General features: G+C 70.3%; 51 protein-coding genes and 2 pseudogenes (1 of these 53 only partly in view). 33 read left to right on the top strand and 20 right to left on the bottom strand.

Annotated elements, in window-relative coordinates; all coding sequences use genetic code 11:
- Positions 1-569: the 5' portion of a non-homologous end joining protein Ku gene (gene ku, locus HOV91_RS12315; protein ID WP_174185501.1), read on the bottom strand. Its footprint begins 427 nt before the window's first position; 569 of the gene's 996 nt are visible here — the first part of the coding sequence; the start codon lies at positions 567-569; the stop codon falls past the left edge of the window.
- Positions 566-1,678 (bottom strand): lycopene cyclase family protein, encoded by a 1,113-nt coding sequence (locus tag HOV91_RS12310; RefSeq protein ID WP_312884577.1) that lies wholly within the window; start codon positions 1,676-1,678, stop codon positions 566-568. The genes ku and HOV91_RS12310 overlap by 4 nt, the downstream gene beginning before the upstream one ends.
- Before the next feature lie 449 nt (positions 1,679-2,127).
- Between HOV91_RS12310 and HOV91_RS12305 the strand changes: the two genes are divergently transcribed.
- Complete coding sequence (locus HOV91_RS12305; RefSeq protein WP_174185499.1) at positions 2,128-4,338, top strand: MMPL family transporter; 2,211 nt, start codon at positions 2,128-2,130, stop codon at positions 4,336-4,338.
- Between the two features lie 100 nt (positions 4,339-4,438).
- Positions 4,439-5,230, top strand: coding sequence for a hypothetical protein (locus HOV91_RS12300; protein ID WP_174185498.1), 792 nt, complete (start codon positions 4,439-4,441; stop codon positions 5,228-5,230).
- 43 nt (positions 5,231-5,273) lie between these two features.
- On the opposite strand, the gene HOV91_RS12295 is transcribed toward HOV91_RS12300, so the two are convergent.
- Positions 5,274-6,038 (bottom strand): SDR family oxidoreductase, encoded by a 765-nt coding sequence (locus HOV91_RS12295; RefSeq protein WP_174185497.1) that lies wholly within the window; start codon positions 6,036-6,038, stop codon positions 5,274-5,276.
- Between the two features lie 168 nt (positions 6,039-6,206).
- Between HOV91_RS12295 and HOV91_RS12290 the strand changes: the two genes are divergently transcribed.
- The 3 genes from HOV91_RS12290 (at position 6,207) to HOV91_RS12285 (ending at position 8,803) form a co-directional block, all read left to right on the top strand.
- Positions 6,207-7,838 (top strand): ABC-F family ATP-binding cassette domain-containing protein, encoded by a 1,632-nt coding sequence (locus HOV91_RS12290; protein WP_174185496.1) that lies wholly within the window; start codon positions 6,207-6,209, stop codon positions 7,836-7,838.
- An 81-nt stretch (positions 7,839-7,919) separates the two neighbouring features.
- Complete coding sequence (locus HOV91_RS39845; protein ID WP_043693584.1) at positions 7,920-8,150, top strand: helix-turn-helix domain-containing protein; 231 nt, start codon at positions 7,920-7,922, stop codon at positions 8,148-8,150.
- A gap of 80 nt (positions 8,151-8,230) precedes the next feature.
- The gene (locus HOV91_RS12285; protein WP_174185495.1) at positions 8,231-8,803 is read left to right on the top strand and encodes a dihydrofolate reductase family protein; all 573 of its coding nucleotides are present in this window, start codon (positions 8,231-8,233) and stop codon (positions 8,801-8,803) included.
- Here HOV91_RS12285 and HOV91_RS12280 read toward each other — a convergent pair.
- From HOV91_RS12280 to HOV91_RS12270, 3 genes are all read right to left on the bottom strand, one after another.
- Complete coding sequence (locus HOV91_RS12280) at positions 8,797-9,726, bottom strand: MvdC/MvdD family ATP grasp protein (protein WP_312884576.1); 930 nt, start codon at positions 9,724-9,726, stop codon at positions 8,797-8,799. The genes HOV91_RS12285 and HOV91_RS12280 overlap by 7 nt on opposite strands.
- Positions 9,727-9,770: 44 nt before the next feature.
- Positions 9,771-10,229 carry a hypothetical protein gene (locus tag HOV91_RS12275; RefSeq protein ID WP_174185493.1) on the bottom strand — a complete coding sequence of 153 codons (459 nt, stop codon included), beginning with the start codon at positions 10,227-10,229 and terminating at the stop codon, positions 9,771-9,773.
- A 323-nt stretch (positions 10,230-10,552) separates the two neighbouring features.
- Entirely contained in the window at positions 10,553-11,056 is a 504-nt protein-coding gene (locus tag HOV91_RS12270; RefSeq protein ID WP_174185492.1) for a cupin domain-containing protein, read from the bottom strand.
- A 70-nt stretch (positions 11,057-11,126) separates the two neighbouring features.
- Between HOV91_RS12270 and HOV91_RS12265 the strand changes: the two genes are divergently transcribed.
- Together HOV91_RS12265 and HOV91_RS12260 are read left to right on the top strand one after the other, a co-directional pair.
- Complete coding sequence (locus HOV91_RS12265) at positions 11,127-11,657, top strand: MarR family winged helix-turn-helix transcriptional regulator (protein WP_174185491.1); 531 nt, start codon at positions 11,127-11,129, stop codon at positions 11,655-11,657.
- A gap of 132 nt (positions 11,658-11,789) precedes the next feature.
- The gene (locus HOV91_RS12260) at positions 11,790-12,623 is read left to right on the top strand and encodes a hypothetical protein (protein ID WP_174185490.1); all 834 of its coding nucleotides are present in this window, start codon (positions 11,790-11,792) and stop codon (positions 12,621-12,623) included.
- Positions 12,624-12,642: 19 nt separating this feature from the next.
- Here the strand turns inward: HOV91_RS12260 and HOV91_RS12255 are convergent, their stop codons facing one another.
- Both HOV91_RS12255 and HOV91_RS12250 read right to left on the bottom strand, forming a co-directional pair.
- A complete protein-coding gene (locus tag HOV91_RS12255) occupies positions 12,643-13,209 on the bottom strand; it encodes a TetR/AcrR family transcriptional regulator (protein ID WP_039798681.1) in 567 nt (188 codons plus the stop codon).
- A gap of 312 nt (positions 13,210-13,521) precedes the next feature.
- Positions 13,522-16,341, bottom strand: a complete 2,820-nt coding sequence (locus HOV91_RS12250) for an aconitate hydratase (protein WP_174185489.1) — start codon at positions 16,339-16,341, stop codon at positions 13,522-13,524.
- A gap of 287 nt (positions 16,342-16,628) precedes the next feature.
- On the opposite strand from HOV91_RS12250, the gene HOV91_RS12245 reads away from it, so the two are divergent.
- The 10 genes from HOV91_RS12245 to HOV91_RS12200 all read left to right on the top strand — a co-directional run bounded on the left by HOV91_RS12245 (position 16,629) and on the right by HOV91_RS12200 (position 26,279).
- Positions 16,629-17,219: an Rv1476 family membrane protein gene (locus HOV91_RS12245; protein ID WP_246350012.1), complete on the top strand. Its 591-nt coding sequence runs from the start codon at positions 16,629-16,631 to the stop codon at positions 17,217-17,219.
- A gap of 451 nt (positions 17,220-17,670) precedes the next feature.
- Positions 17,671-19,089 (top strand): NlpC/P60 family protein, encoded by a 1,419-nt coding sequence (locus HOV91_RS12240; RefSeq protein ID WP_174185488.1) that lies wholly within the window; start codon positions 17,671-17,673, stop codon positions 19,087-19,089.
- 133 nt (positions 19,090-19,222) lie between these two features.
- Positions 19,223-20,410, top strand: coding sequence for an AAA family ATPase (locus HOV91_RS12235; protein WP_174185487.1), 1,188 nt, complete (start codon positions 19,223-19,225; stop codon positions 20,408-20,410).
- Between the two features lie 32 nt (positions 20,411-20,442).
- Positions 20,443-21,396, top strand: a complete 954-nt coding sequence (locus tag HOV91_RS12230; RefSeq protein WP_174185531.1) for a DUF58 domain-containing protein — start codon at positions 20,443-20,445, stop codon at positions 21,394-21,396.
- Positions 21,393-22,394: a VWA domain-containing protein gene (locus HOV91_RS12225; protein ID WP_174185486.1), complete on the top strand. Its 1,002-nt coding sequence runs from the start codon at positions 21,393-21,395 to the stop codon at positions 22,392-22,394. Before HOV91_RS12230 ends, HOV91_RS12225 begins: the two co-directional genes overlap by 4 nt.
- Before the next feature lie 58 nt (positions 22,395-22,452).
- The gene (locus tag HOV91_RS12220; RefSeq protein ID WP_174185485.1) at positions 22,453-22,857 is read left to right on the top strand and encodes a peptidase inhibitor family I36 protein; all 405 of its coding nucleotides are present in this window, start codon (positions 22,453-22,455) and stop codon (positions 22,855-22,857) included.
- A 187-nt stretch (positions 22,858-23,044) separates the two neighbouring features.
- Positions 23,045-23,761, top strand: a complete 717-nt coding sequence (gene fabG1, locus HOV91_RS12215; protein ID WP_174185484.1) for a 3-oxoacyl-ACP reductase FabG1 — start codon at positions 23,045-23,047, stop codon at positions 23,759-23,761.
- Between the two features lie 81 nt (positions 23,762-23,842).
- Positions 23,843-24,679, top strand: a complete 837-nt coding sequence (gene inhA, locus HOV91_RS12210; protein ID WP_174185483.1) for an NADH-dependent enoyl-ACP reductase InhA — start codon at positions 23,843-23,845, stop codon at positions 24,677-24,679.
- Between the two features lie 21 nt (positions 24,680-24,700).
- Entirely contained in the window at positions 24,701-25,762 is a 1,062-nt protein-coding gene (locus HOV91_RS12205; RefSeq protein WP_174185482.1) for a ferrochelatase, read from the top strand.
- Positions 25,763-25,829: 67 nt separating this feature from the next.
- Positions 25,830-26,279, top strand: coding sequence for a hypothetical protein (locus tag HOV91_RS12200; protein WP_174185481.1), 450 nt, complete (start codon positions 25,830-25,832; stop codon positions 26,277-26,279).
- Positions 26,280-26,295: 16 nt separating this feature from the next.
- Here the strand turns inward: HOV91_RS12200 and HOV91_RS12195 are convergent, their stop codons facing one another.
- The 3 genes from HOV91_RS12195 to HOV91_RS12185 form a co-directional block, all read right to left on the bottom strand.
- A complete protein-coding gene (locus HOV91_RS12195) occupies positions 26,296-27,042 on the bottom strand; it encodes a S1 family peptidase (protein WP_174185480.1) in 747 nt (248 codons plus the stop codon).
- A 22-nt stretch (positions 27,043-27,064) separates the two neighbouring features.
- Positions 27,065-27,880, bottom strand: coding sequence for an Rv1486c family protein (locus HOV91_RS12190; protein ID WP_174185479.1), 816 nt, complete (start codon positions 27,878-27,880; stop codon positions 27,065-27,067).
- 224 nt (positions 27,881-28,104) lie between these two features.
- The gene (locus tag HOV91_RS12185) at positions 28,105-28,929 is read right to left on the bottom strand and encodes a DUF3097 domain-containing protein (protein WP_174185478.1); all 825 of its coding nucleotides are present in this window, start codon (positions 28,927-28,929) and stop codon (positions 28,105-28,107) included.
- 130 nt (positions 28,930-29,059) lie between these two features.
- Here HOV91_RS12185 and HOV91_RS12180 point away from each other — a divergent pair, with 130 nt between their 5' ends.
- Together HOV91_RS12180 and HOV91_RS12175 are read left to right on the top strand one after the other, a co-directional pair.
- Positions 29,060-29,491: an NfeD family protein gene (locus HOV91_RS12180; protein WP_174185477.1), complete on the top strand. Its 432-nt coding sequence runs from the start codon at positions 29,060-29,062 to the stop codon at positions 29,489-29,491.
- Positions 29,491-30,777, top strand: a complete 1,287-nt coding sequence (locus HOV91_RS12175; RefSeq protein ID WP_174185476.1) for an SPFH domain-containing protein — start codon at positions 29,491-29,493, stop codon at positions 30,775-30,777. The genes HOV91_RS12180 and HOV91_RS12175 overlap by 1 nt, the downstream gene beginning before the upstream one ends.
- Positions 30,778-30,837: 60 nt before the next feature.
- On the opposite strand, the gene HOV91_RS12170 is transcribed toward HOV91_RS12175, so the two are convergent.
- Positions 30,838-31,683 carry an SGNH/GDSL hydrolase family protein gene (locus tag HOV91_RS12170; RefSeq protein WP_174185475.1) on the bottom strand — a complete coding sequence of 282 codons (846 nt, stop codon included), beginning with the start codon at positions 31,681-31,683 and terminating at the stop codon, positions 30,838-30,840.
- A 115-nt stretch (positions 31,684-31,798) separates the two neighbouring features.
- Between HOV91_RS12170 and HOV91_RS12165 the strand changes: the two genes are divergently transcribed.
- Positions 31,799-32,476, top strand: a complete 678-nt coding sequence (locus HOV91_RS12165; RefSeq protein ID WP_174185474.1) for an O-methyltransferase — start codon at positions 31,799-31,801, stop codon at positions 32,474-32,476.
- 10 nt (positions 32,477-32,486) lie between these two features.
- Here the strand turns inward: HOV91_RS12165 and HOV91_RS12160 are convergent, their stop codons facing one another.
- Both HOV91_RS12160 and HOV91_RS12155 read right to left on the bottom strand, forming a co-directional pair.
- On the bottom strand, positions 32,487-33,479 hold the full coding sequence (locus HOV91_RS12160) for a zinc-binding dehydrogenase (RefSeq protein ID WP_174185473.1): 993 nt from the start codon (positions 33,477-33,479) through the stop codon (positions 32,487-32,489).
- Between the two features lie 47 nt (positions 33,480-33,526).
- Positions 33,527-34,213, bottom strand: coding sequence for a TetR/AcrR family transcriptional regulator (locus HOV91_RS12155; RefSeq protein WP_174185472.1), 687 nt, complete (start codon positions 34,211-34,213; stop codon positions 33,527-33,529).
- 93 nt (positions 34,214-34,306) lie between these two features.
- On the opposite strand from HOV91_RS12155, the pseudogene HOV91_RS12150 reads away from it, so the two are divergent.
- Positions 34,307-35,778 (top strand): annotated as a pseudogene (locus HOV91_RS12150) (MFS transporter).
- A 17-nt stretch (positions 35,779-35,795) separates the two neighbouring features.
- Here the strand turns inward: HOV91_RS12150 and HOV91_RS12145 are convergent.
- Positions 35,796-36,524: a hypothetical protein gene (locus HOV91_RS12145; protein ID WP_174185471.1), complete on the bottom strand. Its 729-nt coding sequence runs from the start codon at positions 36,522-36,524 to the stop codon at positions 35,796-35,798.
- A gap of 201 nt (positions 36,525-36,725) precedes the next feature.
- Here HOV91_RS12145 and HOV91_RS12140 point away from each other — a divergent pair, with 201 nt between their 5' ends.
- From HOV91_RS12140 to HOV91_RS12125, 4 genes are read left to right on the top strand one after another with little or no spacing between them, the layout of a single operon-like run.
- Positions 36,726-37,595, top strand: coding sequence for an SDR family NAD(P)-dependent oxidoreductase (locus HOV91_RS12140; protein ID WP_438822653.1), 870 nt, complete (start codon positions 36,726-36,728; stop codon positions 37,593-37,595).
- Between the two features lie 52 nt (positions 37,596-37,647).
- A complete protein-coding gene (locus tag HOV91_RS12135) occupies positions 37,648-38,313 on the top strand; it encodes an urease accessory protein UreF (RefSeq protein WP_174185470.1) in 666 nt (221 codons plus the stop codon).
- 25 nt (positions 38,314-38,338) lie between these two features.
- Positions 38,339-39,058: an urease accessory protein UreG gene (gene ureG, locus HOV91_RS12130; protein WP_174185469.1), complete on the top strand. Its 720-nt coding sequence runs from the start codon at positions 38,339-38,341 to the stop codon at positions 39,056-39,058.
- Positions 39,059-39,067: 9 nt separating this feature from the next.
- On the top strand, positions 39,068-39,724 hold the full coding sequence (locus tag HOV91_RS12125) for an urease accessory protein UreD (RefSeq protein ID WP_174185468.1): 657 nt from the start codon (positions 39,068-39,070) through the stop codon (positions 39,722-39,724).
- 193 nt (positions 39,725-39,917) lie between these two features.
- Here HOV91_RS12125 and HOV91_RS12120 read toward each other — a convergent pair whose 3' ends face one another.
- Together HOV91_RS12120 and HOV91_RS12115 are read right to left on the bottom strand one after the other, a co-directional pair.
- Positions 39,918-40,763, bottom strand: a complete 846-nt coding sequence (locus tag HOV91_RS12120) for a hypothetical protein (RefSeq protein WP_246350011.1) — start codon at positions 40,761-40,763, stop codon at positions 39,918-39,920.
- 120 nt (positions 40,764-40,883) lie between these two features.
- Positions 40,884-42,317, bottom strand: coding sequence for an NAD(P)/FAD-dependent oxidoreductase (locus HOV91_RS12115; protein ID WP_174185467.1), 1,434 nt, complete (start codon positions 42,315-42,317; stop codon positions 40,884-40,886).
- Between the two features lie 230 nt (positions 42,318-42,547).
- On the opposite strand from HOV91_RS12115, the gene HOV91_RS12110 reads away from it, so the two are divergent.
- Entirely contained in the window at positions 42,548-44,044 is a 1,497-nt protein-coding gene (locus HOV91_RS12110) for a cytochrome P450 (RefSeq protein ID WP_174185466.1), read from the top strand.
- A 15-nt stretch (positions 44,045-44,059) separates the two neighbouring features.
- Here HOV91_RS12110 and HOV91_RS12105 read toward each other — a convergent pair whose 3' ends face one another.
- Together HOV91_RS12105 and HOV91_RS12100 are read right to left on the bottom strand one after the other, a co-directional pair.
- Positions 44,060-44,944, bottom strand: coding sequence for a serine hydrolase (locus tag HOV91_RS12105; protein WP_312884575.1), 885 nt, complete (start codon positions 44,942-44,944; stop codon positions 44,060-44,062).
- A gap of 125 nt (positions 44,945-45,069) precedes the next feature.
- Positions 45,070-45,267 (bottom strand): hypothetical protein, encoded by a 198-nt coding sequence (locus HOV91_RS12100; RefSeq protein ID WP_245548041.1) that lies wholly within the window; start codon positions 45,265-45,267, stop codon positions 45,070-45,072.
- A gap of 259 nt (positions 45,268-45,526) precedes the next feature.
- Here HOV91_RS12100 and recC point away from each other — a divergent pair, with 259 nt between their 5' ends.
- The 7 genes from recC (at position 45,527) to HOV91_RS12065 (ending at position 56,614) form a co-directional block, all read left to right on the top strand.
- Entirely contained in the window at positions 45,527-48,901 is a 3,375-nt protein-coding gene (gene recC, locus HOV91_RS12095) for an exodeoxyribonuclease V subunit gamma (RefSeq protein ID WP_174185465.1), read from the top strand.
- Positions 48,902-49,127: 226 nt separating this feature from the next.
- Positions 49,128-52,523 carry a UvrD-helicase domain-containing protein gene (locus tag HOV91_RS12090; protein WP_174185464.1) on the top strand — a complete coding sequence of 1,132 codons (3,396 nt, stop codon included), beginning with the start codon at positions 49,128-49,130 and terminating at the stop codon, positions 52,521-52,523.
- Positions 52,520-54,418: an exodeoxyribonuclease V subunit alpha gene (gene recD, locus HOV91_RS12085; RefSeq protein ID WP_174185463.1), complete on the top strand. Its 1,899-nt coding sequence runs from the start codon at positions 52,520-52,522 to the stop codon at positions 54,416-54,418. Before HOV91_RS12090 ends, recD begins: the two co-directional genes overlap by 4 nt.
- Before the next feature lie 46 nt (positions 54,419-54,464).
- Positions 54,465-54,938, top strand: a complete 474-nt coding sequence (locus tag HOV91_RS12080; RefSeq protein ID WP_174185528.1) for an RNA polymerase sigma factor — start codon at positions 54,465-54,467, stop codon at positions 54,936-54,938.
- Positions 54,938-55,552: a methylated-DNA--[protein]-cysteine S-methyltransferase gene (locus tag HOV91_RS12075; protein WP_174185527.1), complete on the top strand. Its 615-nt coding sequence runs from the start codon at positions 54,938-54,940 to the stop codon at positions 55,550-55,552. The genes HOV91_RS12080 and HOV91_RS12075 overlap by 1 nt, the downstream gene beginning before the upstream one ends.
- A gap of 86 nt (positions 55,553-55,638) precedes the next feature.
- Positions 55,639-56,358, top strand: a complete 720-nt coding sequence (locus HOV91_RS12070; RefSeq protein WP_174185526.1) for a 2OG-Fe(II) oxygenase — start codon at positions 55,639-55,641, stop codon at positions 56,356-56,358.
- Positions 56,359-56,365: 7 nt separating this feature from the next.
- Entirely contained in the window at positions 56,366-56,614 is a 249-nt protein-coding gene (locus HOV91_RS12065; protein WP_174185462.1) for an Ada metal-binding domain-containing protein, read from the top strand.
- A 145-nt stretch (positions 56,615-56,759) separates the two neighbouring features.
- On the opposite strand, the pseudogene HOV91_RS12060 reads toward HOV91_RS12065, so the two are convergent.
- A pseudogene (locus HOV91_RS12060) lies at positions 56,760-56,997 on the bottom strand (hypothetical protein); the annotation flags it as partial.

Below are 56,997 nucleotides of genomic sequence, written 5' to 3'. Positions count from 1 at the left end.
ATCTTGATCTCCTGCGACCGGGGCTCGGCGACACCGTCCAGGGATTCGAATTCGACGGAGCGGACCTCGTCCGGCCACAGCAGCGTCTGCAACACCAGAATGCCCTCGCGCACCCGCAGCGCCGCCAGCCTGGTCTTCTGGCGCAGCGTGAAGTACACCAGGGCGGTGCGTTCGATCTCCTCCAGTGTCCGCGCCAGCAGGACGTAGGCCTTGGGCGTGCTGGAATCCGGTTCCAGGTAGTAGCTCTTCTCGAACAGGACCGGGTCGATCTGATCGGACGGCACGAACTGCAGCACCGGGATCTCGTGCTTCTCGGCCACGGGCAGTTTCGCGAAGTCCTCGTCACTGAGCACGACCTTGTCCCCGTCGGGGGACTCGTAGGCCTTGTCGATGTCGGTGTACTGGACGGATTGACCGCACACGGTGCAGACACGCTCGTATTTGATCCGTCCTCCATCCTTGGCGTGCACCTGATGGAACCGGATGTCGTGGTCCTCGGTGGCGGTATACACCTTCACCGGGACGTTCACCAGCCCGAATGCGATCGAGCCTTTCCAGATCGATCTCATGGAACCATCATGGCCGAACCCCACCGACCTCGCGAGCGAACCGGAATCCCGAGTGTCGCGGCCGCGACGCGCCGACGCAGCGGCCCCGGCAGGGCCTGGAAGAGGGATCTCATCGCCGCGATGGTGCCGCCGAGGTCGGCGCGGCCGGACAGATACGCCCGCTGCGCCGCCGGAGACAGCGTGAAGAACGTGTCGAAGAACAGCGGGATGTCCTCGGGCGGCAACGCCAGCAGGGCGCGCAGCCCGGCGTTGCGCAGGTGATGGACGGCGCGCGCCCCAGCGGGCCATACGTCCTGCCCCGCCGCCACCGCGTCGGCCGAGGCCAGCGCCGCGCCGACGTTGTACCCGGTCGCCGGGTGCAGGAACCCGCCCGCCGCGCCGAACCTGCGCGACCCGGGGCGGCCACCCTGCACGGGGAATCGGACGTGCTCGACGGGTTCGGCTCCGGTGAGTTCGACGCCCCTGGCCCGGAGCCGGTGCCGCAACCGCGTCCGCAGTTCGGCGCCCGTCAGGGCGGGACGACCGGCCAGGCAGGTCTCCTCGAGCAGCATCCGCTCGTCGTCGAGCGGGACGGCGTAGAGGAACGAAGGCGGCGCGTCGGACGGGGCGCCGTTGTCGCGACGCCAGTCCATGAACAGCGGGTCCAGGCCCGCGCAGCGGCTCGCGTCCACGATCACGCCGTAGGCGGTCTGCTCGGCGCGCGCCGGGGAGCGGGTGAGTCCGCGCGCGTCGACCGCTCGACCGCAGGCGATCGTCACGCCGGACGCCAACCGCACCCGCCCGGGTGCGACGTCGACCGCGCGATCCGCGACGACCTCCGCATCCGGGAACCGCAGTGCGATCCGCAGTCGCGCGTTGTCGAGGACGACATAGGGACGGTCGACCCGGTGAGCCCGGGTTCCCCAGGCCATCGGCCGGGGTACCGTCGCCGCGACCACCTCCGGGGTGAGCCAATCCGGCAGTTCGTCGGCCCACGCCGCATAGGTGGCCGTCCACCTGCGCTCCGGGGCGGGATCCACCACGGTCACCGTGAGTCCGCGAACCACCGCGCGGTGCGCGAGGGCGCGCCCGGCCGGGCCGAGACCGCAAACGACGAGGTCCGGCTTCACGCCGCGCCTCTTCGGACCGGGGGGAGTGCGATTCGCATGGTCCGAGCCTCTCATTCGCCCGCACGACGCGAGCGCACCGACGTGTCCGGCGAGGACTCGGCGACCTTGGGTCCGGTCGACATGAACTCTTCGCGAACACTGCCGCGGCGATCCTTGCCGCGTGTGGGAGCGTGCGCAGGTCCGGATCATGCTGCCGATGATCGGAGCCGCCGCAGCACCGCGGCCCGTGGCACGGATCGCCGCGGTGGACGGAATGTGTTCGCGCTCACCGGACTTTCTCGCGCGTTGCTAGGATGCCGGGGCGCTGGCGCACGCATCCGGTCCCGGTGCCGAGTGTCAGGTGTCGGCGTACCGGCGTGCCGCGGATGGCGCGCCGGGCACGGTGTCGACCGGAGCCCGCTGGAGTCGGACGAAAGCGGCGCGACCGGAACGAGTTAGGGGTAGACGCAGTGTTCGAACTGACCAGGCGGCGCAGCCGATGGATCCTGGCCGTGTTCGTGCTCCTCGCACTGGCGATGGGCACGCTGAGCGCGACGCTGTTCGACAAAGTGCAGGGCGGCGGGTACATCGACCCCGACAGCGAATCGAGCCGGGCGACCGCCGTGCTGCGGGACACCTTCGGCCAGGCCACCCCGAATCTGGTGCTGCTGGTGCAGACTCGCCGGTCGGTGGACGACGACGCGGCGGCCACCGCGGCGACGAACCTGGTCACCGAGCTGAAGGCGGTGTCCGGCGTCGCGGGCGTCACCTCGTACTGGACCGACAAGTCGCCCGCGCTGCGCAGCACCGACGGCACCAAGGGGCTGATCGTGGCCAGCGTCCTCGGCGAGGAGGCCGAGGTCGACAAACGGGTGGGTGATCTGGCCGACCGGTTCGGCGGCACCCGCGGCCCGCTCGAGGTGCGGGTGGGCGGCTACGCGATGCTGCTGCGCGAGACGGTGCAGCAGAGCGAGAAAGACGTCGTGCTCGGCGAATCCATCGCTTTCCCGATCACGCTGATCGCGCTGCTGCTGGTGTTCGGCGGCCTGGTCGCGGCCAGCTTGCCGCTGGTGGTCGCGATGATCACGGTGATGATGACGATGGGCGCGCTGTGGTTGATCGCGAGCGTCACCGATCTCGCCGCGACCGCGACCAACGTCGCTACGTTGCTCGGGCTCGGCCTGGCGATCGACTACAGCTTGCTGATCATCAGCCGCTACCGCGACGAACTGGTCGCCGGGCAGCAACCCGCGGCCGCGGTGGCCGCCACCATGCGCTCGGCGGGCCGCACCGTCGTGTTCTCCGCCGTCACCGTCGCGGTCGCCCTGTCGGGGCTGCTGTTCTTCCCGCTGCTGGCCGTGCGGTCGATGGGATACGCCGGTCTGGCCGTCGCCGCGATCGCCGCGACGGTATCGCTGACCGTGCTTCCCGCGATCCTGTTCCTGCTCGGCACCAAGATCGACAACGGACAGCTGTGGTGGTTCCTGCGCGCCGCCCGTCCCGCGCCCGGCGAGGGCGCCTGGCACCGCCTGGCCCGATTCGTGATGATGCGGCCGGTACCGATCGGGCTCGCGGTGACCGCCCTGCTGCTCGTGCTGGGCGCACCCTTCCTCGGCGTGAAACTCGGCTTCCCCGACGAGCGTTCGCTGCCGGAGTCGATGAACAATCGCCAGGTCACCGAGACAATCCAGCGTGACTTCGCCGCCACCGAACAGAACGGGCTGTTCGCGGTGCTGCCCGAAAGCGCCTACAGCGCGGCGGGTCTGGACGCCTATGCCCGGGAGCTGTCGGAGATCGAGGACGTTCGCCGGGTCGACACCGCAACCGGCAGTTACAGCCACGGCGGTCTGCTCGCGCCGCCCACCGCGGCCAACGAGCGCTTCCGCGCCGAGAACGCCGCCTATCTCGCGGTGGTCCCCGACACCACCGATCCCGGCGCGCTGGACCGGATCGCCCGCGACGTGCGCGCCACGCCCGCCGCGTCACCGGTGCTGGTCGGCGGCGTTGCCGCGGCCAACGCGGACGCGATCGGCGCGGTGGTCGCTGCGCTGCCGTACGCGCTGGCGTTCGTCGTGCTGATCATGATCGTGGTGCTGTTCCTGCTCACCGGCAGCGTCGTGCTGCCGTTGCTCGCGGTCGTGCTCAGCTTCCTGAGCCTTACCGCGACCTTCGGCGCACTGGTCTGGATCTTCCAGGACGGTCACCTGTCCGGCCTGCTCGGCTTCACCGTCACCGGCGACCTGCCGCCGACGGTTCCGGTCATGCTGTTCGGCGTCGCGTTCGGCCTCGCCATGGACTATCAGGTCTTCCTGTTGGCGCGGATCCGGGAGGAATACCAGCGCACCAGGTCCAACGCGCTGGCGGTGACCTCCGGGCTGGAACGGATCGGCCGGATCGTCACCGCGGCGGCGGTGCTGATCTCGCTGGTCTTCCTCGGCTTCCTCGCCTCCGACATCACCTTCATGAAGGCGTTCGGGATCGGGCTCCCGCTCGCCGTCCTGGTGGACGCCACCCTGGTGCGCGGCTTCCTGCTGCCCGCGGCGATGGAACTGCTCGGCCATTGGAACTGGTACGCGCCGGGTCCGTTGCGCAAGCTGCACCGGCGGTTCGGCATCGAGGAGGAGCCCGCCGCCCCTGCGGTCGCGGGCCGGGAGGACTGGCTGCAGCCCGCGCGGCTCTGATCGGCGTGCCGGCCGACTCGATCCGGTAGGGTCGGCCGGGCAGTCCGGGGAGGCCCACACAAGGTGGGACGGCTGCTGTGAGATGTGGAGGGCGACCGGGATGACCTATCCATCCGGTTCCGGATTCGGTGGCGGCCAACAGGAGCACGGGAAGCCGGACGAGGCGCGATACCAGTCCGACTGGGGGCGGATGGGGCCGCCGAGCGCGTACCCGATGGTGGCGTGGGAGGCGCCGCCGCTGCCGCCTCCGCCCCGATCGAACACGGGCCTCGTCGTCGGGCTGGTGGCCGTGGTCGTCGCCGTGGTCGTGGCGGTTGCCATCGGCGTGGCGGTGGTTGCGCGCGAGCAGGGGCACGCGCAAGCCGCCGCCACGGACACGTCCGCCGAAACGACCACCTCCACGAGCGGCGTCACCAGCACGCGGCCCGTGCGCCCTTCGTCGGGCAGGCTGAGCTACACCGAATACGCGAAAGACTGGAACTTCCGGTTCGATCGCGTGCAGCTGCACGCCGACTGGGTCGACGGGCGTGATCACCCCGGTTGCGGCCCCATCGAGGCGGCGGGCAAGCTCACCGGCCTCGGCTGCGTCTACGCGGCGGAACTGGTGTACCGCGCCGAAGGCGGTGCGCTGATGCTCACCCAGTTCGTCCTCGGCATGGCCGACGAGGGCCGGGCGGCGGCGGCGAAGGACCGGTTCACCGACGCGGACCTCACCTTGCGTCCCGGCAGCTACATCAAGGGCTACGCCACCGGCAAGTGGAAGGACGGCAGCGAGAAGGAATTCGTGGTGATCACCTTCGCGACCGCCACCGACGCGGTCGACGCGCCGACGGTCGAGAAATACCTGCGCTACCGGCACGCCGACATTCTCGGCGCGTTGGCGTTCCGCTAGCGCAGGTGGCTCGCGCCGGGCGGGGACGGCCGGCTCGTGCGGGTCAGATCCCGCCGGTTGACAGCAGGCCGCCGTCCACCCGCACCGTCTCGCCGGTGATCCACGCCGCCTCGTCGGAGACCAGGAAGCCGATCAGGCGCGCCACGTCCTCCGGGGTGCCCAGCCGCTTCATCGGGTACACGCTCGCGGCGCGCTCCTCGTCGGCCGAATACAGCGCGTCGGCGAACTTCGTCTTGATCACGCCCGGCGCCACCGCGTTCACCCGGATCTGCGGCCCGAGCTGCCAGGCGAGCTCACCGGTGAGGTGGATCAGCGCGGACTTGGACGCACCGTAGGCGGCGATCACGCCGGTCGAGCGGATGCCCGCCACGCTGGCCACGTTGACCACCGCGCCGCCGTGATCGCGCATCCACGCCCGGTAGGCCTGCTGGATGTAGCCGAGCGCCGCGACCACGTTCACGTCGAAGATCTTGCGCACGGCGTCCAGGTCGGCGTCCATCAGGGAGCCGTAGACCGGGTTGATGCCGGTGTTGTTGATCAGCACGTCCAGCGAGCCGAACTCCGCGACCGCGCGTTCGACCGCGGCCGCCCGATCCTCGGCGACACCGGAGTTGCCCGCCAGGGCGACGACCTGGCCCTGGTGCCCCAGCCCGCGCAACTCGGCGGCGGCTTCCTCCAGCGGATCCTTCTTCCGCGCGGTGATCAGCACGTTCGCGCCGCGGCCGAGCAGCTCCGCCGCGACCGCCTTGCCGATGCCCCGGCTGGCCCCCGTGACCAGAGCGCTCTTGCCCAATAGATCGGTACTCATGGCATCGCACGGTAGCGCAGCTGGTCGCGCGAGCCGTTAGCGCCGTCACATGCCGGGGTGCTCGGCTGGGAGAGCGGCGTTCGTCCCAGGTAAAATCGGTGGTTCTTGTGCGCGTCGGGCCGCACAATCGAGCACGCGTCCAGCACCACGATCCGCGAGGAGAAATTTGTGATCACCGCGACCGACCTGGAGGTCCGGGCCGGAGTCCGCACCCTGCTGTCCGCTCCCGGACCGGCGCTGCGGGTGCAGGCGGGCGACCGGATCGGGCTGGTCGGGCGCAACGGTGCGGGCAAGACCACCACGCTGCGCATCCTCGCGGGCGAGGGCGAGCCGTACGCGGGAAAGATTCTTCGCTCCAGCGACATCGGTTACCTGCCCCAGGACCCGCGCGAGGGCAATTTGGACGTGCTGGCCCGCGATCGGGTGCTGTCCGCGCGCGGCCTGGACACGCTGATCCGGGAGATGGAGAAGCAGCAGGCGCTGATGGCCGAAGTCGCCGACGACACCGAGCGCGAGAAGGCGGTCCGCAAGTACGGCAGGCTCGAGGAACGGTTCTCGGCGCTCGGCGGCTATGTCGCCGAGAGCGAGGCGGCGCGTATCTGCCACAGCCTCGGTCTGCCCGACCGGGTGCTCGGCCAGCCGTTGCGCACCCTGTCCGGTGGTCAGCGCCGCCGAATCGAATTGGCGCGCATCCTGTTCGCGGCTTCCGACGGCAGCGGGGGTCGCTCGGACACCATTCTGCTGCTGGACGAGCCGACCAACCATCTCGACGCCGACTCGATCACCTGGTTGCGTGGATTCCTGCAGAATCACGACGGCGGCCTGATCGTGATCAGTCACGACGTGGAGCTGCTCGCCGACGTGGTGAACAAGGTGTGGTTCCTGGACGCCGTGCGCGGCGAGGCCGACGTCTACAACATGGGCTGGAAGAAGTACCTCGACGCCCGCGCCACCGACGAGCAGCGCAGGCGGCGCGAACGCGCGAACGCCGAGAAGAAGGCGAGTGCGCTGCGCGCCCAGGCGGCCAAGCTCGGCGCCAAGGCCACGAAAGCCACTGCGGCGCAGAATATGGCCAAGCGCGCCGATCGCCTGCTGGCCGAGCTCGACGACGTTCGCGTGGCCGACAAGGTCGCCCGTATCAAGTTCCCCGAGCCCGCGGCCTGCGGCAAGACGCCGCTGATGGCCGAGAACCTGACCAAGGTCTACGGCTCGCTGGAGATCTTCACCGGCGTCGACCTGGCGATCGACCGGGGCAGCCGGGTGGTGGTGCTGGGGCTCAACGGCGCGGGCAAGACGACGCTGCTGCGCCTGCTGGCGGGCGTCGAGCAGCCGACGGCGGGTGGGTTGGTGCCGGGGCACGGTCTGAAGGTCGGCTACTTCGCCCAGGAGCACGACACGCTGGACGACAGCGCCACCGTGTGGGAGAACATCCGCCACGCCGCGCCGGACGCGGGCGAGCAGGATCTGCGCGGACTGCTCGGCGCGTTCATGTTCTCCGGTCCGCAGCTCGACCAGCCGGCAGGCACCCTGTCCGGCGGTGAGAAGACCCGTCTGGCGCTGGCCGGACTGGTCTCCTCGGCGGCGAACGTACTGCTGCTCGACGAGCCGACGAACAACCTCGACCCGGTGTCGCGGGAGCAGGTGCTCGACGCCCTGCGCACCTACGCGGGCGCCGTGGTGCTGGTGACCCACGATCCGGGCGCAGCGGAGGCGTTATCTCCGGAACGCGTGATCCTGCTCCCGGACGGGACAGAAGACCATTGGTCGGCCGAATACCTGGAACTTATTCAGCTTGCGTGAGTTTCATCACAGGAACCCGTTGATCACGGCCAGCTGAGTGCTTAGCCTGGAAAGACGCTGCTCGGCGACTCGGAGGAAGCCATGAGCGACAGGCCACAGAGCAAGGCCCCATTGGGTAAGGGCACACGCGTCACCGGGAAGTCACGCGATCGCCTACAAACCCAGCTGAAGAAGCAATATGAGGCGGGTGCGAGCATCCGCTCCCTGGCGCGGTCCACGGGCCGCTCCTACGGTTTCATTCACAACGTGCTGGTGGAGTCGCATGTGCAGCTCCGCAGCCGAGGTGGAGCCAATCGCCGCAAGGTCCAATAGCGCTGTGCCGGCGCGATGAGTTCGCGCCGCGAGGGCCGTCGACACAGTAGGGACACGTTGTCGACGGAAGGAACCTCGCGGTGCGGAACGTGCTGTTGCAGATCATGGTGACCCTGGACGGCTACGCGGCCGGCCCGGACGGAGCGCTCGACTGGATCGAAGTCGACGACCCCGAACTGGATGCCTACCTCGCCGAGCTGCTCGGCGGCGTCGATGCCCAGATCTTCGGGCGCACCTCCTACGAGCTGCTCGCGGGGTATTGGCCGGACGCGCAACGAAATCCGGCGACGCCCGGGGACGCGATGCTCGCGCCGCTGGTCAACGCGCTGCCGAAGCTCGTGCTGTCGCACCGGCCGGATCTGGACCTGCCGTGGCAGCCCGCCCGCCGGATCGGCGCGGATCTGCCCGCCGATATCGCGGAGCTGAAGAACGCCCCCGGCAGGCCGGTGGTGGTGTTCGCCGGTCTGCGCACCGCGCAGGAGTTCTTGCGCCTCGACGCGGTGGACGAGCTTCGGCTGCTGGTGTTTCCGGTGCTGCTCGGTGCGGGCCTGCCGCTGTTCGGCGGCGTCGCGCCGCGGCGGCTGCGGTTGGTGGACAGTGTGGCGTTCCGCGGCTCGGGTGTGCTGTTGCAGAGCTATCGCCGGGCTCAGTAGCCCGGCACCGTGCCGTCGCCGTCCACCAGCAGGTTGGCCAGACTGCGGAAGATCGGCAGCCCGGTCTTGATCTCCAGATAGGCGAACTGCCCCTGCGGGTTGACCTCGAGAAAGTAGTACTCGCCGTCGCGGCCCAGCCGTATGTCGAGCACACCGAAGGACAATCCGAGCGCGCCCATCAGGGTGGCCAGCGACTTGCTCACCGCCGCGGGCAGGTGGTCGGGCGTGAAATCGACCGAGGTGTCCAGGCGCGAGTCGACCTTGCCCACGCCGGACTGGGAGTCGATGCGCACGGTCCACTCGACGCCGTCCACCCACACCACGCGCAGGTCGCAGGTGGCCTCGACGTAGTCCTGGAAGGTGGTCGGCGCCGAACGGATCGCGGCCAGCCTGGCGAAATCGTCCCTGGCGATGATCCTGGTCTCGGCGAACTCCGCCCGGCTGGTGCCGGTGCGCTTGTAAACGACCGGACCGGGCCGGGATTCGACGAAGCTGCGCGCCTCGTCCGGGTCGTTGGTGATCAATGTCTCCGGCACCGCGAACCCGGCCCGCAGCGCCGTCTCGAGTTGCACGATCTTGCGTCCCGCGGTGCGGTCGGCGCCCGGGTCGTTGACCCAGTACGCGGGGATGGACCAGAGCAGGCCCTGAATGAATCCGTCGCACTCGGCCTGGCGGAAGTCGTTGTCCGACGCGCGGACACCCGCGGGCACCCGCGCCGGGTGCGGGCGCCGCCACCACACCGACCGGACGTCGTCGAGGCCGATCAGGTGCGACAGCGAGCGCGCGGTCCCGTGCCGGTCCAACCGGAAGCTGCCGGACTCGCGGGGAAAATCGCGCAGATCCAGGTGGATCGGACCGATCCCGTGGTGTTCTCGTAACGTCGCCGCCATCGCGGTGGCGTGTAGATCATCGGATTCGGACACGATCAAGACCGAACTCCGCCGGCGTGCGGCCATCCGCCTGCCGCTCAGTCGAGACTGTCGCAGTTGATGCCGTCGTCGCTGCCGTCGATCGACCTGGTCTGGCAGTAGGTGAACGTCGCCCCGCTGCTCGCCCCGGGGCAGTCGACGAGTTGCAGGCGATCGGCCCAGATTTCGGTGAGCCGGCGCAGCTGGTCGTCACCGAGCGCCGCGGACGGCGACTCCGGAATGGTCATCGGCCGATCGACCAGGTCGATGCGCAGTCTGCGGGTGAAGTCGGCGGTGGCGCCCGCGCGGATGTCCACGAGCACCGGACGCCCGTCCTGATCGGACTGCGGCACTGCGGAATCGACTACTCGTAAGACATCGGACCGACAGAACGTCCACGTTCCCTCGGCGACGCGCACACTGATCTCGCGGTCCGATTCCGCGACCAGCAGACCCTGGAGCGGAGGAACGCGGTCACCTGGCGGCGTCGTCCCGGGAAGGCGGATTGCGTCGGTCATAGCCTTTTCTCCGATCTGCTCACGATTTGCCACGACCCCCAAGCGTGTGAGCGATCATATCGCGACGAGGGTCGTCGGCGGATCGGATCGCGAGATTTCGCGGCCTGCGGCAAACTGAATTCCGAACGATAAGCATCGAGGACCGAAAGATTTCCGGTAGGCTGGAAAAGCCTACGACGCAATCATCGAGCTAATCCGATGCGCCGCCGGTCGGCGCCCATAGCCCGATATTGGCGGCTGTGCATCTGTACTTTCGCCGTCCGCCGTGATCCCATTCGCTCCAAACCGGTTGTGCCTGGCGGGGTCCGAGAGCCCGGCGGATCTCAGTTCCGGTTCGCGTTGCGCTCCGCCCACCACGCGGGGGCATCGATGAAGTGATTGTCGAACTCGTCCTGCGCAGCGGCCAGATCGGCCATCGTGGATTCGCCCGCGGCGATCCGTTCCAACAGCCGGAAGTACTCGAATCGCTGCACGCCAGGGGTGAGCGCGATCAGGATGCGCGCGGAGCTGTCCGGCGCGGCGCCGAAGGCGTGCGGCATGAACTTGGGCACCACGATCGAACCGCCCGCGCCGACGGTGACGATCCGGTCCCCGGCCAGCAGTTGCAATTCGCCTTCCGCGACATAGAACAGCTCGTCCGAACGCGTGTGATAGTGCGGCGCCGCGCCGTCCGCGCCGCGATCCATGGCGACCTCGAGCGTGCTGAGCCCGCCACCTGCCTCCTCGGCGTCGATCAACAGGCGCAGGGTGACCGATGTCGTGCGCAGGAGTTCCGCGTCCTGCGGCTGCCGGATGGCGACGTCCTTGCGGGGGGCCGGAATGGTCATCTGGATCTCCATTGGTTCGTCAATTGATAATTCGCTACCGAACTATATCTCGACGAATAGAATCCTGTCCATGACCGAGCGAAAAGCGGACGCCGTCGACGCCATCGTGGCGCAGTGGGAGCGCGAACGACCGGACCTCGACCTCGAGGCGATGGGGGTGGTCGGCCGCCTGAGCCGGCTGTTGCTGGTGGTGCAACGCGAGATCGAGGCGGTGTTCGGCAAGCACGGACTGCAACGCGGTGAGTTCGATGTGCTTGCCGCGCTGCGTCGTTCGGGCGCGCCGTTCGAGCTCAACCCCTCGGTGCTCGCCGACACGCTGATGCTCTCCCGGGCGGGCATGACCGGGCGGTTGGACCGGCTGGAGTCTGCGGGGCTGGTGCGGCGGATCGCGGACGCGCGGGACCGCAGGGCGGTTCGGGTCGCCCTCACCGAGGCGGGGCGGGAACTGGTGGACACCGTGGTCACCGAGCACACCGCGAACGAGGCCAGGATGCTGTCGGTGCTCACCGCGGGAGAGCGGCGGGAATTGGACCGGATTGCGCGAATTCTGCTGAGCAGCATGGAACCGGGCGCGCAGTCGGTTTGCTCATCCGGGCACTGATCCGCCGAATCTCGTTCTACATGGCGAAACTCGTGACTACCTGAGATTGCTGGTTTCTCGCGCCCGCCTGTCGCGCGGGTTTACCGTGGAGTAGTGCCGAAAGTTTCGGTGCGATTGTGCAAGGAGGACAGGATGATAGACATCATCACTCTCCGCGGCACCGGTGAGCCGCGCAACTCCGACGGAACGCCCGCGGGCATGCTGCACGACGTAACGAAACTACTCGACACCGATGCGTTCAGCTGCTTCGAACCGGAGTGGCCCGCTTCGGTAGGCCCAGTGCCGGAGGTCTGGGGTCCTTCACTGGAGACCTCGGTGCGCCTCGGCATCGCCGCCGGGGTGAAGGCGATCCAGGACTCGCCGAATGTCTGTGGGCTGCTGAGCTATTCGCTCGGCGGCATCTGCGCCAGCCGGATTCTGGAGGGCGTCCAGTCGGGGAAGTACAAGAACACCGACGGCACACCGTTGGAGATCGCGTTCGTGGTGAACATCGCCAACCCGTTGCGCCGTGCCGGGCAGTCGGTCGGAAACCTCTGCCCGGCGAGCACTTTCGGCCTGCACGGTCAGCGCGGAGCGTGGCCCGCCGCGGTCGCGGTCCGCGAGTACGCCAACCCCGGCGACATCATCACCGCCTCACCTGGCAATTCGCCGTTGCGCATCATCGGGGTCGGCATCTCCCCGTTCTCCTTCGTCGAGGGCGCCCGCATCGGCGACGTCGCGCCGTTGATCTTCGCCGAACTGCTCGAAATCCTGTTGCGCGATCCGATCGGCAATCTCGACCGCTACACCAAAGCGGTCCGCGGCGTCGTCGGCTACCTCACGCCCTGGCCCTACGGCCAGCACGTCCTCTACAACCACCAGCGGATGCCGGGTACGAACGTGCCGTGGACGACACACGCCGCCGAATACATCAACGCGACGTACCGAGCTTCGCGGGCGCCGGCGCCTCCCGCCGCTGCGGGCTGAGGCCGAGGCGGGAGACTCCTCACTGCTTGCGGCGAACCGAGGCCTCGACCAGATCCAGCACGGCGGAGAGGTTCTCGTTGGTGTGCCCGGAGGCGATCCGGGCGATCAGTCCGTCGAGGACGAGGTCGAGGTAGCCGAGCAGGACGTCGGTGGGCACGTCGTCGCGTAGCGCGCCAGCGGCCTTGCGGCGTTCCAGGCGGGCCAGGGTGGCCGCGGTGAGCTCGGCCGAACGCTGGGTCCAACCGGCGCGGAATTCGGGATCGGTGCGCAGCCGCCGCGCGATCTCCAGACGCGTTCCCAGCCAGTTGAACTGCTCCGGATGGGCGAGCATGTCGCGCATGACCTGCACGATGCCCTGGTTGGCCGCGACGTCGGCCATGCGTTCGGCGTCCTCTTGGGCGAGGGCGAGGAACAACGCGTCCTTGTCGCGGAAGTGGTGGAAGATGGCGCCCCGGGATAGTCCGATCTCCTCCTCGAGACGGCGCACGGTGGCGCCGTCGTAGCCGTATTCGGCGAAGCAGCGGCGCGCCCCGTCCAGAATCTGGCTGCGCCGGGCGGCGAGGTGATCGTCACTGACCTTGGGCACGGAATCCTCCAGTGGGGAAACACGGACCCCCGCATCGACGGTCCACCGATGCGGGGGTTCTCACGGTACGAGCGAGGCGAGCAGTGATCCGAGCGACCATTGGCGGCGCTGCCGAGAGCACTGACAACCCGGTGCTCGCGGACCCGCCGCCGCTTGCGCCTGACGCAACTCCGCCGGGAGCGAGTCTTACGAGCGACGTTCGCGCCCGTCTCGTGTTCGCGTGCCCGAAGCGCATGCGCCGCAGGCGCGAGTCTCGGGTGCGCGAACACGAGACCTCAGGGGCGCGAACGCGCGCCACCGAAGGTGGCGCAATCAAGCACGGATCATGTTGCGCAGCACGTACTGCAGGATGCCGCCGTTGCGGTAGTAGTCGGCCTCACCGGGGGTGTCGATCCGGACGACCGCGTCGAAGGTGATCTTGTCACCGTTCTCCTTGGTCGCGGTGACCTTCAGGGTCTTCGGGGTGACACCCTCGTTCAGCTGGGTGATGCCCTCGATGTCGAAGGTCTCGGTGCCGTCCAGCTTCAGCGACGCGGCCGACTCGCCCGCGGGGAACTGCAGCGGGATGACGCCCATGCCGATGAGGTTGGAGCGGTGGATGCGCTCGAACGACTCGGTGATGACGGCCCGCACGCCCAGCAGGCTGGTGCCCTTGGCGGCCCAGTCACGCGAGGAGCCCGACCCGTATTCCTTGCCGCCGAGCACGACCAGCGGGATGCCCGCGGCCTGGTAGTTCTGCGAGGCGTCGTAGATGAACGCCTGCGGGCCGCCCGCCTGGGTGAAGTCGCGGGTGTAGCCACCCGAGACGTCGTCGAGCAGCTGGTTGCGCAGCCGGATGTTGGCGAAGGTGCCGCGGATCATCACCTCGTGGTTGCCGCGGCGCGAGCCGTAGGAGTTGTAGTCCTTGCGCTCGACGCCGTTGGCCTCCAGGTACTGGGCGGCCGGGGTGCCCGGCTTGATGTTGCCCGCCGGGGAGATGTGGTCGGTGGTGACCGAATCGCCGAGCAGCGCGAGCACCCGGGCGCCCTTGATGTCGGTGACCGGCTCCGGAGTCTGCGGCATGCCCTCGAAGTACGGAGGCTTGCGCACATAGGTGGACTGCGGGTCCCACTCGAAGGTCTTGCCCTCCGGCGTGGGCAGGCCACGCCAGCGCTCGTCGCCCCGGAAGACGTCCTTGTAGTCCTCGAGGAACATGTCGCGGCTGATGACCCGGTCGATGGTGTCCTGGATCTCCTGCGGCGAGGGCCAGATGTCCTTCAGGAAGACGTCGTTGCCCTCGTTGTCCTTGCCGAGCGGGTCGTTCTCGAAGTCGAAGTCCATGGTTCCCGCGAGCGCGTAGGCGATGACCAGCGGCGGGGAGGCCAGGTAGTTCATCTTCACGTCGGGGGAGATGCGGCCTTCGAAGTTACGGTTGCCCGACAGCACCGCGGTGACGGTGAGGTCGTTGTCGTTGACCGCCTTCGAGATCTCCTCCGGCAGCGGGCCGGTGTTGCCGATGCAGGTGGCGCAACCGAACGCGACCAGGTTGAAGCCCAGCTTGTCCAGGTACGGCCACAGGCCGGCCTTCTCGTAGTAGCCGTTGACGACCTGCGAACCCGGCGCCATGGAGGTCTTCACCCACGGCTTGCGGGCCAGGCCCTTCTCCACCGCGTTGCGGGCCAGCAGGGCCGCGCCGAGCATGACCGACGGGTTGGAGGTGTTGGTGCAAGAGGTGATCGAGGCGACGACGACCGCGCCGTGGTCGAGCACGAAGTCGCCGTACTCCTCGGTGGAGACCTTGACCGGCTTGCTCGGGCGGCCCTCCGAGCCGTTCGCGGCGGACGGCGTGAACTCGGCGCCGTCGTCGGCGAAGGACAGCACGACCGGGTCACTGGCCGGGAAGGACTCCTCGACGGCCTCGTCCAGCTTGCTGTGCGGGGTGTCGGCGGCGGGGCCGCTCTCCGCGTCGTTGGTGTAGTTGTGGATGTCCTTGCGGAAGGCGATCTTCGACTCCGACAGCAGGATCCGGTCCTGCGGCCGCTTCGGGCCCGCGATGGACGGCACCACGGTGCTCAGGTCCAGTTCGAGGTACTCGGAGTAGGCGGGCTCGGTGTCGGGATCGTGCCAGAGGCCCTGTTCCTTGGCGTACGCCTCGACCAGCGCGACCTGCTCGTCGGAGCGACCGGTCAGGCGCAGGTAGTCGACGGTCACGTCGTCGATCGGGAAGATCGCCGCGGTGGAGCCGAATTCGGGGCTCATGTTGCCCAGGGTGGCGCGGTTGGCCAGCGGCACCTCGGCCACGCCCTTGCCGTAGAACTCGACGAACTTGCCGACCACACCGTGCTTGCGCAGCATGTCGGTGACGGTGAGCACCACGTCGGTCGCGGTCACGCCCGGGTTGATCTCGCCGGTCAGCTTGAAGCCGACCACGCGCGGGATCAGCATCGACACGGGCTGGCCGAGCATGGCCGCCTCGGCCTCGATGCCGCCGACGCCCCAACCCAGGACGCCGAGGCCGTTGACCATGGTGGTGTGCGAGTCGGTGCCGACGCAGGTGTCGGGATAGGCCTGGCCGTTGCGAACCATGACGACGCGGGCCAGGTGCTCGATGTTGACCTGGTGCACGATGCCGGTGCTGGGCGGGACGACCTTGAAGTCGTCGAACGCGGTCTGACCCCAGCGCAGGAACTGGTAGCGCTCACCGTTGCGCTGGTACTCGATGTCGACGTTGCGCTCGAAGGCGTCCGCGCGGCCGAAGACGTCGATGATGACGGAGTGGTCGATGACCATCTCGGCGGGGGCCAGCGGGTTCACCTTGTCCGGGTCGCCGCCCAGGGTGGCAACGGCCTCGCGCATGGTGGCCAGGTCGACGATGCACGGCACGCCGGTGAAGTCCTGCATGATCACGCGGGCGGGCGTGAACTGGATCTCGGTGTTGGGCTGCGCCGACGGATCCCACTTCGCGATGGCGCGAATATGATCGGCGGTGATGTTGGCGCCGTCCTCGGTGCGGAGCAGATTCTCCGCGAGGACCTTCAGTGCGTAGGGGAGTTTCTCGGTGCCGGGCACGGCGGAGAGGCGGAAGATCTCGTAGGAGTTGCTTCCCACCTCGAGGGTGCCCTTGGCGCCGAAAGTATCGATACTTGTCGTCACGTCAGCTCCACTCGTCTGTGAGGGCGGCCGTCGGCGGGGCTGTGCCGGCGACCGAGTCTTCGGAGGTGCTCCGGCGCCGCTGGGGCGCCGGTTCCTCGCGCCTACGACCTTAACAGTACGCTTGTCCTGTGAAATACCAGGGGGCGGTTCGGCGTGCCGCGCGCGACTGATGCGACACTCCGTCGCGTACTGTGCTTTCGAGCCAGCAAGGGAAACCTCGCTCGACCCTGCAGTGTTGGATGCCCGTCGCTTCGGTTGCCGATGCGGCTCGACAGACCGGATGGAAGATGACCGCCCCGCACAACTCGGTTTTCGCCCCTATGGCCGCCGAACTGCCGCCCAATGTCACCGCCGACACCGTGCGCTCGCTCAACGCCGATCTGGCCGATGATCATGTCGCGACGCTGACCGGCAAGGACGAGCCGCAGTTGGCCGCCATCGCCGCGGAGGCGCGATCGCAAGGAATCCCGCTGAGCATCGTGGTCGTCCCCGGCAATCCAGGACACGACTCGAGCCTACGGGACCTGGCCACCGAGGTGGGCAAGACACAGCACGGCACCGTCGTCGTCTTCAGCGACGACTGGATCGGCACCTACAGCGACTCGATCAGCCGGGTACGGCTGGAATGGGCCGAGGACGCCGCGAAGGGCAAGCAGGGCAAGAGCGGGGAGGCCGCGAGCATCTTCGCCGCCCGCTTGGAGGCGCCGGAGCAGGTGTCCTGGACCGCGCTCACCAGCACGCTGCTGGCCGGGACGGCGGTGGCCATCGCCGGTCTGTACTGGGTCAAGGCCCGGCGAGCGGCGAACGGGGCCGCACCGGTGCGCGTCGCGAGCGATCGGCCTGCGCAGGACGAGTCGCGCGACGCTCGCACCAGCTAGTCCGTCGCGGCGCGCGTCGACCCGGCGCGGGCGCGTCGGGTGCGGCCGACTCGACTCTCCGGGCTCACCCCGCTGCGATCGGCCCGCCGCCCGACCGTCGAAGTGCCACGTGGTTGGGTCGGATCGGTCGGGAACCTTCGCTGGATGTGAAGGCTGCCGCTGCCAGATCTGGGGGACAACCGGGTGTTCGGTTTCCGCAGTAGCTACTTTTCGTAGCGGTTGGTCTGTTGTGACACACCAGACAATAGACAGCATTTAGCAAACATCTAGCAATCCGTAGTCGCGGGCGCATAGTTGCGTGGATGTTGTTTTGTCGGTGACGTAAGTGTCTTACGGTTCGAATGGTCCCTGATGGGGAATATGTGTTTCCAGAGGCCATCTGACGACCACAGTGCGTCATGGTTCGCCTGATGCCCTCGAGGATTACCGGAATCCGGTCCTTGGAGGTGTGATGCGCAACAACGGCGCGCTGACCTACCGGCGCCGAATATCGGTCGCTGTGGGATTGCTGATCTCGGTCGCTGTAGTGGTCACGACCGGGCCGGTCGCCGCCGTGCCACCTGCTCCGCCAAATCCCAGCGACGGCCAGATCGCCCAGGCGGGCGCGCAGGTCGACGCCGGTGTCGCCGAAGTCGGCACGCTGATCAACCAGGTCGCCGCGGTCGATCACCAGCTCGGACAGCTCGACGACCTGGTCGCGCAGCGCCGGGAAGACGTCAACAAGGCGCTGGTCGACCTGCAGAACGCGCGCGACGCCGCCGACGCGGCCGCTGCCGTCGTGGTCGACACCCAGCTCGCGCTGGCCGACGCCACGGCCGAGGTGGGTCAGGCGCGGCGCAACTTCGACCAGTTCGCCACCCAGGTCTACACCCGGCCCGGGGCCGATTCGATGGTCACCTATCTCGCGGCGGCCACCCCGGCTGTCGCGCTGGACCGGGCACAGCTGCTCGACCTGGTCTCCAAGAATCGCCAGCAGGTGCTGGACGGCCTGCGGCGCGCGCAGATCGACCAGGGCAACAAGAACTCCAGCGCCCGCAGGGCGAAGGCGGACGCGGACGTGGCCGCCGCCGTGGCGGCGGCACGCAAGACCGACGCGGCGAACGCGGTCGCCGCGGCCGAGACGGAACTCGACCGGCAGACCGCGCAGCGCGACGACTTGCTGCGGCAGCGCCAGGACGCGCAGGGCCGGCTGGACCATGCGCGGCGGAACGTGGCGGGGCTACAGGACCAGCGCGACGCGTATCTCGCCTGGGACGCGCTGCGCAGAGCGGAGGAGGCCGCGGTCCGTGCCGCCGCCGCGGCCGCGGCCGCCCGTGCGGCCGCCGATCGGGCCGCGCAGGATCGCGCGGCCGAACTGGGCGCGGGCAAGCGCCCGCACACCCAGTTGGAGGACGCGGCCCCGCCGCGACGCAGCGCGCCCCGGCCGAACTCGCCGTCGGTCGGGGGCTCGTCGGCGATCGAGACCGTGGTCGATCGCGCGATGTCGCAGCTCGGCGTCACCTACGCCTGGGGCGGCGGCGACGAGGACGGGCCCACCCTCGGCATCCGCGACGGCGGCGTCGCCGACCGCCACGGCGACTACGACAAGGTCGGCTTCGACTGCTCGGGGTTGATGGTCTACGCGTTCGCCGGCATCGGCGTCTCGCTGCCGCACTACAGCGGCTATCAGTACAACGCGGGGACCCGGGTGCCGGTCGGTGATCGCGAACGCGGCGACATGCTGTTCTGGGGGCCGAACGGCAGTCAGCACGTGGCGCTGTACCTCGGCGACGGGAAGATGGTGGAGGCGCCGGAATCCGGCGACGTGGTGAAAGTGTCCCCGGTCCGGGAGGGCGGCATCATGCCGTTCGCGGTGCGCATCGTGTCCTGATAATCGGACATTCCGGGTGTCAGGCGGGCCGCGGGACCGCGGAATTCCCATTCTGTCGGGTCCGGTTGCGGCACAGGCGGTGATTACCTGGAATAGTTGTGGCAGCACGCACAGGACCAAGGCGAAAGCGGGGATGTTGGTGACTTCGACGGACGGTGTGAGCGGAGCGAACTCGGCGAAGGATGCGCCGGGCTCGACGCCCAGCACCCTCGAGCGTGACGTCCAGACCCTGGAGAAGGCGATCTACGAGGTCAAGCGGGTGATCGTGGGCCAGGACCGCCTGGTCGAACGACTGCTCGTCGGCGTTCTCGCGCGCGGTCACGTCCTGCTCGAAGGCGTCCCCGGCATCGCGAAGACCCTCGCCGTGGAGACCTTCGCCAAGGTGGTCGGCGGCTCGTTCGCCCGCGTCCAGTTCACGCCCGACCTGGTGCCCACCGACCTCATCGGTACTCGCATCTACCGGCAGGGCCGCGAGCAGTTCGACACCGAGCTCGGCCCGGTCGTCGCGAACTTCGTGCTCGCCGACGAGATCAACCGCGCGCCCGCCAAGGTGCAGTCGGCGCTGCTCGAGGTGATGGCCGAGCGGCACGTGTCGATCGGCGGCAAGACCTACCCGATGCCCGACCCGTTCCTGGTCATGGCGACACAGAACCCGATCGAGAGCGAGGGCGTGTACCCGCTGCCCGAAGCGCAGCGCGACCGCTTCCTGTTCAAGGTCGTCGTCGACTACCCCTCCGTGGAGGAGGAGCGCGAGATCATCTACCGGATGGGCGTCACCCCGCCGGAGGCCGGTCGGATCCTGGAGCCGGAGGACCTGATCCGCCTGCAGAAGGTCGCGGCGAACACCTTCGTGCACCACGCCCTGGTCGACTACGTGGTCCGGGTGATCGCGGCGACCCGCAAGCCGGCCGATTTCGGCATGCAGGACGTGGCCAGCTGGATCTCCTACGGCGCGTCCCCACGCGCCAGCCTGGGCATCATCGCCGCGGCCCGTGCGGTCGCGCTGATCCGCGGCCGCGATTACGTGGTGCCGCAGGACGTGGTGGAAGTGATTCCGGACGTGCTGCGCCATCGCCTGGTGCTGTCCTACGACGCGCTCGCCGACGAGATCAGCCCGGAAGACGTGATCAAGCGCGTGCTGCAGACGGTCGGCCTGCCGCAGGTCGCCCCGCAGGCCGTCGCGCCGGGCGCGCCCGCCCCGGCCCAGGGCGCCCCGCAGCAGCAGCAGCAGATTCCGCAGCCGCCGTCGCCGCAGCAGGCGGTGCCCCAGCCGCCCAACGGGCAGCAGTCCCAGCCCGCGGGCACCATCCCGCCGAAGTGACCTCGGCATCGGATCCGGTCGCGCCAGTGCCGATGTCGTCGTCCCACGCACCGCCGTCCTTCCACGCAGGGGAGCTGACCGACCCCAGGCTCACGGTCGCGCTCAGGACCCTCGAACTCACCGTGCGCCGCAGGCTCGACGGCGTGCTGCACGGTGACCATCTCGGTCTCATTCCCGGACCCGGCTCCGAGCCGGGTGAGGCGCGCGCCTACCAGCCGGGTGACGACGTCCGCCAAATGGATTGGTCGGTCACCGCCCGCACCACCCATCCGCACGTACGGCAGATGATCGCCGATCGGGAGCTGGAGACCTGGATGGTGGTCGATCTGTCGGCCAGCCTCGACTTCGGCACCGCCGCCTGCCAGAAGCGTGATCTCGCCATCGCCGCCGCGGCCGCCATCACCCATCTGACCAGCGGGGGCGGCAACCGGATCGGCGCGGTCGTCGCCACCGGCGAACGGTTGACCCGGATCCCCGCGCGCGGCGGGCGGATCCACGCCCAGTCGCTGCTGCGCAGCATCGCGACCACCCCGCACGCGCGCGACGGCGTGCGCGGCGACCTGCGCGGCGGCATCGAATCGCTGCGCCGCCCGCAGCGCAAACGCGGTCTCGCGGTGGTCATCAGCGACTTCCTGGGCGACATCGACTGGCAGCGCTCGTTGCGCGCGATCTCGGCCAGGCACGATCTGCTCGCGGTCGAGGTGCTCGATCCGCGCGACCTGTCGCTGCCCGACATCGGCGATGTCGTGCTGCACGATCCGGAGACCGGGCGCACCCGCGAGTTCAGCGTGACCCCTACGTTGCGCGCCGATTTCGCGGCCGCCGCGCAGCGGCACCGGGAGCAGGTCGAACAGGCTCTGCGCAGCTGCGGTGCCCCGGTGCTGACCCTGCGAACCGATCGGGACTGGATCGCCGACGTGGTCCGGTTCGTGTCCACCCGGCGCCACAGCTTCGGCGCCCCGACCGGGCGGGTGCCACGTCAGTGAGTATTTCGCATTTCACCGCACAGATCTGGCTGGGATTCCTCGCCGTCATCGCGCTGATCGCGCTCGGCTATGTCCTGGTGCAGCGCAATCGGCGCAAGCACATGTTGAAGTTCACCAACATGGAGCTGCTGGAGAAGGTCGCTCCCTCGCGGCCGAGCCCGTTCCGGCACGTGGCCGTCGCGCTGCTGCTGGTCGGTTTGGTGTTCCTCACCGTCGCCGCCGCGGGACCCACCGCGGTCAAGAAGGTGCCGCGCAATCGCGCGACCGTCATGCTCGTGATGGACGTTTCGCTGTCGATGGAGGCGACCGACGTCGCCCCGAGCCGCATCCAGGTCGCCAAGCAGGCGGGCAAGGACTTCGTCGACGGGCTGCCCGAAGGCGTGAACATCGGCTTCGTCACCTTCGCGGGCACCGCGTCGGTGATGGTCTCGCCCACGACCAACCACGAAGGCGTCAAGGCGGCCATCGACAACGCCAAGCTCGCCGAGCGAACGGCGACCGGCGAAGGCATCCTCACCGCACTGCAGGCGATCGAGACGCTCGCCACGGTGCTCGGTGGAGCCCAGGAACCCCCGCCCGCCCGGATCGTTCTGATGTCGGACGGAAAACAGACCGTCCCGGACTTCAAGGACGTCGACAATCCCAGGCACGAGTTCGTCGCCGCCCGCCTCGCGAAGACCAAGAACGTCCCGATCTCGACCATTTCGTTCGGCACCCGCTGGGGCGTGGTCGAGATTCCCCGGGAGGACGGCAGCAAGGACCAGGTGCGCGTCGAGGTCGACGACGATGCCATGCGCGAGATAGCACGACTGTCCAGCGGCGAGTTCTACACCGCGTCGTCACTGCAGGAGCTGACCAAGGTGTACGACACCTTGGAGGAACAGATCGGGTACGAGCTGACCAGAGGCGATGCCAGTCGCCCTTGGATGTTGCTCGGACTGGTGGTCGTCGCAGCGGGAGTGGTCATCGGTTTGCTGTACCGCCAGCGTCTGCCTTAGCGCGAACGGCGAAGGCACGCAGGCGATCACGACGTGTCGCAGCCACAGCCGTGCTAACGTGCCCCTGACGGGCGGCAAGGGAGTGTCGCCCCACTGGGGAGGAATCATGCGAATTTCTGCAATTGTCTCCGCGATCGCCTTCGCCGCGCTTGCGCTGGTCGTGGCGCCGCCGGAGGCGTCGGCGGCGAGTTGCCCGGCGGACAGTCTGTGCCAGTATTCCGGGGCGGGCTATTCCGGAACGGCCAAGATCGTCACGCTCAACACAAAGAACTTCCGGAACTACTGCGGCCCCGCGGGAGATCCGAGTACCAGATCGGTGATCAACAATACGAAGGTCGAACTGCTGTTCACAGCGGCCCACAACTGTGACGGCGGTCGGCCGTATCTCTATGTCGGCCCCGGAAAGCAGGTTGCCGACCTTGGTTTCGACGCGCTGTCCGTGACGTGGTGCCCCGACTGCTGAGCTGGTCCCGTACCGGGGCGCCCGCCGAGGGCCGGTGCCGCGTGGCGCAATCCTCGGTCGGCGTAGGAGGGCTTGGATTCGCGCTGTCGTTGTGGCGTTTCACCAACGTATCGGCGCTCGGATGGCGGTCGGACAAACGTGGCGGCCCGGTCGTGGCCTACCGATCCGACCAGGTAGGTTGAACCCCATGTCGAACCTCACATCTCGCTCGGTCCTGGTGACCGGCGGTAACCGCGGCATCGGACTCGCGGTCGCGCAGCGTCTGCTTGCCGACGGTCACAAGGTGGCCGTCACGCATCGTGGATCGGGGGTGCCGGACGGCCTGTTCGGTGTGAAATGCGATGTGACCGACAGCGAGTCGGTGGACGGCGCGTTCGCCGAGGTGGAGGCGCACCAGGGCCCGGTCGAGGTGCTCGTGGCCAACGCGGGCATCACCGACGACACGCTGCTCATGCGGATGAGCGAGGACCAGTTCACCCGGGTCATCGACGCGAACCTGACCGGAGCGTTCCGCGTCGCCAAGCGCGCCAACCGCGCCATGCTGCGCGCCCGCTGGGGCCGGATCATCTTCCTCGGTTCGGTGGTCGGTCTGGCGGGTGTGCCGGGCCAGGTGAACTACGCCGCGTCCAAGGCGGGCGTCATCGGTATGGCGCGCTCGATCACCCGCGAACTCGGTTCGCGGTCCATCACGGCGAACGTGGTCGCGCCGGGCTTCATCGAGACCGACATGACCAATGCGATGGAGGACAAGTACAAGGAGATGGCGTTGCAGGCCATCCCGCTCCAGCGCTACGGCAAGCCCGAGGACGTGGCCGCGGTCATCAGCTTCCTCGCCTCCGAAGACGCGGGCTACATCACCGGTGCGGTGATCCCCGTCGACGGCGGCATGGGCATGGGCCACTGACCACACCGAACGCGTAGCGCGGCTGGTCACGGCCACCCGCGGTCAACTCCCACATTCGAATTTCAGGAGAACCGAGAACTCATGGGCGGACTGCTCGAAGGCAAGACCATCCTGGTCACGGGCATCATCACCGATTCGTCGATCGCGTTCCACGCGGCGGCCGTCGCGCAGGAGCAGGGCGCGAAGGTGATCATCACCGGCATTCCGGAGCGGCTGCGGCTGATCGACCGGATCGCCAAGCGCCTGCCCCAGGAGGTCCCGCCGGCCATCGGGCTCGATGTCACCAGCGAAGAGGATCTCGCCGGCCTGGCCGACAAGCTGCGGGAACTGGCTCCGCAGGGGATCGACGGAGTGCTGCACTCGATCGCGTTCGCACCCCGCACCCTGATGGGTCCGGAGGCTCGTCCGTTCCTGGACGGTCCTGGCCCGGACGCCGCCAAGGCGTTCGAGATCTCGGCGTGGAGCTACGCTTCGCTGTCGCGGGCGGTGCTGCCGGTGATGAACGAGGGCGGCTCGATCGTCGGCATGGACTTCGATCCGCGCACCGCGATGCCGTACTACAACTGGATGGGCGTGGCGAAGGCGGCCCTGGAGTCGGTGAACCGGTACGTCGCCCGTGAGGTGGGCACGGCCAAGAAGATCCGCTCCAACCTGATCGCCGCCGGTCCGATCAAGACGCTGGCCGCCAAGGCGATCGCGGGCACCGCGACCGACGACGCGGCCAAGCTCAACCAGCTCAACACCTACTGGGACGGCGCCTCGCCGATCGGCTGGGATGTCGACGACCCCACGGTGGTGGCGAAGTCGATCGTGGCGCTGCTGTCGGACTGGCTGCCGGGCACCACCGGCTCGATCATCTACGTGGATGGCGGAGCCAGCCACAACACCTGGTTCCCGGAGGACATGGCGATCAACTGAGCGGACTCGAGGGGAGACACCGTGCACCGCACCGCCGACGCGCTGCTGCTGCTGTCCTTCGGCGGTCCGGAGCGTCCCGAAGACGTGATGCCGTTCCTGGAGAACGTCACCCGGGGCAGGGGAGTGCCGCGCGAACGACTCGAAGCGGTCGCCGAGCACTACCTGCACTTCGGCGGTGTCTCGCCGATCAACGCCCTCAATCGCGACATCATCGCCGCGGTCGAGGCGGAATCGGCCGCCGCGGGCCTCGAGTTGCCGGTCTATTTCGGTAACCGGAACTGGCATCCCATGGTGGAGGACACCGTCGCGCGGATGGCCGCCGACGGTGTCGGCTCCGCCTTGGTGTTCCCGACCTCGGCATGGGGCGGCTACTCCGGCTGCCTGCAGTATCACGAGGACATCGCCAGGGCGCGCGCGGCCTGCGGTGCGGGCGCGCCGCGCCTGCTCAAGCTGCGCCAGTATTTCGACCACCCGCTGTTGATCGAGGCGTTCGCCGACGCCATCCGCGCGGCGCGCGATCGGCTCGCGGCCGAGCGGCGCGGCGCGGCGCGCCTGGTGTTCACCGCGCACTCGATTCCGGTGTCGGCCGACGCCGCTGCCGGCCCGCCCGCCGACGGTGGGCGGCTCTACAGCCGGCAGGTCGCGGACGCGGCCCGATTGTGCGCCGCGGCAACGGGTTTCACCGACTTCGACGTCGTCTGGCAGTCTCGTTCCGGTCCGCCGCAGGTGCCGTGGCTGGAACCGGATATCGTCGACCATCTGGACGATCTCGCCGCCAAGGGAGTCGAGGCCGTGATCGTTTGTCCGGTCGGTTTTGTCTCCGATCATCTCGAAGTCATCTGGGATCTGGACAACGAGGCCGCGCAGCGGGCCGCCGAACTGGGTATGGGCTTCGCCCGGGCCGCGACGCCGGGAACCGACCCGCGCTTCGCGAAGCTGGTTGTCGAACTGGTCTCCGAGCAACTTCGTGGCGTCGAACCGCGCAGGCTCGGCGAGGTCGCAGGCTACGGCTGCACGCCCGACGGCGCACCGTGTGCCGTCGGCTGTTGCGCGGTGCCGCGTCGTCCCACTGCTGGGAACTGACCCGCCTCAGGCGATAGCATCCCCTGCGACCGATCGCCGAATCCGACTTTCTGGGGGGTAACTCTCGATGACCTATACCGACGTCCTGACCAATGCCGCGCTGCTCGATCCGCAGACCTGGTCCGATACCCAAGTGTGGACCGTGGCGCTCGACGCCACCGAGGCCAGGCGCCGCAGCCGCAGCAGCGGCCGGGGCGGTTTCTCGATCGGCGGTCTGCTGCTGTGCATCGGGGTCGTCGTCGTGGTCATCGGACTCGTGGTCTGGCTGCGCAAGCGGGGTAATTCGAACCAGCCGCAGCAGCAGTATCCGCAGCAGCAGTTCCCGCAGGGGCAGCCGTATCCGCAGCAGCAGTTCCAGCAGCCCTATCCTCCGCAGCAGGTCGCCGGGCAACCGCAATATCCGGCGCCTCCGCAGTACCAGCAGCCCTACCAGCAGCAGCCTGCGCAGCAGTACCAGCAGTACCCCCAGCAGCAGCCGTATCCGCCGCAGCAGGGGTATCAGCCGCCCCAGCAGTGATCGCCGCGCCGGAGGCTCAGAACTCGACGCCGGTGAGGCGGGTGTAGACACTGGGGAAGCCGGGGCGGGTGGTGCCCTTGCTCCAGGAGGCGAGACCGGCGAGCCTACCGTCGACGAGAAGCGGTCCGCCACTGTCGTATCGGGCGGCGTCGGCGGCCGGGCTGCCCGCGCAGAGCATGGTGGACGGATCGAAGGCGGAACCGTAAGCGGCGGCGCACACCTCGTCGGTGACCAGAGGGACGCTCGCCGCGTGCAGGCGGGTATTGCCTTCGTCGGTCTCCGAGGTCGCGCCCCAGCCGAGGATGGTTCCGGCGCCCGACCCCGGCGCCGCGATGCCGACGGTCGGACCCGGCTGTGGCCGATCGAGGGTCAGGATCGCCACATCGTTCTGATGGACGGCCGCGGTGTCCGGACCGTTCGACCGGAACCCGGGGTGCATGCGAATATCCCTGACCTGCACCGTGTTTCCGTCGTGCCCGCGCAGGTCGTCGCGGCCGAAGGTGACGGTGAGCGTCTGCGCCAGCGGCCGTGTCAGGGCCACGCAGTGCGCCGCGGTGATCACCTGGTCCGGCGCGATGAGCGCGCCGCCGCAGAATTGGCCGGAGGCGCGGTTGAGCAACAGCGGTGTGCCGACGGCGGCCAGCCATGGATACTCCGCTGTCGACGCCTCGGCGCCGCCGACGATCGCCGAGGCGGGGGCCTGCCAACCGAGAGCGATGAACAGGGCGAGGGCGACTGTGCGGCCACGACGGAGAATGCGCATGTCACACCACCCGAGGCTCCGGTCAGCGGCTTCCGCGCGCCGAGGCGTGCACGGCGACCAGGCGAGCGGCACGGATCGCGTCCCACAGCGGGCGCAGCAGCGATTCCTGCGCTCCGATCGCGCTGGCGGAGGTGGGCGCCGAAGCGGGCTCCCGCTGCGCCACCGTCAGGATGGCGGCCACGTGATCGGCGGTATCGAGAATGCGCCTGGCGCGCAACGGAATCGACTCGGGATAGTCGTGTCGCGAGTAGTCGGCGAGCTCGGCTTCGATGAGTTCGCGCGGATCGGAGTCGGCCGTGCCGAGCGAGGTGGTGTGCAGTTTCATCAGCGCGTCGGCGGCGTCGCGGACCGCTTCACGCATCGCGTATTCGGCCTCGCCGAGCGACATGTCGGGGCCGGGCGCCGCGGGGATGGGCGTGCTGTAGACGGTCCACTGCAGGGTGTCGTCGTCGGCCCACTGCGGGATGAGGCCGGTGCCGTCGGTGCCTGGCACGCCGATCAGGATGCCCTCTTCGGCCTCGAGCGCGTCGGCGGCGAACGCCGTGCCCGTGGGGACTCCGCGGACGTCGCCGGGGACGGGGAGCACCAACCGCAGCTGCGAACCGGGCTGGGCCATCGTTTCGCGAATCACCTTCAGCAGCGCCATCACTCCGCTTCCCGGCAGATTGCCGTGCGCGGACCACGGCAGGTCGGTGCGACCGCCGGTGACCGGGTCACCCGCCGCGATCGTGTGCTTCGGCGCCCACGCGTGCAAGGCGGCCAAAACGTCGTCGGGCGCACTGCGGCCGGCCAGCCAGGAGCTCGCCCACACCGTCAGCGTCGCGCTTGGAGAGCACATAATTATCGAGCATAAAGGGTGGGCGCTACCGGTGGGCATCCATGCGCAAGGGCATTGGTGAGCAGCGCGGAAACCGCGGGCGCCGGGCTCCCGGCGAGCACCGGGTCCGCGCGGACACCGTCCGGCATCGGACGGCCGGGACCGATTCGAAACCTCTGGTGGGCGCGGCCGGACCTGGTCCGTCGACAGCCCCGCGCATGCCCGGAGGGCAGGCGGAGGTACGCCTAGTCCGGTTCGGTGACGAAATCGATCAGGCGCTCGACCGCACCGATCAGCGGGGCCTCCAGATCGCGGAAGGAGGTCACCGCGCCGTACACCCGGCGCCAGCCGTCCTGCGGGGTACCCCAGCGCAGGCGTGCGCAGACGCCGGTCTTCCAGTCCTCGCCGCGCGGCACCTGCGGCCACTGCGCGATGCCGACCGTCGCCGGGCGCACTGCCTGCCACACGTCGACGAAGGGGTGCCCGGTCACCAGGACGTACGGCCCGAGCCCGGTGGTCAGCTGAGTCTCCTTCGACCCGGTCACCAGATGGTCGACCAGCACGCCGACCCGTCTGCCCGGCCCCGGCTCGAAGTCGGCCAGGCGCGCGGCCAGGTTGTCCAAGCCTTCGAGCTGCTCCACCACCACGCCCTCGACCCGCAGATCATGGCCCCACACCCGCTCGACCAAGGCGGCGTCGTGCACGCCCTCCACCCAGATCCGGCTGCCGCGGGCGACCCGGGCGCGCAGTCCCTCGACCTTGGTGGAGCCGGAGGCGGAGCGGTGCGGCGGCTTCGGCGGCGCGGCGGTCGGCCGCACCAGCGTCACCGGTGCGCCGTCGATGAGGAACGCGGCCTCGCGCAGCGCGAACAGGCGCACCGTGCCGCGCGCGTCCTCCAATTTCACGAACTCGCCGTCGTAGCTGCGATCGAATCCGACCACCGCGCCGCAGAATCCGGTGGCGGCGTCCTCGACGACCAGATCGCGTTCCGCGGTGACCGTCGGCACCGTCCGTTTCTTCGATCGTTCATGTCCGGAGAAGATGTCGCCATACCTGTCACGCCCGCTCACCTGCCTGAAGCTAGCACCGCCGCTGCGGCTTTCGGCGGACCAGGGTCACCGCGCGTCCGCGATCGGAATTCATCCGGAGTACTCGCGAAGGTCGCGCCCGAGATCATCATCGGAGCACTACAGTGGTCGTGTGGCCGCAATTTTTTGGCTGGTCGCGGGCATTCTGCTCGCGGCGGCGGAGATGCTCACCGGCGACTTCACCCTGCTGATGCTGGGTGTCGCCGCACTGGGCACGGCGGGTGTCAGCGCGGCGGCGGGTACGTCGCTGGTGGTGGACGCCATCGTCTTCGCGGTGATGTCGGCGGTGCTGTTCCTCGGTGTGCGCCCGATCATCCGGCGACGCTTGGGAACTGCGCCGCCCACGCCGACGAACGTGGACGCCTTGCCAGGCAAGACCGCTCTGGTGCTCGAGCAGGTCGCGGAGCACTCCGGCCAGGTGAAGCTGGGCGGGGAGGTGTGGACCGCGCGGCCGATGGACACGAGCGAAGTGTACGAACCGGGTACGACCGTGTATGTCATGAAGATCGACGGCGCGACCGCCGTCGTCTGGAAGGGGCCTTGATGGCTGTACTGATCGTTGCCGCCGTCCTCATCTTGCTGGTCGTGGTGGTGGTCTTCAAGTCGATCGCGCTGGTGCCGCAGGCCGAGGCCGCGGTGATCGAGCGGCTGGGCCGGTATTCGCGGACCGTGTCCGGCCAGCTCACGTTCCTCGTGCCGTTCGCCGACCGGGTCCGTGCCAAGGTGGACCTGCGCGAGCGCGTGGTGTCGTTCCCGCCGCAGCCGGTGATCACCGAGGACAATCTGACCCTGCACATCGACACCGTGGTGTATTTCCAGGTCACCAGCCCGCAGGCGGCCGTGTACGAGATCAGCAACTACATCGCCGCCGTCGAGCAGCTCACCGTCACCACGCTGCGCAACGTGGTCGGCGGCATGACGCTCGAGCAGACCCTCACCTCCCGTGACGCGATCAACGGCCAGCTGCGCGGTGTGCTGGACGAGGCGACCGGGCGCTGGGGTCTGCGCGTCGCGCGGGTCGAGCTGAAGAGCATCGATCCGCCGCCGTCGATCCAGGAGTCGATGGAAAAGCAGATGAAGGCCGACCGCGAGAAGCGCGCCATGATCCTCACCGCGGAGGGCCAGCGCGAATCGGCGATCAAGACGGCCGAGGGCTCGAAACAGGCGCAGATCCTGTCCGCCGAGGGCGCCAAACAGTCGGCGATCCTGGCCGCCGAAGGCGAACGGCAGAGCCGGATCCTGCGGGCGCAGGGTGAGCGCGCCGCCGCCTACTTGCAGGCGCAAGGTCAGGCCAAGGCGATCGAGAAGGTCTTCGCCGCCATCAAATCCGGCAAGCCGACGCCGGAACTGCTTGCCTACCAGTACATGCAGACGCTGCCCATGGTGGCGCGCGGCGACGCCAACAAGGTGTGGCTGGTGCCCAGTGATTTCGGCAAAGCGCTGGAAGGGTTCGCCAAGAGCTTCGGCAGCCAGGGCGAGGACGGCGTGTTCCGGTACGAACCGCCCGCCTCCGACGGCGCGGAAGCCAAGCCGGAGGACGACTCCGACGTGGCGGACTGGTTCGACACCGCGCCCGACCCGACCATCGAGCGGGCCGTGCGTGCCGCCGAGGCGACGGCGCGGACTCCGGTCGAGGGGTTGATACCGACCCCGCCGCCGCCTCCGCAGGATTTCGAGCCTTCGCCGCACCAGCCGGTGATCCCTCCGCAGGAGGCTTTCCCGGCGCAGCAGCCGCCACAGCAGCAGCAGCCGCAGCAGCAACCACCGGCCCAGCGACCGGACGACCCGCACGGCCGTCCCTGGCAGCCGCCGGAGAACTTCTCGAAGTGACAGACCCGCCCCGGACTCCGCCCGAGTCCGGGGCGGCTTTCGTCGGAGCGGGGGTACGGCTCAGCCGGGCAGTCCGGCGGCGCGGATCGCCGGGAGGACGACGTCGGCGACGCCACGCATGCCCTGCGGGGTGAGGTGGTAGGGGATGAGCGTCTCGGTAGCGATGACCGGGTCGATCCAGCGGATGCCGACGGGGGCGCACGCGTCGTGGCCTTCCGACGCCGCTCGGGTGTCGACGTAGACGACGCCCTGCGCCGTGGCGACGCGGGACACCACAGTGTTGAGGCGGTCGAAGGCGGCTTGGATGCGCGCGGCGTCGGACGGACGAAGACCGACCAGCTCGGGGCAGCCGCCGTCGCGCACGTAGAGCGGCCAGCCGTCGACCACGATCCGCGCCGCGGGCGCCCGCACCGAGATCTGTTGCAACGCGGTGGCATACGACGCGGCGATGGCGTCGATGGCGGCATCCCAGTCCGGACCGGCGCACCCGCCGACCCCGAAGAGGCCGGAGACGTGGCAGCCGACGACGTGCTCGGCCATCAAGGCGTCGTTGGCGCCGATGTGCACCGTGACCAGTCTGGTGCGCGGGCCGAGCGCGTCGAACTGGGGTGGGATGCCCGGCCCCTGCGCGGCGGTGAGGTCCGGGATGCGCGCCGAATTGCAGGTGCGGTCGTCGAGCCGCAGGCCGAGGTCCCTGGCGATCAGCTTCGGCGTGTTGGCGGTGGAGCGCAGGCACCGCGGTGGGGCCGAGGCGTCGAAATTCCGCACGCCGGTGGTGGCCGCGCCGGAATCGCCGAGCGCGGCGTATTCCGCCCCGCCGTCCGTCGGCGCGGCGTACGCCGGTGCGGCGGGGCCCACGGCGATCAGGCAAGCGGCGGCGGCGATGATCCGCGCGAGATTCGTCATGTCGGGTCCTGTCCGTCCGTCTAGGGGCGCGATCGCGGGACATGTCCGTCTCTGTGTGCCGCACGCTACCCGGGAAGCCGGTCCCACGGGCGGGATCGGTGGCAGACTTCCAGGTATGACGACACCTGGATGGGCCGACGTAGACCGCTACCTCGTGGAAACGCTGGTGACGGATTCGGCTTCCGAGGCCGCGCTGGAGGCGAACAAAGCGGCGGGCCTGCCGCCGATCGACGTGTCGGCACCGCAAGGGAAGTTCCTGCATCTGCTGGCGAGGACGGTCGGAGCGCGGCGGGTGCTGGAGATCGGCACGCTCGGCGGGTACAGCACGATCTGGCTGGCCCGTGCGGTCGGCGACAAAGGACGTGTGGTGACGCTCGAGTTCGCCGCCCAGCATGCCGAGGTGGCGCGGGCGAACCTGGAGCGGGCGGGCGTCGGCGACCGGGTGGAGATCCGGGTGGGCGCCGCGCTGGACAGCCTGCCCGTGCTCGCCGAGGAGGATCCCGACCCGTTCGACCTGGTGTTCATCGACGCGGACAAGGTCAACAACTCGAACTACGTGCTGTGGGCGCTGCGGCTGACCCGGCCGGGCTCGGTGATCATCGTCGACAACGTGGTCCGCGGCGGTGCGATCGCCGAAGAGCATTCCGAGGACCCGAACGCCCAGGCCAGTCGCGAGCTGGTCGAGTTGCTCACCGCCGAACCGAGCCTGGACGCCACCGTGGTGCAGACCGTCGGCAGCAAGGGCTGGGACGGCTTCGCCTATGCCGTGGTGAACGGCGACGAGATCGAGTGAACCGGTTCGGCTAGGGCTCCAGCACCACTTTGCCGGTCGTCGCGCGGGTCTCCAGCGCGCGGTGCGCGGCGGCCGCGTCGGCGAGCGGGAAGCGATGGACCGCCGGGCGCAGTCGGCCCGCGGCCGCCTCGGCCATGGCGCGGTCCTCGAGGACGCGCAGATCGCCGCCTGCGCGCGCCAGCAACGGCGGGCCGATCACCTGCTCGGAGGTGATGCCGCGTGCGGCGAGTTCGCCGGCCGAGAGCCGCACCGGCCCTTCCTCGTCCGACTTGCCGGACCAGCCGTAGACCAGATGCTGGCCGCCCGGTGCGAGTAGCTCGATGCCGCTGCGGGCGACCGCGCCACCCACGGAATCGAACAGCACGTCGGCCCCGCGGTCGCCGATGTGCGCGCGAACCTGGTCGGGCCAGTCCGGCAGCAGATAGTCCACCGCCAGGTGGGCGCCGTTGCGCCGCACCTGATCCACTTTCGCGGGGCCACCGGCCAACCCGATCACCGTGGCGCCGGCGGTCTTCGCGTATTGCACCAGCAGGGTGCCGATGCCGCCCGCCGCGGCCGTCACCAGGACGACGCTGCCGGGCCGCAACTCGGTGAACTGGAGGATGCCCAAGGTCGTGCGTCCGGTGCCGATCATCGCCACCGCTTGCGCCGCGTCCAGATTCGGCGGGATCTCGTGCAGCCGGGTGGCGTCGGTCACGGCCAGTTCGGCGTAACCGCCGGGCACACCGCCGAGATGGGCCACCACGCGCGCGCCGAGCAGGCTCTCCGCCACGTCGGCGCCGATGCGGTCCACGGTGCCCGCGACTTCGCGGCCGGGGACGGTCGGCAGCTGCGGCAGCGGAAACGGCCCGGCCGCGCCCCTGCGCAGCGCGGTGTCGATCAGATGCACACCGGCCGCCGCCACCGCGATGCGGACCTGGCCGTGGCCGGGCACCGGATCGGGAACTGGCTCGTAGCGCAGGTTCTCGGCCGGGCCGAAGGCATGGAGGCGAATGGCGTGCACGGTGGCTCCTCGTCGTGGGCGGTCGTGGGCCAGCCTGCAACATCAAGTCAGGTCGAGGTCAACCGATCGCGCCGCACGGCACGCGCCGCGAAGCCGTCGCACAGCGCCTCGAGCCCGTCGTAGAGCAATTCCTCCTGAGTGAGATCCCGCACCCCACTGCCCGCGAGATCGGCCAGCGCGGGCGGGACCGGTCCCGCTGCCGTGCCGTTCAGCAGTGTCCGCAGCGCGTTGTCACCGCCGGGGTCCATGCCCTTGCGCGCCATCAGCTGGGCACTGATCTCCGGCAGCGTGGCGCCGGAGATGTAGTTCCAGACGGTGAAGGACATGCTGGTCGCCTCCCTGGTGGACACGCCGAGTTCCAGGAAGCCGTCCACCAGCCACGCCAGGCAGGCCAGACTCTGCGGCCCGAAGCTGTAGCGGGGGGTGGCGAAGGTGAGCAGCACCCACGGATGCTGCCGGTACAGCGCCCAGTCGATCTCGGCGGCGATGCGAACCCGCTCGCGCCAGGTCCACCGCTGTCCCTCGGGCGAGGGGTACGGATTGCGCCTGGCCACGTCGTCGGTCATCAGCGCGAGCAGTTCGTCCTTGTTCGCGACGTGGCGATACAGCGACATCGCGCCGACGCCGAGCCGTTCGGCGATGCGCCGCATGGACAGCGCGTCCAAACCCTCGGCGTCGGCGAGTTCGATCGCGGCGTCGACGATGGCGGCGCGGTGCAGCTTGATCTCGGTCATCCCATGTCCTGCTTTCCGTCCCTCGACCCGGCTGCGTACACTGTACCCGGACCCATGCGTACGACGTACGCGCCAGGGAGAGGACATGCGGAGATGACAGACGTGCAGCCGGTGCGGACCGCGCCGTCCCCGACGGGCTCGCGCCGCGCCTGGCTGGGCCTCTCGGTCCTGCTGTTGCCGGTCCTGCTGGTATCGATGGACATCTCCGTGCGTTCCTCGCACTCCCGACGCTGACGCTCGACCTGGACCCGTCGGCGGACGAGCAGCTGTGGATTCTGGACATCTACGGCTTCCTCATCGCGGGCCTGCTGATCACCATGGGCAATCTGGGCGACCGGATCGGACGGCGCAACATCCTGCTGGTGGGCGCGGCGGTCTTCGGCATCGCGTCGGTGCTCGCCGCGTTCGCGCCCAGCGCGGGGGTGCTGATCGCGGCGCGTGCGCTGATGGGCGTCGGCGGCGCGACCCTGCTGCCGTCCAGCCTGGCGCTGATCTCGAGCCTCTTTCCCGACGCACGCGAGCGCGCCGCCGCGATCGGCGTCTGGACGGCGTTCTTCGCCGGTGGGTCGGCCGTCGGGCCGATCATCGGGGGGATGCTGCTGCACCACTTCTGGTGGGGCTCGGTGTTCCTGATCAATATCCCGGTGCTGCTGGTCCTGCTCGCGTTCGGCCCGTTCGTTCTGCCGGAACACCGGGCGGGCGTGCGGGGACCGCTGGACCTGCCGAGCGTCGCCCTGTCGATCGGCGGCATCCTGCCGGTGGTCTACGGCATCAAGCACGCCGCGACCGAGGGCATCGATGGGCAGGCGATCGTCATCGCGCTGATCGGCGCGGTAACCCTGGCCGTGTTCGTCCGCAGGCAGCGGCACCTCGACGAACCCCTGCTCGACCTGCGATTGTTCGCCCGGCCCCAATTCTCGGTGGCGATCGGCGCCAGTCTGGCCGGGATGATGTCGCTGGCCGGTCTGAGCTATCTGACGAGCATCTACCTGCAGTCGGTGACCGGGCGCACGCCATTGGCGGCCGCGCTGCTCGGCATCCCCATGGCGATCGCGGTATTCGTCTGCTCGATGGGCGGCGCGCGGGTGGGGCATCGCTTCGGCGCCCGCGCGACGTTCGTGTTCGCCTTGCTCGCCTCCGCGGCGGGCAATCTGATGCTGCTCGGCGTCGGCGCGCACGGCGGACTCTGGTGGTATCTGGCCGGGTCCACGATCGCGGGCGTCGGCTACGGGTTGGCGTTCACCCTGGTGTCCGAGGTCGCGGTGTCCTCGGTGCCGCCGGAGCGGGCCGGGTCGGCGGTGGGCATCTCCGAGACCAGCTTCGAACTGGGCAACGCGCTGGGCCTGGCGCTGCTCGGTTCGCTGGCGGCGCTGATCTTCCGGTCCGGCGGCGACTACGCGGCGACGCTCGGCGAGACCATCCAGCGCTTCGGCGGCGACGCGGCGCTGGTCGAGGCGGCGCGCGGATCCTTCGTCGACGGCATGCACGTCGCGGTGGCCGTCGGGGCGACGGCGCTCGCCGCGATGGCGCTGATCGCGCGCTTGGCCTCGCCCGGCCCGCGCTGAGCCACGCGAGGCGAGGGTCACCGGCCGAACACGGCCGCTACGATCTCGGCCGCCCAGCGGTTCATCGGCCGGACGATCGTGCGGTGCACCCAGCGGACCGGGCGCGCCACCAGCGCGTTCCAGACGACCACGAAGGCGGCGAACACCGGACGTAGCACAGAGCGGTACAGCGCCCGGCACGGCGCCACGACGAGCACGCCCACGATGACGGTGGCAACCCGCCATCCGTACCGCGCGCTCGCGCGCACCGCACGCCACAGCGGACGCAGCGCCCAGCGCCACAGCTGCGCCAGCGGCCAGACGATCAGCCACTCGGCGGCGCGGCGGCACACCCAGGCGGTCGCGTACCCGATCGGGGACACGACCCAGCGCAGCAACCAGGCTCCGACCGGACGAATCAGCTTGCGCCACAGAAAGACCTCCACCGCGCGCCGCAGCGGTCGCAACAGGTACTCCAGCAGCAGGGACAGCAGCGGCGTGAGCACCAAGCCCCACAGCAGATGCCCCACCACCCAGCCCCAGAGAAAATCCTTCACGAAAATCCACGCGGGCCGCAGCACCCAGTGCCAGATCAGCTCCGCCGCCGGGACCAACAGGCGCCGCGCGACGAACTCCAGGATCGCTCCGGTGACGCGGCCGAGCAGGAGGATTCCCTCCCACAGCAGCCGAAGCGGAACGAGCACCACGATCGCGATACCGCGCGCGATCCACTGTGCGACCGAGACCTGCGTGTCCGGCGTCGACATGGCGTCCCCCTCGGCCCGGTGCACTGGCTATGCCCCGGTGTAAAAGTCTGTGTATTACCCACATTCGAACACGCGGCCGCTGTCGGCGCGTGAGTAGAACTGCTCGAGTCACCACGGGTGCGCTGGTGTGTGCGATGTCGCGCGTGGAGTGATCGCGCGAACCGCGGGTGGCCGCCCCGGTGTGCGCCTACAGTCGAATTCGTGAACCAGACCCGGGCCTCGAACAACGGGCGGCCACTCGCCGAACGGGTGGCGACGCGCCTGCTGTATCCGACGTCACGCCCGCGCGAGCAGGCGTTGCGCGCCGCGGTCGGCGGCAAGATCGTGCTCGTCACCGGTGCGTCGCACGGCATCGGGAAGGCCAGCGCGCGCAAGCTGGCCGCTGCGGGCGCGACCGTGCTGCTCGTCGCCCGCTCCGGTGACGAACTCGAGCGAGTGGCCGCGGAGATCACCGCCGCGGGCGGCGTCGCGCACACCTATCCCACCGATCTCACCGACATGGACGCCGTCGAACGCCTCGGCCGCGTGCTCCTCGACGAGCACGGCCACCTGGACGTGGTGATCAACAACGCGGGCAAGTCGATTCGCCGCCCGATCGACGAGTCCTACGACCGCTTCCACGATTTCACCCGCACGATCGACGTCAACTACCTGGGCCCGGTGCGCCTGCTGCTCACCCTGCTGCCCGCCATGCGCGCTCGCGGGTGCGGCCACATCGTGAACATGTCCACCTGGGGTGTGCGTATGCCGCCCGCGCCGCGCTGGGCGGCATACGGCGCGTCCAAAACCGCCTTCGACGTCTGGTTGCGCAGTGTCGCGGCGGAGGTGGCCCGCGACGGCGTCACCACCACCTCGATCTACCTGCCGCTCGTGCACACCAGGATGAGCGCGCCCACCGACTTCAGCCGCGTCCCCGGGCTCACCGTGAGCGAGGCCGCCGACCTGGTCGGCCACGCGGTGACCGCCCGGCCACGGGAGATCGCCCCGTGGTGGTCAGCGCCGGTGCAGGCGTGGACCGACCTGACCCGCGGTCGTACCCAGCGGTTCATGGAACGTGCCTTGCGCCGCTGAGCCGGGAACGTCCGGGACAACCGGACGGCCAGCCGGGACATAGGATCGGCGGATGCGTGAATCCGTTGTGACCGGCCCGGCGGCGTCCGGTCTGACGACGGTGCTCGCGCTCGCCGACTCGCGACTGCCGATCGGCGGGCACGTGCACTCCGGCGGCGTGGAAGAAGCCGTCGCGTCGGGCCTGGTCCGCGACGTCGCGACCGTGCAGTTGTACCTTCGCCGCCGGATCCGGACCTCGGGGCTGGTGGCCGCGTCGCTCGCCGCGGCGGTGTGCGCGGGCGACCTGGATCCGGCGCGGGCCGAGGCGGAAGCCGACGCGCGCACGCCCGCGCCCGCGGCACGGGCCGCGTCCCGCGCCCAGGGCCGCGGTCTGCTGCGCTTGGCCAAGCAGCTGTGGCCCCGGCACGACTGGTCGCCGCTCGGCCCGACACCGCACCTGTCCACGGTCTTCGGCATGGTCGGCGCGGCCGCCGGGGTGACGCCCCGCGAGACCGCCGGCGTGGTCGTCTACACGACACTCACCGGTGCGGCCACCGCGGCCCAGCGTCTGCTGGCCCTGGACCCCGCCGCGATCGCCGCGTGCACCATCCGGCTGGCCGACCTGTGCGATCGTGTCGCCGCGGAAGCCGTGACCGGTCTGGCCGCGCTGTCCGATCCGCTGCAGGACGTGCTCGCCGAGCGTCATCGGCAGCGTGACATGCCCCTGTTCGCCAGCTGAAGCCCCGGAAGAAGGAGACCGCGCCATGCCCCCGCACCTGATCGACGGTGAGCCGCACGACCACGGTCACGATCGGCCGAAACGCACCCGCACGCCCGGGGAGGCGCTGCGCATCGGCATCGGCGGACCGGTCGGCTCGGGCAAGACCGCCCTGGTGGCGGCGCTGTGCAGGCAGCTGCGCGACGAGCTCTCGCTGGCGGTGCTGACCAACGACATCTACACCACCGAGGACGCCGATTTCCTGCGCAGGCACGCGGTCCTGCCGGACGAGCGGATCACCGCCGTGCAGACCGGCGGCTGCCCGCACACCGCCATCCGCGACGACATCACCGCCAACCTCGACGCCATCGACGATCTGGTCGCGGCGAACCCGCCGCTGGACCTGATCCTGGTCGAATCCGGCGGCGACAATCTCACCGCGACCTTCTCCTCCGGCCTGATCGACGTGCAGATCTTCGTGGTCGACGTGGCGGGCGGCGACAAGGTGCCGCGCAAAGGCGGCCCCGGGGTGACCTTCTCCGATCTGCTGGTGGTGAACAAGACCGATCTGGCGCCGCTGGTCGGCGCGGACCTCGGCGTGATGGAGCGCGACGCGGCGCGGGTGCGTGCGGACCGGCCGACCGTGCTCGTCTCGCTGACCGAGGACCCCGCCGCGACCCCGGTGCTGGCCTGGGTGCGCGAGCAGTTGCGCGCGGTCGCCGAACAGGATCGGGCGAACGCCGACCGGTCCACTGTCGCACGCTGAGATCCACTGTTGCGCACGCAGTTACGCATAGTCGCCACCGCCGCGGCGCTTCCGGAGATCCACGCGAGCGGCGCGATGGCGGCCCGTCGCACCGGTCCGAACACGGTGCACCTGATCGGCACCGCCGCGACGCCGCTGGGCGGTGACGAACTCGATATCGTGATCGAGGTCGCCGCGGGGGCCGAACTGGTGGTGCGCTCGGTCGCGGCGACGCTCGCCCTGCCTGGCGCGGCGACGCCGTTGTCGTTCGGGCGCTGGCATCTCGCGGTCGGTAGCGGGGCGAGGCTGGATTTCGATCCGGAACCGATGGTCGTGGCAGGCGGCGCGCGACACCACACGGTCACCACGATCCGGCTGGCCTCCGGGGCCCGGCTGCGCATGCGCGAGCGCGTCCAGGTCGGTCGCGCGGGTGAGGACGGCGGCGAGTGGCGGGGAGACCTGATCGCCGACGTCGACGACCTGCCCCTGCTGCGCCATCGGCTGGTCTTGGGCGCGGGCGCTGCGGCCGATGACGCGCTGGCCGCCGCTCGGGCACTGGAAAGCGAACTCGTCTATCCGGACGAGTGCGCCGCGGCGACAACGGGATTGACGCAAACCAGGCTGCCCTTGGCGGCAGGCGGCAGTTTGTTCACCCGTACCGGCGCGCTGCTGAGCGTTGCGGGGTGAGCCGCGGATTTCGGCGCGAAGCGCACGGCACACCGTGACCGGCTATCGGGAGCGATTCACCGAACGTGCCGCATGTCGTCTTGGTCCCATAGAGGTGTAATCGAGCCGAGACCTGGAGATAGAAAAGGTGGGAACCCGACAGCGTCGTCGGGTTCCCACCTTTTCGGCTCGCTGCTGGGGAAGTGTCATCCGCTCAGCCGTCGGCCGCCTCGGGAGCCGGTTGCCCGGCCTCGTGGCCCGGGTCGACCGACTCCGGCGCGCTGAGCGCCCGCGGTGGCGCGCTCAGGGCGTGCACCGCACCGAGCCCCGCTCCGATACCCGCACCGATGGCCGACAGCGGGGCGGCCATCAGAGCCGCGCCGTAGGCGGCCCCGATCGGGCCGGCAGCGAGGCCGATCGGCGCGAACGGCAGACCGATGGCCAGCCCGAGACCTCCGCCGACGGCCGCCCCGAACAGCGCGAACGGGCTCGCGAACACGAAGCCCGCCGCCGCGCCGATCGCGGCGGCGCCCACCGTCTGGCTCGCGACACGGTCGGACCTGGTGCGCTCCATCCCGACGGAGTCGAGGAATGTCGCCATTTCGGCCTCGGCCATCGCGGCGCTGTCGTTGATCTGGATCGCCTGCTCCCGGTAGAGCCACTCCGGCGCGTCGACCTGCACATCACCGAAACGCAATTTGCCGGGAGGCGGTGCGATCGGCGGCACCGGGGCGACCGGGCCGGGCAGGTGCAGCCCGACCAATGGGGCCAGGTACTCGTGGGCAGGCAACGGACGCGCCCACTGCAACGAACTCAGCGTGTCGTCCGGGATCCGCAGACCCTCGTACGGACGCACGTTCGGCGCCTCGGCGCCGGGCCATTGGGCACCCTGGTCGCTCGGGACGGGGTCGGTCCTGGTCACCGGCACGGCCCGATCGGGCTCTGCGTTCGCGGTACCGGTTCCTACCAGCGCGAGAATCAGCGGAACCGTCCCCGCCGCGACGATCGGACCGATCCTCGGCCGGTGCGGTTCGGGTGCTCGGTGCTTGCCTGTGCCCATGAATCGCCTTTCATCCGGATGGAGACGTCGACGCCCCACATTCGGATCTGCTGGCGACCTGGATTGGTCGAGCCCGCTATAACACCTCGAATTGCAATAACCGAGTATTTGCCGCTTGTGTCAGCCTGCTTTGGCGTCGGTATGCGCCTTGTCCACCGCGACGCGGCTGTTGGTGGCGGTGCCGAGCGCGGCGGCCAGTTGTTCGGCGTCCTCGTCGTCGCCGTTGCTGATGGCCTCCAGGGCTAGTCGGGCGAACACCCACTGCTCGGTGGCGGCCATCTGCCCCCGGCTGCGGCCGAGGAAGGTGACGAACCACTGGATGACGGTGACGATCCGGCTCCGATAGCCCACCAGGTAGTACAGGTGCAGTGCGAGCCAGGCCAGCCACGCGATGAACCCGCCGAATTCCAGCTTGCCCACCTGGCACACGGCGCTGAACCGCGAGATGGTGGCCATGCTGCCCTTGTTGAAGTACTTGAACGGCTTGCGCTCCTGCGGCGCCTGGCCTTTGAGCCCGGCCTTGATCTGCTTGGCGGCGTAGGTCGCGCCCTGGATGGCGCCCTGCGCCTGGCCGGGCACGTCGGGCACCGACATCAGGTCGCCGACGACGAAGACGTTCGGGTGGCCCTTGACGGTCAGGTCCGGTTCGACCACGACGCGGCCGGCGCGGTCGACCTCGGTGCCGTCGGACTGGTCGGCGATCATCTTGCCCAGCGGGCTGGCCTGCACGCCCGCCGACCAGACCTTGCACGCCGACTCGATCCGGCGGACCGTGCCGTCGGAGTCCTTCACCGTCACGCCGAACGCGTCGACGTCGATCACCATCGCGTTGAGCTGGATCTCCACGCCCATCTTCTCGAGGCGGCGTTCGGCTTTGCCGCCGAGCTTCGGCCCCATCGGCCCGAGCACCGCGCCCGCGCCCTCGATCAGCACCACCCGCGCGTCGCGCGGATCGATGTTGTGGAAGGTGCCCTCGAGAGTGCGGTCGGACAACTCGGCGATCTGACCGGCCAGCTCGACGCCGGTCGGCCCCGCGCCGACGACGACGAAGGTGAGCAGCCGGTCGCGCTCCTCCTGGGTGGTCGCCAGCTCGGCCTGCTCGAAGGCGCCGAGGATGCGGCCGCGCAACTCGAGCGCGTCATCGATCGTCTTCATGCCGGGCGCGTAGGTGGCGAACCGGTCGTTGCCGAAGTAGGACTGCTGCGCGCCGGTGGCGACGATCAGGCTGTCGAACGGGGTGACGGTGTCCTGGTCGAGCAGGCGCGAGGTCACCGTCTTGGCGGTCAGGTCGATATCGGTGACCTCGCCGAGCAGCACCTGCGCGTTCTTCTGCTTGCGCAGCACCAGCCGGGTCGCGGGCGCGATCTCGCCGACCGACAGGATGCCGGTCGCCACCTGGTAGAGCAGCGGCTGGAACAGGTGGGTCGAGGTCTTGGAGATCAGCGTGACGTCGACGTCGGCACGCTTGAGGTGCTTGGTGCCGAACAGGCCGCCGAAGCCCGAACCGATCACCACCACCCGGTGCCGGCCGTTCTCGACAGTCTGAGTACTCATCGTCCTGCTCCTCGATGGACCTTGGGGGGATCGCCCCAGCGTCGGTTCCTGACACGCTAAACCGTAGCCGCCGAGCCGGACACCGTCACGACGAGATCCCCGTTCCTGGCGTGTTGCGGTGCGATGTCCCACCGCCGAGGGGCCGAGGCCGGGAGATCGCGGCGGCCGAACCGCCCGAGCGAACGCGGCCGAGAGCCTACGATGGAGGCTGTCGCTCAGGGAGGATTGCCATGGTCGCCGGTGACCGTGCGGTCGGCCGGAAGCCCAGCGTGCAGGCCGATTCGGAGAACGTCGCGCTGATCGAGGTACCGCACGGCCATCTGATCGACCGGGCGCTCGGCCTACTGCCGGAACGGCGCCAAGTGCTGGCCACCCCGCCACGGGGCAGCGCTACGGTCCCGGTGCGCGGCGACGCGGGACTGCCCTATCTGGGCCGGGCACTGCACTACATGCGCTGGGGTCCGGCCGAGATGATGGAGCGTTACCGCCGGTACGGACCGGTCTCGCTGAACACCTCGCTCGGTGTCGACCGGGTGCTGGTCTCGGGGCCGGAAGCGCTCGACGAAGTGCTCGGTCACCGGCGCCGCGACTTCGGCCAGGGGTGGGACTACTTCATCGGCCCGTTCTTCCGGCGCGGCCTGTTGCTGCTGGAGTTCGACGAGCACAAATTCCACCGCAAGATCATGCAGCAGGCGTTCACCAGGGACCGGCTGGAAGCACACCTGGCCGCGCTCACCCCGGCGGTGCGGGCGAGCGTCGCGCGCTGGGTGCCGCGCGAGCCCGACGCCGAACGCACGGTGCGGCTGTATCCCACGATCAAGGAGCTGACCCTCGAAATCGCGGGGGAGAGCTTCATGGCCGCGGACGTCGGCCCGCAGCGCAGGCAGCTGATCGACGCGTTCGTCGACTGCACCCACGCGGGGCTGGCGATCATCCGGCATCCGGTGCCGGGCGGGCACTGGCGGGCCGGACTGCGCGGCCGGAAGGTGCTCGAGGACTACTTCACCGCGATGCTGCCGCAGAAGCGCCGCACCGAATCGGCGGACTTCTTCTCCGGCCTGTGTCACGCCCGCAGCGAGGACGGCGGCGTCTTCGGCGACGCGGACGTGGTGAACCACATGATCTTCCTGATCATGGCCGCGCACGACACCACGACGACCACCGCCACCGCCGTCGCCTACTACCTGGGCAAGCACCCGGACTGGCAGCAGCGGGTACGCGCCGAGGTGCTCGACCTGGACGCGCGGCTCGGCGACGCGCCCCCGGCCATCGCGGACCTGGAGGCGCTGCGCGATCTGGACCTGGCGGTGCGGGAGAGCCTGCGGCTGATGCCGCCGGTTCCGGGACTGTCGCGGCGCGCCGTGCGCGACACCGAGGTCGCGGGCCACTACATTCCGGCGGGCGCCCCCGTCGACCTCGCCTACCAGGTGAATCACCTGCTACCGGAACTGTGGACGCACCCCGAGCGCTTCGATCCGGAGCGGTTCGGCGAGCACCGGCGCGAGGACAAATCGCACCGCCTGGCCTGGATGCCGTTCGGCGCGGGCGCGCACAAGTGCATCGGGATGCACTTCGGCACGTTCGAGGTCAAGACGGTGACCGCCGCCCTGGTGCGCGAATACGAGTGGCGGATCCCCGAGAAATACCGGATGCCCTGGGGATTCACCACCATTCCATTTCCAAGGGACGGTGCGCCGATGACGTTGCGCAGGCGCGCGGGCGCCTGAGGCGAGGCGGACGCGTCAGCGCCCGGCGAGCAGGATCTCCGCGAGCTTGGTGTCGGTGTCGGCGCCCTCGGTGTATCCGCCCGCGTCACCCAGCGAGCTCATGATGGCCAGGGTGTAGCGCTCGCCCGGTCCCGCGAAGCCGACCGAGTTGACCACCCAGCCGCCCTGCTCGGCCGACCAACCGTTCTTCAGGCCGGGCCGCATGCTCGCGCCGGCGCCCCACACGCCCCAGTGCTGGTTGGAGTCCACCGCGCGCATCCGGTCGACCAGGTAGTTGCGGTCGTCGGGGTGCATGTGGTTGAGGATGTGGTCCATCAGCCGGTCGAGGTCGGCGGCGGTGCACTTCTGGAACGACCAGTCCGGGAACAGCGCGGTGTTGGTGGGCTGGGGAACCAGCGAGCTCATGCCGTTGGCGCGGAAGGCGTTGTTGAACGCCATCCGGTCGATGCCCGCGTATTTGGTCCAGAGCAGGTCGGCGGCGCCGTCGTTCGAGGTCGCGAGCATGCCCTCCAGGAGTCCGCGGTCCTCCGGCGACAGCGAGATGGCGCCCACCCGCGCCCGGTTGAGCAGGTCGGCGGCGATCGCGAGCTTGATCGTGGACGCGGTCCAGACCGCGTTCTCCGCGTTGGCGTTGGCGTAGACCCCGCCCGCGACCCGGTCGCGCAGGACGTAGCCGGTGACACCGGGACGACCGTTGAGGTAGGCGTCGGCCTTCGCGATGCGGCTGCTCATATCGCAGTCGAAACCGGACAGGCACGCCTGGGTGTGCGCGAGCGGCGCGGCGGCCGCGATCGGTAACGCGGCGGGCAGGCTCGGAGCGATGATGGCCGCGGCGGCGAGGACACAGGCGGAGGCGGCCACGCGGGGAACGGCCCGGGTGGCGGAGGACGGATGACGCACGAGGGACCACGATCGCACATCGCGGGTCCGGACGCACGTCTTGAGCTCGGCCGCGGGGTGTGCTATGTCCGTTTCGGGCGCTTGCGGCGCAGTGGATTTCGCTCGACGCCGCAGGCCGGGGCGGGTCAGCGGAAGGCGGCGCGCAGTTCCTCGACGGTACGCCCGTTGAGCCGGTAGCAGTGCTCGAACGCCTCGGTGTGCCGATCCCGCGGCCAGGAATGTAGGACGACGGTGCGACCGTAGTGGCGCGAGTTGACGAGCTCCCAGCGATCGCCGACCCGGCGGACCGTGAATCCGCCTTTGGGGACCAGGGGAATCACCATCGCATCCATGAACGCGAACCAGCCTTTCGGTGCAGCTCTCTCGTTCCGCCCCGGTGCAAACTCTCACCTCCCCGGTGCAGCACTGTCGCACACGGCCGCTTCGGTCCCGGCGTGACACGGCGGAGTAATCCGTTCTCGTGTGGTCTATTTCACTGGCGTCCGGATGGGGCGGTGCGGTTGCGCGTCGGTCGCCGGGCGTATAAACGTGCACGAAGTCCGAGGCCAGCGCAGCCGGACACCATCGATCGAGAGGGCGCAGATGCCGCTGCACATCCACCGTGCCCAGCGCGCCGACGTGCTGGCCATGGCGCTGGCGGAGGTGCTGGCGCGGCCGCAGGAGGACCCGTTCGCGGCCGAGGTGGTCGCGGTGCCCGCCAAAGGCGTGGAGCGCTGGCTGACGCAGACGCTCTCCGGTGTGCTCGGCGCGGACGGCTCGGCCGACGGCGTGTGCGCGAATGTCGCCTTCCCCTCGCCCGCCGCGCTGGTCGCCGAGGCGCTGGCCGCGGCGAGTGGAGTGACACCCGCGCAGGACCCGTGGGCGCAGGAGCGGGCGGTGTGGGCGCTGCTGCGGGTGATCGACGCGTCGCTGTCCGAGCCGTGGTGCGCCGTGCTGGCCAGGCATCTCGGCGCGGGCGCCACCGCGGGCGGGGCGTATCGCGTCGGTCGGCGCTATGCGACCGCGGCCCAGATCGCCGCCCTGTTCGACAGCTACGCCGCGCAGCGGCCCGCGCTGATCACCGAGTGGGCGGCGGGCTCGGACACCGACGGCGCGGGGTCGGCCATGCCCGAGGACCTGCTCTGGCAACCGGCGCTGTGGCGCAGGCTGCGCGCCGAGATCGGGGAGCCGAGTCCGGCGGAGCGGCTCGACGCCGCGTGCGCCCGCCTGCGCGCGCGGCCGGATCTGGTCGCGCTGCCGCCGCGGCTGTCGCTGTTCGGCATGACCAGACTGCCCAGCGATCAGCTCGCCGTGCTGTCGGCGCTGGCCGCCGCCCGTGATGTGCACCTGTGGCTCGTCCATCCGAGCCCGGTCCTCTGGTCTGCTCTGCGGGAGTTGCCCCCGGCGCGTACGCGCGCCGAGGACGCGAGCGCCGGTGCGGTCGCGCACCCGCTCCTGGCGGGATTGGCCCGCGACGTCCGGGAACTTCAGCAGCGGCTCGCGGCACTCGCCGCCGACGGTTCCGACACCTGTCATCCGGTCACCGCGGCGCGATCCCAGGACGTCGCGCCGGACAGCGATTCACCTCCGACGTTGCTGCGCGCGCTGCAGGCGGGCATCCGGGACGATCGGTGGCCGCCCGCGCCTGGGCAGGTCGGCGCCGACGGCACCGTACAGGTGCACGCGTGTCACGGCCCGGCGCGGCAGGTCGAGGTGCTGCGGGAATGCCTGCTCGGGCTGTTCGCGGCGGACCCGACGCTGGAGCCGCGCGACGTGCTGATCATGTGCCCGGAAGTGGAGGCGTACGCGCCGCTGGTGCGCGCGGCGTTCGGGCAGCGCACCTCGGGATCGCCCGAGTCGCAGGCGGATGCGGAGCATCCGGCGCACCGGTTGCGCGTGCGCCTGGCCGACCGGGGCCGCGGGGTGACCAATCCGCTGCTCGCGGTGATCGGCGTACTGCTCGAGCTGGCCGACGGCCGGGTCACGGTCACCCAGGTCCTCGATCTCGCCGCCGCCGAAACGGTCCGCCGCCGTTGCGGATTCGACGACGACGACATCGAGCGGCTGCGCGAGTGGGCCGCCGAGTCGGGCGCGCGGTGGGGGATCGGGCAGCGCCAGCGCCAGGCGTTCGGGCTGGCCGATTTCGCGCAGAACACGCTCAACAGCGCGGTGGACCGGATCCTGCTCGGCGTCACGGCGGGCGAGACCTCCGAGGACTGGCTGGACCTCGCGCTGCCCTTGGACGACGTGGACAGCAACGACGTCGACCTGGCGGGGCGCTTCGCGGAGTTCGTCGACCGGCTCGCGGTCTGCCTGCGCGACCTGCGCGGACCCCGGCCCGCGCAGGAGTGGGCAGTGGCGCTGGGCCGCGCGCTGGATCTGCTCACCGACGTCCCGGACGCGCAGGCATGGGTGCGCACCGAGGCCAGACAGGAACTCGCCGCCGCCACCGGCCACGCGGGCGAGGTGCCGTTGCGGCTGACCGATGTGGGGGTGCTGCTGCGCTCGCGGCTGGCGGCGCGCCCGACCAGGGCCAACTTCCGCACCGGTGAGCTGACCGTCTGCACCATGGTGCCGATGCGGTCGGTGCCGCACCGGGTGGTGGTGTTGCTCGGGCTGGACGACGAGGTGTTCCCGCGCGCGAGCGCCGCGGACGGCGACGACGTGCTGGCTCGCGAACCCCTGCTGGGCGAACGGGATCCGCGCAGCGAGGACCGGCAACTGCTGCTGGACGCGATCCTCGCGGCCCGGGACGCGCTGCTGGTGTTGCACACCGGCGCCGATCCGGTGAGCGGGGCGCACCGGCCGCCCGCCATCCCGGTCGCCGAGTTGCTGGACGCGCTGCGCGCCCACGTCGGGGGCGCGGCGATGGGCGCGGTCGTGACGCGGCATCCGCTGCAGTCCTTCGACCGCCGGAATTTCCGCGCCGAGCGGCCGTTCAGCTTCGACACGGTGGCCTTGGCAGGCGCCAACGCCGCCGCCGGGCCCGCGCGCCCGCGTCCCGGTTTCCTGGCCGCGCCGCTGCCTGCCGCGGAAGCGGCGGATGTCGCGCTGGCCGACCTGATCGCGTTCGTGGAGCATCCGGTGCGCGCGTTCCTGTGGCAGCGGCTCGGCCTGCGGGTCCCCGAGCACGACGAGGACATCGCCGACCGGCTGCCCATCGAGCTGGACGGCCTGGCCAAGTGGGAGCTGGGCGAACGCCTGCTCACCGCCCGCCTCAACGGCGCGGACCCGGCCGGGTTGCGGGCCGCGGAGTGGCGACGGGGCACGTTGCCGCCGTTCGGATTCGGCGCCGCGGTGCTCGACGAGATCGAGCACACCGTCGACCGGTTGGCGCGCGCCGCCCAGGCGGACTACGCGGGCCCGGTCCGCGCGGTGGACATCGCGGTCGACCTGGGGAACGGACGTCGCCTCACCGGCACCGTGCCCGCGGTCCACGGTGAAACCCTGATTCGCACCACCTTCTCCCGGTTGGCTCCCAAACACCGGATCGGAGCGTGGGTTTCGCTGCTGGCGCTGACCGTCACCGAGGACCGGTCCTGGCGGGCGGTGAGCACCGGGCGCGGCCAATTCGGGCGTCCCACCTGGCGTTGCGAGCTCACCGCGCCCGACGTGCCGAGGGCCGGGGAGATCCTGCGGGAACTCGTCGCGCTGCGCGACGCGGGCCTGACCGAACCGCTGCCGGTCGCGCCCACCGCCAGCGCGGTCTACGCCGAGCGCCGTATCCGCGGCGCGAGCGCCGACGACGCGATCGCCGCGGCCGAGCGCGAATTCAACGGCGGACCCAACGGTCCCGGCGCGTTCGGCGATCACACCGACCGTCACCTGCGCTACGTCTGGGGTCCCGCGCCCCGGCTCGAGGACCTCATGGCCGCGCCCGCTCCGGCGGGCGAGCCCGGTGAGAGCACCCGCTTCGGCGCGCTGGCCCGGCGGATGTGGGCTCCGCTGCTGGCCGCGGAAAGCCAGGGGCAGCCGTGACCGGTCACGCGGCGGGCGAGCGCCGGGGCCTCGGCGCGATCCGGCGGCCGAATCCGCGAGATATGGCCACGGCGCGTGTCGGTGGCCGGTCGGCGACCGGTCGCGCGGCAGAATGGCAGCTCGGACAGTCGCCTCGAATGCAGGTCCGCGCGGCGTGGCCGGTCACCCGCGCGCTCGCGACGTCCGTGGATCGCGTGACCTCCGGCCGCGCACGAGGGAGGTGCGCATGACCGTTCAGGAAACCTCCTTCGCCGCGAGCGTTTTCGACGCCGCCGCGTTCGAGCCGTTCGGGCCGCTGCCCACCGGCACAACCGTGCTCGAAGCCAGCGCGGGCACCGGCAAGACGCACGCCATCGTCGGTCTCGCCGTGCGCTACGTCGCCGAGGCGGGCATCGATGTCTCCGAGCTGCTGCTGGTGACGTTCAGCCGCGCGGCCACCCAGGAACTGCGGGAACGTACCCGCGACCGATTCGTCGCCGTGGCCGCCGGATTGGCCGATCCGGACGCGGCACGGGCGCACGCCGACGAACTGGTGCGATATCTCGCGCAGGCGGACGCGAGCGAGGTCCGGCTGCGGCAGCGGCGGCTGCTGACGGCGCTGTCGGATTTCGACGCGGGAACCATCGCCACCACGCACAGCTTCTGCCAGCGCATGCTGGACGAACTCGGGCTCGCGGGTGAACACGATCCCGGCACCCGGCTGGTGGAGACCGTCGACGACCTGGTCGGCACCGTCGTCGACGACCTGTACCTGCACCGCTATGCCCGCGCCGAGCCGCCGTTCTCGGTGAAGGAGGCCCGCACCCTCGCGCTCGCCGCGGTGCGAGACCGGCACGCCGCACTGGTGCCCGACGGCGAGGCCGGCGAGCGGGTGGCGTTCGCGTCCGCGGTCCGCGCGGAGACCGAGCGGCGCAAACGGCTGGCCGGGCTGCGCGACTTCGACGACCTGCTGGTGCTGCTGCACGAGGTGCTCGCCGATCCGGAGCACGGCCCGCGCGCGTGCCTGCGCATCCGCGCGCGTTACCGCGTCGCCTTGGTCGACGAGTTCCAGGACACCGATCCCCTGCAATGGGACATCCTGCGCAGGTCCTTCCACGGGCACGCCACCCTGGTGCTGGTCGGCGATCCCAAACAGGCGATCTACGCCTTCCGCGGCGCGGAGGTGCTCAGCTACCTGGACGCCGTCGCGCACGCCGACACCCGCAGGGAACTCACCACGAACTGGCGCAGTGACGCCGGGTTGCTGGCCGCGCTGGATCACCTGCACGGCGGCGCGGCTCTGGGCCACCAGGAGATCCGCGTCCACCCGGTCGCCCCGACCAGGCCGTGGTCGCGGCTGTCCGGCCCCGCCGAGCTCACCACTCCGATGCGTGTCCGATGCCTTCCGCGCACCGGGGCGGGGCCGCTGAACAAATCCGGTTTCCCGGCCGTCGGACGGATGCGGGCCAAGGTCGCCGACGATCTCGCCGCCGACATCGTCCGCTTGCTCGAATCCGGGGTCTCGCTGGACGGCAAGGCCGAACCCGTTACCGCCGAGGCGAATGCGACCCCGCACCGTCCGGTGGACGCGGCACGCAGGCCGATCGGGCCCGGCGACATCGCGGTGCTGGTGCGAACCCGCTCGCAGATCGACGTGGTACGCGCCGCGCTGGATCGCGTCGGCGTCGCCTCCGTGCTCGCCGGCGGCATCAGCGTCTTCGCGACCGGCAGCGCCACCGACTGGCTGTGGGTGCTGCGGGCGCTGGAACAGCCGCACCGCGGCGACCGTGTCCGGCTGGCCGCGTGCACACCGCTGCTCGGCGTCACCGCGGCCGAGATCGATAGCGGCGGCGCCGATCTGGTCGGACAGGTCAGCGCCCAGTTGCGCGAGGCGGCGTGGCTGTTCTCCCGCGCGGGATTCGCGGCCGTCTTCGAGAAGATCTCCGCCGAAACCGGACTGGCGCGGCGGCTGCTCGCCGTGGAGAACGGGGAGCGGCAGCTCACCGACCTGCGGCACATCGCGCAGCTGCTCGACCAGGTCGCGCTCACCGAGGGTCTCGGGCTGACCGCGCTGACCCGGTGGCTGGCCGACCGGGTGCGCGACCCCGCCTCCGGCGCCGTCGCCGATCGCAGCCGCAGGCTCGACCGCGACGCCGCCGCCGTGCAGATCGCCACCGTGCATGCCAGTAAGGGTCTCGAATTCCCCGTCGTCTACCTGCCGTTCGCCTGGGACAGCGCGAAGAATCCGTATCCGGCGACGTTGCTGTTCCACACCGACGACGGTGCGCGTGTGCTGGACGTCGGCGGCCCGGACGCCCCGGGATACGCCGAACGCAAGACCCGCAGCGAAGCCGAGGAAGCGGGGGAGGAGCTTCGCCTGCTGTACGTCGCGCTGACCAGGGCGATGTGCCAGATCGTGGCCTGGTGGGCGCCCGCGATCACCACCGCGGCCGCGCCGCTGCACCGGATGGTCTTCGGGCGGGCCGATCGGGGCGCCGTGGTCGCCACGCGCGCCCCGGTGCCCGCCGACGCCGTTGCCGCTCAATCGCTTTCGGCGTGGGCTCAGGACGCGGCCGCGGCGATCTCGGTGACGGCGGTGGCCGGGACCGACGACGTCGCGATCCGGCGGGTGCGCAGCGCACCCGCGCAGGGCGAATTGGCCGCCGCTCGATTCGACCGGGTGCTGGACCAGCAGTGGCGGCGCACGTCGTACTCGGCCCTGACCGCGTCGGCGCACGAACCGGTCACACCCGAGTCCGGCAGCGAACCGGAGCAGCTGCGGGGATTGGGCGACGAGCCGGCCGGTACCGCTCTGATCGGCGCGGCGGAACCGGAGCACACCGGCGCGTCCTCGCTGATGAACGCACTGCCCTACGGCGCGGAGTTCGGCACGCTGGTGCACGGCGTGCTGGAGCGGATCGACACCGGCCGTGCGGATCTGGCGGCCGAGGTGCGCGACCGGTGCCGCGAGGCGGTGGACGAGCTGATGGCCGAACTGGACCCGGACCTGCTGGCCACCGCGCTGCTCGCGGTGCTGCGTACGCCGCTCGACGGCGGCTGCCTGGCCGACATCGCCCCCCGCGACCGCCTCAGCGAACTCGAGTTCGAATTGCCGCTGGCGGGCGGGGAACGCGCCGGTGCCACCGCGGCCACGTTGCGGCGCGTCGCCGAGTTGCTGCGCGAGCACCTTCCGGCGGACGACGATCTGTCCGGGTACGCCGACCACTTGGCGGCGCTGGAGGACATGCCACTGCGCGGATACCTGACCGGCAGCATCGACGCCGTGCTGCGCGTCGACGGCGGCGCGGGGCCGCGATTCGTCGTCGTCGACTACAAGACCAACCGGCTCGGCACCGGCGATCTCACCGTCGCGCACTACACCCGCGACCGCATGGCCGCCGAGATGCAACGTTCGCACTATCCGCTGCAAGCGCTGCTGTATTCCGTTGCGCTGCACCGGTATCTGCGCTGGCGGTTGCCCGGTTACGATCCCGCTCGGCACCTGGGCGGGGTGCGGTACCTGTTCGTGCGCGGCATGATCGGACCCGAGACCCCGGCGGGGTGCGGTGTCTTCGACTGGTACCCGCCCGCCGATCTGGTGGTCGCGCTCTCGGCGCTGCTGGCCGGGGAGGCCACGCGGTGACCTCGATCCAGGTGGCGCAGCGCGGAACCGGGCTGCTGCGCACGTTCAACGAAGCGGGCGTGCTGTCGGCCGCCGACGTGCACGTGGCGCTGCGGCTGGGCAGGCTGGGCCGGGAATCCTCGGAGGCGGTGCTGTTCGCCGCGGCGCTGGCCGTGCGTGCGGTGCGCTCCGGCTCGGTGTGCCTGGAACTGCACCGGATGCGGGAGATCGGCGTCGACGCCGACGAAACCTGGGACGCGGGCATCGATCCGGCGACGCTGCCGTGGCCGGACATCCCGGCCGTGGTGGCCGCGCTGCGGGTGAGCCCGCTGGTGCTCGGCGGTCCCGCCGGGCCGTTGCGGCCGTTGCGGCTGGTCGAATCCGAGGGCCGAGGCGATTCCGGCCCACTGCTCTACCTCGATCGGTATTACCGGCAGGAGCAGACGATCCGGCGGGTGCTCACCGAGCGATCCGCGCACCACCCGGTGGTCGACCCGAGGATCGTGCGGCGCGAGCTGGACCGGTTGTTCGAGGCGTCGGCGGGTACGGCGCCGGATCGCCAGCGCTTGGCCGCGGCGCTGGCCGCGACCCACTGGACCACCGTGGTCGCGGGCGGGCCGGGCACCGGCAAGACCCACACCATCGCACGGATCATCGCCTTGCTGGCCGCGCACCGTGCGGCCGAGCCGAAGCTGCCCACGCTGCGCATCGCGCTGGCCGCACCGACCGGGAAAGCGGCGGCGCGTCTGCAAGAAGCCGTCCGCGAACAGGCCGTTCCGCTCGGCCTGCCCGAACTCACCGCCGCCACCCTGCACCGGCTGCTCGGCTGGCAGCGCGGCCGCGGCACCCGGTTCAAATACCACGAGTTCAACCGGCTGCCCTACGACGTGATCGTGGTGGACGAGACCTCGATGGTCTCGTTGACCATGATGAGCAGGCTGCTGGCCGCCCTGCGCCCGGACACCCGGCTGGTCCTGGTCGGCGACCCGGACCAGCTCGCCTCGGTGGACGCGGGCGCCGTGCTCGCCGACCTGGTCGCCGGACCGGTCGCCACTACCCCCAACCCCGTTCTCGACGACATCCTCGGCCCGGAGCAGGCCACCGAGCACGCCGAGGCCCTGACCGCGCTGGAGCGCACTCGCCTGCGTGGCGGCATCGTCCGGCTGACCCGGGGCCGCAGGTTCGGCGGCCGGATCGCCGACCTGGCCGTCGCGGTGCGGGCCGGAGACGCGGACGCCGCACTCGAGCTGCTGCGCGGTGGCGGCGACGAACTGTCCCTGTGCGCACCCGATGAGCTGACCGCGGTGCGCGCCGACGTGGTGCGCGCCGCGAGCGCGGTGACCGCCGCCGCACTCGACGGCGACGCGGCCCGCGCGCTGAGCGCACTCGAATCGCACCGCTTGCTGTGCGCGCACCGGCAGGGGCCGTTCGGCGTCGAGCGCTGGGACCGGATGGCCGCCGAATGGGCCGCAGCCGGAGGCGCGGGCCCCGACTCCTACCAGGCGCCGTGGTATGCCGGGCAACCCCTGCTGGTCACCGCGAACGATCACGAGGCGCGCATCTACAACGGCGACACCGGCGTGGTGGTGCGCATGCCCGACGGCTCGCTGCGCGCGGCGCTGCAACGCGGCAGCGAACCGTACCTGGTGCATCCCACGCAGTTCCCCGCAGTGGTCACCGTCTTCGCCATGACCATCCACCGCAGCCAGGGCAGCCAGTACGACACCGTCTCGGTCGTGCTGCCCGAGCCCGAATCGACCCTGCTGACCAGGGAATTGCTGTACACCGCGATCACCAGGGCGCGCCGCCACGTCCGGATCGTCGGCACCGACGAGTCCATCCGCGCGGGTATCGCGCGGCGGGTGCTGCGCGCCAGCGGGCTGTCGCGCCGCGTAGGCGAACCAGGGGCGCGATGACGGAATCTCACGTTCCCGGCGCCTGCGCCGTCTACCCGGTGTGAGCCTGCCCCCGTTCGAGGAAGTAGTGGCCGAGTACGGCCCGATGGTGTTGCGCGTCTGCCGGGCGGTGCTCGGCCAGGCCGACGCGGCGGACGCCTGGTCGGAGACGTTTCTCTCGGCGCTGCGCGCGTTTCCCGGCCTCTCCGAGGACACCAACCTCGAGGCATGGTTGGTGACCATCGCGCATCGCCGCGCGATCGATGTCGGCCGGGCGCTCACGCGCGCGCCGGTACCGGCGGAGACGCTGCCGGAGCGTCCCACCGCGGCCCCCGGCCCCGCCGACTACGACCCCGACCTCTGGGCCGCCCTGCGGGCGCTGCCGACCAAGCAGCGCCAAGCGGTCGCTTACCACTACCTGGCCGGGCTTCCCCACACGGAGATCGCCGAACTGCTGGGCAACTCTCCGGACGCCGCCCGCCGCGCCGCCGCGGACGGCCTGAAGACCCTGCGCAAGCTCTACCCGAAGGAGGACGCATGATGGCCACCCTGGATCGTGCCGGCCTGAACGCGCTGTCGCACGCACTGACACCCGACGCGGCCCAGCTCACCGCCCTGCGCGCGCGACTGGCGGTCGAGGCGGAAGCCGCGGGCCTGCTCGACGTCGCTTACCGCACCCTCGACACCCCGGTCGGGACACTGCTGCTGGCCGCGACGCCCACCGGCCTGGTCCGTGTCGCCTACCCGCGCGAAGATCATGACGCGGTGCTCGCCACGCTGGCCGCTCGGATCAGCCCGCGGATCCTCGCGGCTCCCGCCCGGCTGGACGCGGCGGCGCGGCAGATCGAGGACTACTTCAACGGAAGCCGAACGCATTTCGACCTGCCGCTCGATCTGCGCCTGGCCGCGGGGTTCCGCCGCCAGGTGATCGAGCACCTGCCCGCCATCGGTTACGGACAGCGCGCGAGTTACGGCGCGGTTGCCGCCGCCGTCGGCAACCCGCGAGCGGTGCGAGCGGTCGGCTCCGCCTGCGCGCACAACCCGCTGCCGGTGGTGATCCCGTGCCACCGGGTGGTCCGCGGTGACGGCGCGATCGGACAGTACGTCGGCGGCGTCGTCGCGAAGCAGGCGCTGTTGAGCTTGGAGGCGGCGTGAGCGAGCGAAGCATCGGCGCGGTCGAGCAGGGTCATCGGGCGCGGCCGCGTGCGGGCGCGGACCCGACCGCGCAGACCACGGAGCAGGTGAAAGCCGCCGCTTCCCTGACGGACCGCGTCGACGCCCAGCCGTGGGCCGCGCTGCTCGCGGAGGTCGACGCCCACGGCTGCGCGGCGACCGGGCCGATCCTCACGCCGCAGGAGTGCGCCGAGTTCACCGCCATGTGGGCCGACATCCCGCGCTTCCGGTCCACCGTCGACATGGCGCGTTACCGATTCGGCGAAGGCACCTACCGGTACTTCGCGAATCCGGTGCCCGAGCCGATCATGCTGCTGCGCGCGGCGTTCTACCGAAAGCTGTTGCCGCTGGCTCGATCCTGGGCCGAGCGGCTCGGCGACCCGGCTCCGTGGCCGGGCGAGTTCGCGGACTGGCTCGACGTCTGCCACGCCGCGGGACAAACCAAGCCGACTCCGATCCTGTTGCGCTACGGCACCGGTGACTGGAACGCCTTACACCGGGACCTCTACGGCGAGTGGGTGTTCCCGCTCCAGGTCGTCATCGGTCTGGATCGGCCGGGAGTCGACTACACCGGCGGTGAATTCCTGATCGTGGAGCAACGGCTCAGAGCCCAGTCGAAAGCGACCGTTTCCGTCCTCGACCAGGGCCACGCGCTGATCTTCACCACCCGTGACCGGCCGACCCGATCCAGCCGCGGTTGGTCCCGCGCCCCGATCCGCCACGGCGTCAGCCGCGTGCGCGGCGGCCTGCGCCACACGCTGGGCCTCGTGCTACACGACGCCGAATAACCCGCCGATGTACACGTTGCTCGCCGCGGACGGCCTGCCCTATCGCAGCCCCGTGCCCGGCCGCTACGGCGGCCATCGCCGCGGCCGGATCTACGGTCGCCTCGACTGCCCCTCCGCCCTGCGTGCCCTGGCGCGCGGCGCCTACCGCCGTCATCGCGTCTTCTTCGCGACCGAGCCCGACGCGGTGGCCGCGGGCTATCGTCCCTGCGCGGTCTGTCTGCCCGGGCCGTACACGGCTTGGAAAGAGGGGCGGTGACCGCGCGGGATGAACCGAGGCGCTCTCATCGCGGGCCGGTCGCAGTTATGTGCGGGCGCCGAGTCGCGACTGCGGGCACTGTAGGTGGGCGGACCGGGGAGGGCCGCCCTGCTCGCAGTTCGCGCGAGCGGGGCGGCTCGGGGTGTCAGCTGATCTGGGTGCCCGACCAGCCGAAGCTGAAGCTGTGGCCCTTCGAGGTGCAGGTCAGGGCGCCTCGGCCGCCTCCGGTGCAGGTGGCGCCGCCGTTGGTGAGGGTTCCTGTGATGGGTGGGCTGTCCGCGCGGCCGTGGGGGCCGGTGAGGCCGAAGGTCGGGTGGGCGGGCAGGAACGGCAGGTCGATCGCGAGATCGTAGATGGTGAATCCGAACAGGTTGGTGCCGTAG

The organism is Nocardia barduliensis (assembly GCF_013315795.1).
GTDB classification, from domain to species: domain Bacteria; phylum Actinomycetota; class Actinomycetes; order Mycobacteriales; family Mycobacteriaceae; genus Nocardia; species Nocardia barduliensis.
The sequence above is the reverse complement of the archived record's forward strand: the minus strand, read 5'-3'. Positions and strand labels throughout refer to the sequence as shown.

Bases quoted from the DNA above. Each gene is read 5' to 3' on its own strand.
- HOV91_RS12300 (WP_174185498.1), top strand. From the start codon at position 4,439: ATGACCTATCCATCCGGTTCCGGATTCGGTGGCGGCCAACAGGAGCAC.
- HOV91_RS12295 (WP_174185497.1), bottom strand. From the start codon at position 6,038: ATGAGTACCGATCTATTGGGCAAGAGCGCTCTGGTCACGGGGGCCAGC.
- HOV91_RS39845 (WP_043693584.1), top strand. From the start codon at position 7,920: ATGAGCGACAGGCCACAGAGCAAGGCCCCATTGGGTAAGGGCACACGC.
- HOV91_RS12275 (WP_174185493.1), bottom strand. From the start codon at position 10,229: ATGACCGACGCAATCCGCCTTCCCGGGACGACGCCGCCAGGTGACCGC.
- HOV91_RS12270 (WP_174185492.1), bottom strand. From the start codon at position 11,056: ATGACCATTCCGGCCCCCCGCAAGGACGTCGCCATCCGGCAGCCGCAG.
- HOV91_RS12265 (WP_174185491.1), top strand. From the start codon at position 11,127: ATGACCGAGCGAAAAGCGGACGCCGTCGACGCCATCGTGGCGCAGTGG.
- HOV91_RS12260 (WP_174185490.1), top strand. From the start codon at position 11,790: ATGATAGACATCATCACTCTCCGCGGCACCGGTGAGCCGCGCAACTCC.
- HOV91_RS12245 (WP_246350012.1), top strand. From the start codon at position 16,629: ATGACCGCCCCGCACAACTCGGTTTTCGCCCCTATGGCCGCCGAACTG.
- HOV91_RS12240 (WP_174185488.1), top strand. From the start codon at position 17,671: ATGCGCAACAACGGCGCGCTGACCTACCGGCGCCGAATATCGGTCGCT.
- HOV91_RS12235 (WP_174185487.1), top strand. From the start codon at position 19,223: ATGTTGGTGACTTCGACGGACGGTGTGAGCGGAGCGAACTCGGCGAAG.
- HOV91_RS12230 (WP_174185531.1), top strand. From the start codon at position 20,443: ATGTCGTCGTCCCACGCACCGCCGTCCTTCCACGCAGGGGAGCTGACC.
- fabG1 (WP_174185484.1), top strand. From the start codon at position 23,045: ATGTCGAACCTCACATCTCGCTCGGTCCTGGTGACCGGCGGTAACCGC.
- inhA (WP_174185483.1), top strand. From the start codon at position 23,843: ATGGGCGGACTGCTCGAAGGCAAGACCATCCTGGTCACGGGCATCATC.
- HOV91_RS12200 (WP_174185481.1), top strand. From the start codon at position 25,830: ATGACCTATACCGACGTCCTGACCAATGCCGCGCTGCTCGATCCGCAG.
- HOV91_RS12195 (WP_174185480.1), bottom strand. From the start codon at position 27,042: ATGCGCATTCTCCGTCGTGGCCGCACAGTCGCCCTCGCCCTGTTCATC.
- HOV91_RS12190 (WP_174185479.1), bottom strand. From the start codon at position 27,880: ATGTGCTCTCCAAGCGCGACGCTGACGGTGTGGGCGAGCTCCTGGCTG.
- HOV91_RS12175 (WP_174185476.1), top strand. From the start codon at position 29,491: ATGGCTGTACTGATCGTTGCCGCCGTCCTCATCTTGCTGGTCGTGGTG.
- HOV91_RS12170 (WP_174185475.1), bottom strand. From the start codon at position 31,683: ATGACGAATCTCGCGCGGATCATCGCCGCCGCCGCTTGCCTGATCGCC.
- HOV91_RS12165 (WP_174185474.1), top strand. From the start codon at position 31,799: ATGACGACACCTGGATGGGCCGACGTAGACCGCTACCTCGTGGAAACG.
- HOV91_RS12155 (WP_174185472.1), bottom strand. From the start codon at position 34,213: ATGACCGAGATCAAGCTGCACCGCGCCGCCATCGTCGACGCCGCGATC.
- HOV91_RS12145 (WP_174185471.1), bottom strand. From the start codon at position 36,524: ATGTCGACGCCGGACACGCAGGTCTCGGTCGCACAGTGGATCGCGCGC.
- HOV91_RS12135 (WP_174185470.1), top strand. From the start codon at position 37,648: ATGCGTGAATCCGTTGTGACCGGCCCGGCGGCGTCCGGTCTGACGACG.
- ureG (WP_174185469.1), top strand. From the start codon at position 38,339: ATGCCCCCGCACCTGATCGACGGTGAGCCGCACGACCACGGTCACGAT.
- HOV91_RS12120 (WP_246350011.1), bottom strand. From the start codon at position 40,763: ATGGGCACAGGCAAGCACCGAGCACCCGAACCGCACCGGCCGAGGATC.
- HOV91_RS12115 (WP_174185467.1), bottom strand. From the start codon at position 42,317: ATGAGTACTCAGACTGTCGAGAACGGCCGGCACCGGGTGGTGGTGATC.
- HOV91_RS12110 (WP_174185466.1), top strand. From the start codon at position 42,548: ATGGTCGCCGGTGACCGTGCGGTCGGCCGGAAGCCCAGCGTGCAGGCC.
- HOV91_RS12100 (WP_245548041.1), bottom strand. From the start codon at position 45,267: ATGGTGATTCCCCTGGTCCCCAAAGGCGGATTCACGGTCCGCCGGGTC.
- recC (WP_174185465.1), top strand. From the start codon at position 45,527: ATGCCGCTGCACATCCACCGTGCCCAGCGCGCCGACGTGCTGGCCATG.
- HOV91_RS12090 (WP_174185464.1), top strand. From the start codon at position 49,128: ATGACCGTTCAGGAAACCTCCTTCGCCGCGAGCGTTTTCGACGCCGCC.
- HOV91_RS12075 (WP_174185527.1), top strand. From the start codon at position 54,938: ATGGCCACCCTGGATCGTGCCGGCCTGAACGCGCTGTCGCACGCACTG.
- HOV91_RS12065 (WP_174185462.1), top strand. From the start codon at position 56,366: ATGTACACGTTGCTCGCCGCGGACGGCCTGCCCTATCGCAGCCCCGTG.